Origin of the sequence: Neobacillus sp. GCM10023253, from assembly GCF_042653105.1 — a bacterium.
In the GTDB taxonomy this organism is placed as follows: Bacteria; Bacillota; Bacilli; order Bacillales; family Cytobacillaceae; genus Neobacillus; species Neobacillus citreus.
In genome coordinates, this window is record NZ_JBHSHV010000029.1 from 57672 (window position 1) to 115342 (window position 57671).

The 57671-nt window shown below is 42.8% G+C and carries 53 protein-coding genes (2 of these 53 cut by a window edge); 47 read left to right on the forward strand and 6 right to left on the reverse strand.

Going from position 1 to position 57671, the window contains the following annotated elements; all coding sequences use genetic code 11:
• Positions 1-322, forward strand: the 3' portion of a protein-coding gene (locus ACFPA1_RS27550) for a cysteine hydrolase family protein (RefSeq protein ID WP_213147748.1). 230 nt of this gene lie to the left of the window's left edge; only the last 322 of its 552 coding nucleotides appear in the window; its start codon lies beyond the left edge, outside the window; it ends in the stop codon at positions 320-322.
• A gap of 63 nt (positions 323-385) precedes the next feature.
• Positions 386-1855, forward strand: coding sequence for a nicotinate phosphoribosyltransferase (locus ACFPA1_RS27555; protein ID WP_213147747.1), 1470 nt, complete (start codon positions 386-388; stop codon positions 1853-1855).
• A 206-nt stretch (positions 1856-2061) separates the two neighbouring features.
• Here ACFPA1_RS27555 and ACFPA1_RS27560 read toward each other — a convergent pair whose 3' ends face one another.
• Positions 2062-2382, reverse strand: a complete 321-nt coding sequence (locus ACFPA1_RS27560) for a hypothetical protein (protein ID WP_378588011.1) — start codon at positions 2380-2382, stop codon at positions 2062-2064.
• A gap of 235 nt (positions 2383-2617) precedes the next feature.
• Between ACFPA1_RS27560 and rlmD the strand changes: the two genes are divergently transcribed.
• The 25 genes from rlmD (at position 2618) to ACFPA1_RS27685 (ending at position 28451) form a co-directional block, all read left to right on the forward strand.
• The gene (gene rlmD / locus ACFPA1_RS27565) at positions 2618-3988 is read left to right on the forward strand and encodes a 23S rRNA (uracil(1939)-C(5))-methyltransferase RlmD (protein WP_378588014.1); all 1371 of its coding nucleotides are present in this window, start codon (positions 2618-2620) and stop codon (positions 3986-3988) included.
• Between the two features lie 308 nt (positions 3989-4296).
• Positions 4297-5133 (forward strand): ABC transporter permease, encoded by an 837-nt coding sequence (locus ACFPA1_RS27570; RefSeq protein ID WP_378588017.1) that lies wholly within the window; start codon positions 4297-4299, stop codon positions 5131-5133.
• A complete protein-coding gene (locus tag ACFPA1_RS27575; RefSeq protein ID WP_378588020.1) occupies positions 5126-5905 on the forward strand; it encodes an ABC transporter permease in 780 nt (259 codons plus the stop codon). Before ACFPA1_RS27570 ends, ACFPA1_RS27575 begins: the two co-directional genes overlap by 8 nt.
• A gap of 41 nt (positions 5906-5946) precedes the next feature.
• Positions 5947-6987, forward strand: a complete 1041-nt coding sequence (locus ACFPA1_RS27580; protein WP_378588023.1) for an ABC transporter ATP-binding protein — start codon at positions 5947-5949, stop codon at positions 6985-6987.
• 52 nt (positions 6988-7039) lie between these two features.
• The gene (locus ACFPA1_RS27585) at positions 7040-8095 is read left to right on the forward strand and encodes an ABC transporter substrate-binding protein (protein WP_378588026.1); all 1056 of its coding nucleotides are present in this window, start codon (positions 7040-7042) and stop codon (positions 8093-8095) included.
• 75 nt (positions 8096-8170) lie between these two features.
• Complete coding sequence (locus ACFPA1_RS27590; protein ID WP_378588029.1) at positions 8171-9874, forward strand: adenine deaminase C-terminal domain-containing protein; 1704 nt, start codon at positions 8171-8173, stop codon at positions 9872-9874.
• A gap of 4 nt (positions 9875-9878) precedes the next feature.
• Positions 9879-11204, forward strand: coding sequence for an amidohydrolase (locus ACFPA1_RS27595; protein ID WP_378588032.1), 1326 nt, complete (start codon positions 9879-9881; stop codon positions 11202-11204).
• Between the two features lie 266 nt (positions 11205-11470).
• Positions 11471-11935, forward strand: coding sequence for a phage tail protein (locus ACFPA1_RS27600; protein ID WP_378588035.1), 465 nt, complete (start codon positions 11471-11473; stop codon positions 11933-11935).
• A gap of 13 nt (positions 11936-11948) precedes the next feature.
• Positions 11949-14024 carry a DUF5643 domain-containing protein gene (locus ACFPA1_RS27605; RefSeq protein WP_378588038.1) on the forward strand — a complete coding sequence of 692 codons (2076 nt, stop codon included), beginning with the start codon at positions 11949-11951 and terminating at the stop codon, positions 14022-14024.
• 118 nt (positions 14025-14142) lie between these two features.
• Positions 14143-14931, forward strand: coding sequence for an enoyl-CoA hydratase/isomerase family protein (locus ACFPA1_RS27610; RefSeq protein WP_213147694.1), 789 nt, complete (start codon positions 14143-14145; stop codon positions 14929-14931).
• Between the two features lie 160 nt (positions 14932-15091).
• Positions 15092-16027: a heme o synthase gene (cyoE, locus tag ACFPA1_RS27615; RefSeq protein WP_378588042.1), complete on the forward strand. Its 936-nt coding sequence runs from the start codon at positions 15092-15094 to the stop codon at positions 16025-16027.
• A 353-nt stretch (positions 16028-16380) separates the two neighbouring features.
• A complete protein-coding gene (locus tag ACFPA1_RS27620) occupies positions 16381-16530 on the forward strand; it encodes a hypothetical protein (RefSeq protein ID WP_213120851.1) in 150 nt (49 codons plus the stop codon).
• A gap of 11 nt (positions 16531-16541) precedes the next feature.
• Positions 16542-17009 carry a cytochrome c oxidase subunit II gene (locus ACFPA1_RS27625; protein WP_213147692.1) on the forward strand — a complete coding sequence of 156 codons (468 nt, stop codon included), beginning with the start codon at positions 16542-16544 and terminating at the stop codon, positions 17007-17009.
• A 16-nt stretch (positions 17010-17025) separates the two neighbouring features.
• Positions 17026-18705 carry a cbb3-type cytochrome c oxidase subunit I gene (locus ACFPA1_RS27630; protein ID WP_378588047.1) on the forward strand — a complete coding sequence of 560 codons (1680 nt, stop codon included), beginning with the start codon at positions 17026-17028 and terminating at the stop codon, positions 18703-18705.
• A 163-nt stretch (positions 18706-18868) separates the two neighbouring features.
• Positions 18869-19501 (forward strand): SCO family protein, encoded by a 633-nt coding sequence (locus tag ACFPA1_RS27635; protein ID WP_213147690.1) that lies wholly within the window; start codon positions 18869-18871, stop codon positions 19499-19501.
• Between the two features lie 3 nt (positions 19502-19504).
• A complete protein-coding gene (locus tag ACFPA1_RS27640; RefSeq protein WP_213147689.1) occupies positions 19505-20062 on the forward strand; it encodes a hypothetical protein in 558 nt (185 codons plus the stop codon).
• Positions 20063-20175: 113 nt separating this feature from the next.
• On the forward strand, positions 20176-20997 hold the full coding sequence (locus ACFPA1_RS27645; protein WP_378588051.1) for an MBL fold metallo-hydrolase: 822 nt from the start codon (positions 20176-20178) through the stop codon (positions 20995-20997).
• Between the two features lie 99 nt (positions 20998-21096).
• Positions 21097-22473 (forward strand): RsmB/NOP family class I SAM-dependent RNA methyltransferase, encoded by a 1377-nt coding sequence (locus tag ACFPA1_RS27650; RefSeq protein ID WP_213147687.1) that lies wholly within the window; start codon positions 21097-21099, stop codon positions 22471-22473.
• Between the two features lie 5 nt (positions 22474-22478).
• Positions 22479-23087, forward strand: a complete 609-nt coding sequence (locus ACFPA1_RS27655) for an SAM-dependent methyltransferase (protein WP_378588055.1) — start codon at positions 22479-22481, stop codon at positions 23085-23087.
• 44 nt (positions 23088-23131) lie between these two features.
• Positions 23132-23632 carry a hypothetical protein gene (locus ACFPA1_RS27660; protein WP_378588058.1) on the forward strand — a complete coding sequence of 167 codons (501 nt, stop codon included), beginning with the start codon at positions 23132-23134 and terminating at the stop codon, positions 23630-23632.
• Between the two features lie 32 nt (positions 23633-23664).
• Positions 23665-24309, forward strand: coding sequence for a LytTR family DNA-binding domain-containing protein (locus tag ACFPA1_RS27665; RefSeq protein WP_378588061.1), 645 nt, complete (start codon positions 23665-23667; stop codon positions 24307-24309).
• 129 nt (positions 24310-24438) lie between these two features.
• Complete coding sequence (locus ACFPA1_RS27670; RefSeq protein ID WP_378588064.1) at positions 24439-25956, forward strand: acetyl-CoA hydrolase/transferase family protein; 1518 nt, start codon at positions 24439-24441, stop codon at positions 25954-25956.
• Between the two features lie 119 nt (positions 25957-26075).
• Positions 26076-27083, forward strand: a complete 1008-nt coding sequence (locus ACFPA1_RS27675; RefSeq protein ID WP_378588067.1) for a DUF3231 family protein — start codon at positions 26076-26078, stop codon at positions 27081-27083.
• 128 nt (positions 27084-27211) lie between these two features.
• Positions 27212-27331, forward strand: a complete 120-nt coding sequence (locus ACFPA1_RS27680) for a histidine phosphatase family protein (RefSeq protein WP_213147682.1) — start codon at positions 27212-27214, stop codon at positions 27329-27331.
• 106 nt (positions 27332-27437) lie between these two features.
• The gene (locus tag ACFPA1_RS27685; RefSeq protein WP_378588070.1) at positions 27438-28451 is read left to right on the forward strand and encodes a DUF418 domain-containing protein; all 1014 of its coding nucleotides are present in this window, start codon (positions 27438-27440) and stop codon (positions 28449-28451) included.
• Between the two features lie 232 nt (positions 28452-28683).
• On the opposite strand, the gene ACFPA1_RS27690 is transcribed toward ACFPA1_RS27685, so the two are convergent.
• Positions 28684-29220 (reverse strand): ribonuclease H-like YkuK family protein, encoded by a 537-nt coding sequence (locus ACFPA1_RS27690; protein ID WP_213147820.1) that lies wholly within the window; start codon positions 29218-29220, stop codon positions 28684-28686.
• 106 nt (positions 29221-29326) lie between these two features.
• Positions 29327-29839, reverse strand: coding sequence for a DinB family protein (locus tag ACFPA1_RS27695; RefSeq protein ID WP_378588073.1), 513 nt, complete (start codon positions 29837-29839; stop codon positions 29327-29329).
• A gap of 217 nt (positions 29840-30056) precedes the next feature.
• Between ACFPA1_RS27695 and ACFPA1_RS27700 the strand changes: the two genes are divergently transcribed.
• Both ACFPA1_RS27700 and ACFPA1_RS27705 read left to right on the forward strand, forming a co-directional pair.
• Positions 30057-31358 carry a S8 family peptidase gene (locus ACFPA1_RS27700; RefSeq protein ID WP_378588075.1) on the forward strand — a complete coding sequence of 434 codons (1302 nt, stop codon included), beginning with the start codon at positions 30057-30059 and terminating at the stop codon, positions 31356-31358.
• 153 nt (positions 31359-31511) lie between these two features.
• Entirely contained in the window at positions 31512-32105 is a 594-nt protein-coding gene (locus tag ACFPA1_RS27705; protein ID WP_213147678.1) for a biotin transporter BioY, read from the forward strand.
• 116 nt (positions 32106-32221) lie between these two features.
• Here the strand turns inward: ACFPA1_RS27705 and ACFPA1_RS27710 are convergent, their stop codons facing one another.
• On the reverse strand, positions 32222-33475 hold the full coding sequence (locus ACFPA1_RS27710) for a GGDEF domain-containing protein (RefSeq protein WP_378588079.1): 1254 nt from the start codon (positions 33473-33475) through the stop codon (positions 32222-32224).
• A 245-nt stretch (positions 33476-33720) separates the two neighbouring features.
• On the opposite strand from ACFPA1_RS27710, the gene ACFPA1_RS27715 reads away from it, so the two are divergent.
• Positions 33721-34191, forward strand: a complete 471-nt coding sequence (locus ACFPA1_RS27715; RefSeq protein ID WP_378588082.1) for a nucleoside deaminase — start codon at positions 33721-33723, stop codon at positions 34189-34191.
• Positions 34192-34248: 57 nt separating this feature from the next.
• Here the strand turns inward: ACFPA1_RS27715 and ACFPA1_RS27720 are convergent, their stop codons facing one another.
• On the reverse strand, positions 34249-34983 hold the full coding sequence (locus ACFPA1_RS27720; protein ID WP_378588085.1) for an IclR family transcriptional regulator: 735 nt from the start codon (positions 34981-34983) through the stop codon (positions 34249-34251).
• A 171-nt stretch (positions 34984-35154) separates the two neighbouring features.
• On the opposite strand from ACFPA1_RS27720, the gene ACFPA1_RS27725 reads away from it, so the two are divergent.
• From ACFPA1_RS27725 to ACFPA1_RS27745, 5 genes are all read left to right on the forward strand, one after another.
• Complete coding sequence (locus ACFPA1_RS27725; protein ID WP_378588448.1) at positions 35155-36009, forward strand: dimethylarginine dimethylaminohydrolase family protein; 855 nt, start codon at positions 35155-35157, stop codon at positions 36007-36009.
• Positions 36010-36028: 19 nt separating this feature from the next.
• Complete coding sequence (locus ACFPA1_RS27730; protein WP_378588088.1) at positions 36029-36832, forward strand: dimethylarginine dimethylaminohydrolase family protein; 804 nt, start codon at positions 36029-36031, stop codon at positions 36830-36832.
• 28 nt (positions 36833-36860) lie between these two features.
• Entirely contained in the window at positions 36861-38480 is a 1620-nt protein-coding gene (locus ACFPA1_RS27735) for a M20/M25/M40 family metallo-hydrolase (protein ID WP_378588091.1), read from the forward strand.
• Between the two features lie 103 nt (positions 38481-38583).
• Positions 38584-39993 carry an amino acid permease gene (locus ACFPA1_RS27740; RefSeq protein ID WP_213147672.1) on the forward strand — a complete coding sequence of 470 codons (1410 nt, stop codon included), beginning with the start codon at positions 38584-38586 and terminating at the stop codon, positions 39991-39993.
• 211 nt (positions 39994-40204) lie between these two features.
• Positions 40205-41587: an L-cystine transporter gene (locus tag ACFPA1_RS27745; RefSeq protein ID WP_213147671.1), complete on the forward strand. Its 1383-nt coding sequence runs from the start codon at positions 40205-40207 to the stop codon at positions 41585-41587.
• 126 nt (positions 41588-41713) lie between these two features.
• Here the strand turns inward: ACFPA1_RS27745 and ACFPA1_RS27750 are convergent, their stop codons facing one another.
• Positions 41714-42871 carry a M20 metallopeptidase family protein gene (locus ACFPA1_RS27750; RefSeq protein WP_213147670.1) on the reverse strand — a complete coding sequence of 386 codons (1158 nt, stop codon included), beginning with the start codon at positions 42869-42871 and terminating at the stop codon, positions 41714-41716.
• Between the two features lie 218 nt (positions 42872-43089).
• Here ACFPA1_RS27750 and ACFPA1_RS27755 point away from each other — a divergent pair, with 218 nt between their 5' ends.
• From ACFPA1_RS27755 to ACFPA1_RS27810, 12 genes are all read left to right on the forward strand, one after another.
• Positions 43090-44382: an ATP-binding protein gene (locus ACFPA1_RS27755; protein ID WP_213147669.1), complete on the forward strand. Its 1293-nt coding sequence runs from the start codon at positions 43090-43092 to the stop codon at positions 44380-44382.
• Positions 44383-44576: 194 nt separating this feature from the next.
• Entirely contained in the window at positions 44577-45809 is a 1233-nt protein-coding gene (locus ACFPA1_RS27760) for a Zn-dependent hydrolase (protein ID WP_378588097.1), read from the forward strand.
• Positions 45810-45958: 149 nt separating this feature from the next.
• Positions 45959-47425, forward strand: coding sequence for a PstS family phosphate ABC transporter substrate-binding protein (locus ACFPA1_RS27765; RefSeq protein ID WP_213147667.1), 1467 nt, complete (start codon positions 45959-45961; stop codon positions 47423-47425).
• 320 nt (positions 47426-47745) lie between these two features.
• Positions 47746-48195, forward strand: a complete 450-nt coding sequence (locus tag ACFPA1_RS27770; protein ID WP_378588101.1) for a hypothetical protein — start codon at positions 47746-47748, stop codon at positions 48193-48195.
• A gap of 1 nt (position 48196) precedes the next feature.
• A complete protein-coding gene (locus ACFPA1_RS27775; RefSeq protein WP_378588104.1) occupies positions 48197-48856 on the forward strand; it encodes a PspA/IM30 family protein in 660 nt (219 codons plus the stop codon).
• A 170-nt stretch (positions 48857-49026) separates the two neighbouring features.
• Positions 49027-49701, forward strand: a complete 675-nt coding sequence (locus ACFPA1_RS27780; RefSeq protein WP_378588107.1) for a response regulator transcription factor — start codon at positions 49027-49029, stop codon at positions 49699-49701.
• Positions 49691-51103, forward strand: coding sequence for a sensor histidine kinase (locus ACFPA1_RS27785; RefSeq protein ID WP_378588110.1), 1413 nt, complete (start codon positions 49691-49693; stop codon positions 51101-51103). Before ACFPA1_RS27780 ends, ACFPA1_RS27785 begins: the two co-directional genes overlap by 11 nt.
• Before the next feature lie 110 nt (positions 51104-51213).
• The gene (locus ACFPA1_RS27790; protein WP_378588113.1) at positions 51214-52848 is read left to right on the forward strand and encodes an ATP-binding protein; all 1635 of its coding nucleotides are present in this window, start codon (positions 51214-51216) and stop codon (positions 52846-52848) included.
• Between the two features lie 340 nt (positions 52849-53188).
• Positions 53189-53944 carry an NRDE family protein gene (locus tag ACFPA1_RS27795; protein ID WP_213147661.1) on the forward strand — a complete coding sequence of 252 codons (756 nt, stop codon included), beginning with the start codon at positions 53189-53191 and terminating at the stop codon, positions 53942-53944.
• A 243-nt stretch (positions 53945-54187) separates the two neighbouring features.
• Entirely contained in the window at positions 54188-55399 is a 1212-nt protein-coding gene (locus ACFPA1_RS27800; protein ID WP_378588115.1) for a hypothetical protein, read from the forward strand.
• Between the two features lie 54 nt (positions 55400-55453).
• Positions 55454-56644 carry a M20 family metallo-hydrolase gene (locus ACFPA1_RS27805; protein WP_378588450.1) on the forward strand — a complete coding sequence of 397 codons (1191 nt, stop codon included), beginning with the start codon at positions 55454-55456 and terminating at the stop codon, positions 56642-56644.
• 2 nt (positions 56645-56646) lie between these two features.
• Positions 56647-57671 carry the 5' portion of an amidohydrolase gene (locus ACFPA1_RS27810; RefSeq protein ID WP_378588117.1) on the forward strand. The gene runs 160 nt beyond the window's last position, so 1025 of the gene's 1185 nt are visible here — the first part of the coding sequence; its start codon is at positions 56647-56649; the stop codon falls past the right edge of the window.

The following is a 57671-nucleotide window of genomic DNA, read 5'->3' on the forward strand; positions in this document are numbered from 1 at the left end:
CTCCGGAAGGGATTTATTCGGGGCGCTGCAGGAAGTATATGAGGAAAATAAGGAACGGGAAAATGTCAAGTATATGGATAAAACCAGATACTCTGCCTTTGCTGGGACAGACCTTGAAATCAAGCTGCGCGAGCGCGAAATCACGGAGGTTCACCTAGTTGGTGTATGTACCGATATTTGTGTCCTCCATACCGCTGTTGACGCCTATAACAAAGGCTTTAAGATTGTTGTTTACAAGGATGCGGTTGCTTCTTTTAATCCGGCGGGGCATGAGTGGGCTCTCGGCCACTTCGAACAGTCGCTAGGCGTTGTGGTTAAATAGACTTATTAATGGTAATATGGGATATAATAGTAAAAAGCTGTATTAGTACCTCGGAGGTCAATTATGAAACACATTTATCATGATGATAGTTTAAGTCTGCATACAGATCTTTACCAGATTAATATGGCAGAGACGTATTGGAGGGACGGCATTCACAATAAACGGGCTGTCTTTGAATTGTTTTTCCGCAAGCAGCCGTTTGGTAATGGCTATGCCGTTTTTGCCGGTCTTGAAAAAGTCATCCAATTTATTCAAGGCTTTCGTTTTAGTGAGGAAGACCTCGAGTATTTGAAAAATGAAGTAGGCTACCAGGCTGATTTTTTAGACTATTTAAAAGGGATGAGTTTCACTGGAACCATTCGGTCCATGAAAGAAGGCGAACTAGTTTTTGCCAGTGAGCCAATTTTGCGAGTGGAAGCACCACTTGCGGAGGCGCAGCTCATTGAAACAGCCTTGCTTAACATTGTGAACTATCAAACATTAATCGCCACGAAGGCATCAAGAATCAAGCAGGTTGTCGGCAATGAAGTAGCGATGGAGTTTGGGTCAAGACGGGCTCAGGAAATGGATGCCGCTATTTGGGGAACGAGAGCTGCATATCTAGGCGGCTTTGAAGCTACCAGCAATGTTAGAGCGGGGAAAATGTTCGGGATCCCTGTGGCTGGGACACATGCTCATTCCATGGTGCAAGCCTATAAGGATGAGTATCTTGCTTTTCATAAATATGCCGAGACCCATAAAGATTGTGTTTTTCTAGTGGATACGTATGATACGCTTCGCCTTGGCGTACCAAATGCCATCAAGGTGGCAAAGGAACTGGGGGACACGATTAATTTCATCGGCATTCGCCTTGACAGCGGGGACCTTGCTTATCTTTCCAAGGAAGCAAGGAAAATGTTGGATGAGGCAGGTTTTAAGGATGCAAAAATCTTTGCCTCGAGCGATTTGGACGAATATACGATTATTAACTTGAAGGCGCAAGGCGCGAGAATCGACAGCTGGGGAATTGGCACGAAATTGATCACTGCCTATGACCAGGCTGCGTTAGGTGCTGTTTATAAAATCGTCTCGATTGAAAACGATGCGGGTGAAATGGAGGATACGATTAAAATTTCTTCCAACCCTGAAAAGGTAACAACCCCGGGCCTGAAAAAGGTTTACCGGATTATCAATAATACAAACCATCATGCGGAAGGGGATTATATCGCGATGGAGGGTGAAAAGCTTCCGGAAAAGAAGCTGCGCATGTTCCATCCGACCCATACGTATCTAAATAAGGTGGTCACGAATTTTACAGCAAAAGAACTTCATGAGGATATTTTTGTAAACGGGGAGTATGTTTATGAAATTCCTTGTTTGGAGGAATCCCGGGATTATTTAAAACAAAATTTGGCTGCTCTTTGGGATGAATACAAGCGGATGCTGAATCCAGAGCATTATCCAGTGGACTTAAGCCAAAAATGCTGGGATAACAAAATGAGAAATATCGAAGAAGTGAAAGATAAAGTAGAAGCGATGAAAGAAGAAGAATAACAAAAAGGCTGCCCCCGAGGTTCATCCTGATTGAGGGGGCAGCCTTATTTTTATTTTTACTTTTGTTTAAAGAAGTCGATAAAGGCATGGTAAATTTCGATGCCTTGGAAGGTCAGAAGTCCAGCTGCTGTTAAGGAAAAGTAACCAATCATTAATAGTCGGAACCACATTGCCATTTATATTTCCTCCCTTATTTTTAAATTTATTTAAAAAAGGGAGGCTTTAATCACATAGTTAGCTTGATAAAAGATGGGGATAAGAAAACTTTGCCTTCTTCTGAAGTTGGTCTGAAAAAATTGGAGAGGTATTGCTGCGAAAGGCATAATGGATGTAAGCAGGAAGAATAGATGCAGGTCAAATGGCTGTTTTTTCTCATCGTCCCATTGATGCTTCACTGTCCAATCATCTAATTGAATGATTGCCTTGCTTTCTGGATGGTGGTGGGGAGGCGAATTTGAAGAATGTAAAAAGGTGAAGGCCAGAAAGGCAAGGAACATGATGATTGAGAAGCCTTTTATCATCTTCATCGCGATCCACTCCTTCCAAAAGGGATAATTTAATCATATACACTATCATTATATTTTAAAACAAAAATATTCTGACAATTTTTGTGTCTATTTTACAATATTATTTTTTCAAGGACAAATTCGCATCCAAATCAGATGAAAATGTCCTTGATAAGCTGGAAAAGGGTCTTTTCGCATTTGATACTGCTTTATGATAAAATTTTGCTAGTAAATAGAGACGTAAAGGAAGAAGCAAATGAACAGAGCATTGCCAGTCAATAAAAATGATTATATAGATGTTGTATTTGAAGATTTAACTCATGACGGGGCAGGGGTGGCGAAGGTGGAAGGCTATCCGCTGTTCGTGCCGAACGGCCTGCCGGGGGAAAAAGCGAAAGTCAAAGTCATCAAGGTTAATAAAAGCTACGGGATTGGGCGGTTAATCGAGCTTTACGAACGAAGTCCGTATCGGGTGAATATCCCTGACAGTGAGAAAACGAAATACGGGGGCTGTCAGCTGGAGCATATCAGCTATGAGGGGCAGCTAAAATATAAGGAAAACCAAGTCCGGCAGGTGCTGACCCGGATCGGGAAGCTGGACGATGTGGTCGTCCATCCAATCCTAGGGATGGACAACCCATTGCATTACCGTAACAAAGCGCAGGTACCTGTCGGCGAAAAGGACGGCGAGCTGTTCGCCGGCTTTTTTAAGCCAAGAAGCCATGAAATCGTCGCTATGGATGAAAGTGTCATCCAGTTACCTGAAGTAAATGAAGCGGTTCAGACGGCCAAGGAAATCTGCAGCCGGTTTGGGATTCTGGCTTATAATGAGGAAACGCATAAAGGTGTTTTAAGGCATATTATGGCCCGGTATGGAAAACAAACCGGGGAACTCATGGTCGTACTGATTACCAGAACACCGGAAATTCCACATAAAAAGGAGTTAATTGAAGAAATCATCGCCCGTCTTCCAAAGGTAAAGTCGATTGTCCATAATGTGAATTCGAAGCGGACGAATGTCATCCTTGGCGAGAAAACCAACCTTTTATGGGGCAGCGAAGTGATCTATGATTATATTGGCGATGTGAAATTCGCAATCTCAGCGTTATCATTTTATCAGGTTAACCCTGTTCAAACGAAGGTGCTTTACGATAAAGCTTTGGAATATGCGGATTTAAACGGCGAAGAGAGTGTCATTGATGCGTATTGTGGAATTGGTACCATCTCTTTATTTTTGGCACAAAAGGCTCGGAAGGTTTTTGGTGTCGAAGTGGTTCCGGAAGCGATTGAAGATGCGAGCAGGAATGCGGCATTGAACGGAATGACTAATGCTGAATTCGCAGTCGGGGAAGCAGAAGTTGTTATACCAAAATGGTACAAGGAAGGCAATAAAGCGGATGTGCTGGTCGTGGACCCGCCGCGCAAAGGCTGTGACGAGGCCCTTCTCCACACCATTATTGAAATGCAGCCGAAAAAGGTAGTCTATGTTTCCTGTAATCCCGCAACTTTGGCGAGGGACCTGCGGATTTTAGAAGATGGCGGCTACAAAACACTGGAAGTCCAGCCGGTTGATATGTTTCCGATGACGACGCATGTTGAATGTGTGGCGCAACTCATTTTAAAGTAAGACAACTAACCAACTATTATAATTCTAACCGTGAAAGGTTTTATTTCTATACCAAAAAACCACTCCTTATAAAAATAGGGAGTGGTTTTTTGTTGATAATATTCGTGAATGGGGGTAAAATTAGTCATCCCATTATGTAACTCAGTGTCAAGTAATCAAATTAACGAACATTAATAGCGAATATAATACATATTATTCGTATTTTGTGTTGTCAAAGAGAAATTAATAAATTATAATACTCTATGAAAGGAATACAACTTATACTTGTTTATCAACATGAATAACCCTTTTTGAAAGTGAGGCCAGATATGACACAGCGAAGAATCCCATACATCATCTTGGCTCCAGGATTGATTCTTTTGATTTTATTCTTGGTGTTACCGCTTATTACCGCGATTTACCCAACCTTCTTTGATGGAGGATTCACTTTGAGGAACTACATTTCGTTCTTTATGGATGAATATAATTTTGGTATTTTTTGGCGGACGATAAAAATTTCACTGATTGCAACATTGATTTGTGTAGTGCTAGGAGTTCCGACTGCCTACTATATTTCGAAAAGTCCAAAAAAATGGCGTGGCCTGTTAATGTCGATTACATTGTTTCCATTGTTAACGAATTCGGTTGTGCGAAGTTTTGCATGGATCACCATTTTAGGACAAGACGGTATTCTAAATAATGCGTTAAAGGGCTTGGGGTTAATATCAAAACCACTTACCCTGCTTTATACGGAATTCGCCATTGTGATTGGCTCTGTATATCTCTTCTTACCTTTAATGGTTATTACTTTAGTGGGGATATTAGAGAACATTGATTCGGAAATTATGGAAGCTGCAGAAACGTTAGGCGCCAATCGTTTGGTTGCTTTTATGAAGGTTATTCTGCCGTTGAGTGTGCCCGGAATTATTGTCGGGAGTATATTGGTTTTCACCGGAAGCATGACAGCCTATACTACTCCGCAATTATTAGGTGGAAACCGGAATATCATGCTGGCAACCTTCTTATATCAAAATGCGACTGCGTTAGGAAACTGGCAGGGTGCCAGTGTTATTGCTTTGATTATGATTGCCGCGACTTTGATTGTGATGAAGCTGTTCAACTGGGTTGCGGGCCGCATGGATAAGAGAGGTGAGGCAAGTGCGTAAAAATGTTGGTTTAAAGGTATTTGCGGGTTTGGTTTTTGCGTTTTTGCTAGTACCTTTGCTGATCATTATCGTGACTTCTTTTGGAACTAAATCAACCATTCAATTTCCAATTAAAGGTTTTACCCTTGATTGGTACGGCAAGGTGTTTAGCAATGAAGCCTTTATGGACAGCTTTTTTCTCAGTTTAAAAGTAGCCTTTATAGCGACACTTTTGGCATTGATTATTGGTGTACCAGCTGCCTATTCTTTGGCGCGTCATAAGGTTCTCGGGCGAAATTGGATTAAGAGCTTCTTTCTTTCGCCAACAATCGTTCCTGGTTTGGTCGTTGGATATGCGATGTACCAATTTATTGTGATTAAGTTCCAATTCCCGATTATCCAAGGATTGTTGTTAGGCCATTTCCTAATTTGCCTGCCATACGTAATCCGGGTTGTGGGCTCAACGATTGAGCAGTTAGATTTTTCAATTGAAGAGGTTTCATGGACGTTAGGCTGTACAAAATTACAGACGTTTATCAAAGTAGTGCTGCCAAACATTACTTCGGGAATTTTTGCTTCCTTTATGCTCGCGTTCATTAACTCCTTTAACAATATTCCTGTTTCGCAGTTTTTATCAGGACCAGGTGTTACGATGCTGCCAACCAGCCTAATGAATTATATTGAATACAACTACGACCCATCGGTTTCGGCATTATCCGTTGTATTAATGCTAGGGACGATTGTTTTAATGTTTATTATTGAAAAAACATTAGGGTTAGCCAGTATTTCATAGGAACAGAAAGAATACAACAGCGACGGGGGTAGAACAGCATAATGTCCTATGTTGAATTAAAAGATATTCGTGTAAGTTATGATAACAAAGCTGACATATTAAAAGATTTAAATTTATCGATTGAAAAAGGAGAATTGGTCTCTTTATTAGGACCATCCGGATGCGGGAAAACAACCACTTTAAGGGTAATTGCCGGCCTAATTGAGCCAAATGATGGCGAGTTCGTGGTTGATAATCAAAACTTAACGAAAGTGCCCGTTCACAAGCGGGAATTTGGAATGGTCTTCCAAAGCTACGCCTTGTTTCCCCATCTAACAATTAAAGAAAATGTTGCGTTCGGGTTGAAATTACGCAAGGAAAAAAAGCAAAGCATTGAAAAAAAAGTAAGTGATATTTTAGCGATTACGGGATTAGAAGAGCTAGGCAATCGTTATCCTAAGCAGCTCTCAGGCGGGCAAAGACAGCGTGTAGCCTTAGCTCGAGCCTTAGTGATTGAACCGAAATTATTATTATTAGATGAACCACTCAGCAACCTGGATGCAAAATTGCGCCTGCAGATGCGGATTGAAATTAAACGGATCCAAAGCCAATTGGGGATTACATCCGTGTTTGTCACGCATGACCAAGAGGAGTGTTTTTCGATTTCGGACAAGGTGGCCGTTATGAATAAAGGCGTGATCGAGCAGTTCGACACACCTGAAGAAATTTATAAAAACCCAAAAACGGAGTTTGTGGCCCGCTTTATCGGGTTTGAGAACTTCTTTAAGCTAGCGCCTACTGAAGACTGGAAGTATAAAGCAGTTGATGGAACGGTCTTCGAAACCACCCGCCAATGGAGACCAGCAAAAGGTACAGGAACCATTCGTCCAGATGATATTGAGATTGGGGAAGGTACCGCGCCAAATACCAACAATGCGGTATCAGGAAAGATAAAGGTCCGGACGTTCCTGGGCAAGTCCTACCAATATGAGGTAGAAACCCCGATTGGAACATTACGGGCAAATAAAGCGGATGATGTGATCTACCAAGTTGGTGACACAGTTACATTATCCATCCCTGCTCACAAGCTAATCATAGTTTAATAGACAATAAAATTATTAATAAAAATACATCTAAGAAATGGGGACATGAAAAATGAAAAAGACAATAGGTGTAGTAGGTTTAACTCTTGCAGCTGCTAGTGTACTGGCTGCATGCGGCGGCGGCAGCACTGCAAGCAAGGAAAAACCAAAAACATTAGTAATCTCAACTTTTGGTTTGGAAGAAGATAAGATGCAGGAAGATGTCTTCAAACCATTTGAGAAAAAATATAATGTTGACATTGTGTTAGAAACAGGTACAAGCTCTGAGCGTTTAACAAAGCTTAAAAGCAATCCAAACTCAACGGTGGATGTAATTGAATTGTCCCAATCCAATGCGGCTGACGGTGTAGCAGCAGGTCTTTTTGAAAAAGTAGACAGCTCCAAGGTGCCAAATATGGACAACTTAATCGATAGTGCAAAAGAATTAGCTGCAGATGGTTCTGGTCCTGCTTACACGTTAAACAGTATCGGAATTGTCTATAATAAGAAGACAGCAGGGAAAGAAATCAAAGAATGGAATGATTTATGGGATCCTTCTTTGAAAGGGAAAATTTCCATTCCTGACATTGCGACCACCTTTGGCCCGGCCATGCTTTATTTAGGAAGTAATCACGAAAATACTGAGATTTCAAAGGATAATGGTAAGGCAGCGTTTAAAGGGATTACTGATATAGCACCAAACGTGGTAAAAACGTATAGCAAATCATCCGATTTGGCCAACATGTTCCAATCAGGAGAAATCACAGCAGCGGTTGTCGGCGACTTTGCTGTTCCGATGATTACCGAATCTAATCCAGATGTCGCTTATGTTGTACCGCAATCTGGGACTTACGCCAACTTTAACACTATCAATATCAACAAAAATTCTAAAAATAAAGATTTAGCGTATAAGTATATCAACTGGAGATTAAGCCAAGAAGTTCAAGAAAAAACTGCCGTATCTCTAAATGAAGCGCCAACCAATAAAAAGGTAGAGTTAAACGAAGAAACAGCAAAAAATAAAACATATGGTGATGTGGCAGCTCGTACAAAGAAAGTGGATTCACTATTAGTCAATAAGAACCTTGAATCTTGGATCAATCAGTGGAATAGAATTTTGAACAAATAGTTTGGGTTAGGAAAAGGGCTGAGGATCATCTTGGCCCTTTTTCTTTAGCGGTTGATCTAAAGGAGGGAATGGGAAATGAAAGCTGATTTAGTCATTATAAATGGACAAGTTTTTAACACGTTTACGAAAAAGTTTGAACAGAAAAATGTGTACATTGTTAAGGATAAATTTTATTATTTGACAGCTGACGAAGTGGAGAATTTCCAGGCTGGTGATGTAGTCGATGCAAAAGGTCAATATTTGGTCCCAGGCTTAATGGATATTCATATGCATATTGAAAGTTCTATGACGTCCCCGGCTATTTTTTCAAAGGCTGTCCTAACTCATGGAGTGACAACCGTTGTTGCTGATGCTCATGAGATCGCCAATGTGTTTGGTATGGAAGGCCTGGAGGCGTTTTTTGCGCAGCCGAGTGTCATGGATATTTTCTATGCGATTCCTTCCTCTGTTCCTTCTACGACCCCAGAGCTGGAAACGACTGGCGGTTATATTGGTGTTGAAGAAGTGAAGCAGCTCCTCAAGCATCCGAAAGTAATCGCTTTAGGGGAAGCAATGGACTTCAATGGCATTGTCAATCAACAGGATTCCTTGATTCGGCAGATTTTACTTGTTGTTCAAACGGAGAGGCCATCTATGCCTTTGGAAGGACATGTGCCGCGTGTTTCGGATTTGGAATTGGCCCAATTTTTATATGCGGGCATTACCGCTGACCACACCCATCAGTCGCCCCAATCGATTTATGAGAAAATCACCGGCGGGATGTTTTTAGAATTTCAAAAGAAATCAATAACGCCGGAAAATATGCGTGTTATTGTGGAAAATCAATTCTATGAATATATGGCTATCATTACAGATGATGTGATGGCGGACGACTTGCTTGAAGGACATTTGGATGCAAACGTACGTTTAGCCATTTCATGCGGCATGCCGGCAGAACAGGCGCTGTACTGCGCTACCTATACCCCTGCGAGACGGATGGGATTCCAGGACCGCGGCGCCATTGTTCCGGGGTTTAAAGCCGATTTTCTATTAGTAGATGATGTGGAAACCCTGGATATAGCGGCAGTCTATAAGGATGGAAAATTGGTACACGAGCAGGGAAATGCAATCAAGTATCCGGCTGAGGAACCTGCTTTTCCTGAGCACTTCTATCAATCCATACAATGCCGGTCACTAACTTCAGAGGATTTGCAGATCAAGGTGAATTCGGCTGAAAAGGCTGTCGTCAACGTGATGCAAATTTCCGAAGTGGGTACCTTTACCGAACATGTACAACGGGAGATGGCTGTTACAGATGGCTATTTAGATTGGGAGAATAGCGGGCTGGCCTTAATTGTAGTAATGGAACGGTATGGGAAAACAGGGAACATCGCCTATGGATTTGTTGAGAATGCTTTATCTGAAAAAGGAGCTGTAGCCACTACTTGGGCACATGATCATCATAATTTGATGGTAATGGGGACGAGTGCGTCAGATATACTTGCAGCACAGAAACAATTATTGGACATGCAAGGCGGATACGTCGTGACACAAGCGGGACAGGTGAAAGCGGTATGCCCATTGCCAGTCGGCGGGATTATCAGCGATGCACCGATTCAAGAATTAGGTCAGCGACTAAAGGAAGTACGTCAAGCGATGATTAGCTTAGGCTATCGCAACAGTAATGAGATCATGTCTTTTTCAACTTTGTCTTTGCCGGTTTCACCTGCTATCAAAATTACTGACAAAGGGATGATGAATGTACGTTCGCAAATGATGATCCCATTGGTGGAGGATTGAGAAATTGAAGATAGTTATTAAAAACGCTTGGATATTAACAATGAATGAAAAGATGGAGCAGTTTCAAGACGGCTATTTAGTAGTAGACGATGGTAAAATTATAGAGGTTGGTCCAATGAATTTACTGCCAAAGGGGCTGGCTTTCGACCAAGGCTTTGATGCCAGAGGGGCGATTTTACTGCCGGGTATGGTCAATACGCATACTCATATCGGGATGATTCCGTTTCGTTCCTTAGGTGATGACTATCCTGACCGGCTGCGCCGTTTCTTATTTCCGTTAGAAAATGAATGTATGAATGAACAGCTTGCCTATACGAGCGGAAAATATGCGATTGCCGAAATGCAGCTTGCAGGTGTAACAACCTTCTTTGATATGTATTATTTTGAGCAGCAATTGGCAGAAGCCGCAGAAGAAATGCATAGCCGCGGCCTTTTGGCTGAAACAGTCATTGACTCCGTAACGGTCGATGTGCCGGTGCCAATGGGCGGCTTGCAATACGCCGAAGGGTTTCTGCCAAGATGGCATGGAAATAGCAGGATTCGGGCAACGGTAGCACCGCATGCCCCTTACACGAACACCATTGAAGTGCTCCAGCAAGCGGATGCTTTGTCTCAAAGGTACAATGTGCCGTGGATGATGCATGTCAGTGAAATGGATTTTGAAATGGAGAAGTATCGTAAAGAACGCAATCAAACGCCGATTGAATTTTTAGAAGAGATCGGTGTGCTAAGCTCAAGGCTGGTAGCTGCCCACTGTATTCATTTGTCTGATCATGATATTGAATTGCTGAAGCGGTATGATGTAAAGGTTGCTCATTGTATCGGCGCCAATACAAAATCGGCTAAAGGTGTGGCCCGTGTCCAGGATTTATTGTCTGCGGGTGTGACAGTTGGGTTGGGAACAGATGGCCCAAGCAGTGGGAATACGCTCGATTTATTCAGCCAAATGCGCTTGTTTGCGAATTTCCATAAAACTATTTTACAAGATCGCGGTGCCTTCCCAGCGGAAGAGATTGTGAAGTTAGCGACGATCGGGGGAGCGAAGGTTTTAGGTATGGAGGAGCAAATTGGCTCTATCGAGGCAGGGAAACAAGCTGACTTCATTCTGGTAGAAGTTGATTCAGTCAATATGTTTCCTATTTTTGATCCGTATAGTGTTTTGGTGTACTCTGCAAATGCCGGAAATGTAAGAGACGTATTTATCGCGGGAAAGCAGGTTGTGGGAGAAAAACAATTAGTAAATTTTGATGTAACGAAATTAAGAGCAGAGCTTGCTTTAGCCATGGAAGAATGCGGATTCAAAAGAAAAGCTCTAAAAGCTATGGAGTGAAAATAGGATTAGAGTTAGTTGGTAACTCCCCTTGCTGCATTATCAAACGTATCTACAATCAGTGGTCGACACATGTAGAATGTGGGGCGCAACTCATTTTAAAGAAAGGCAACTAACCTGGGGAGTTGCCTTTTTCTATTTCTAACTAATTTTTCACCGGTTATGATTAATTCAAAAAGGTTGAGATATGGCAGTGAAACGGATTAGTTTTTGGTGAAATGTGGTATCCTGTTGTTAGGAAATAAGAGATTAAAGGAGAGATGAAAATGTCCTATATCGTTGATTTTAAAAATGTGTCTACAGTGGGTTTAGAGTCCTCACCGGTAGCAGAAGCGCTTGCTGGTTTACGTGCTAATGAAGCCCGTTACTTTATGAACAAATACAAGCATGAATTTACGGTCGTACCAGCTAGCGAAAGCGTGGAGACCCTTGATTATGTGAACCGAATTTTGAAAGAAGAACGTGATATTGAGTTTGCCGCTAAACCTTTAGAGACGTCGCGTTTTCAAGTGGAAAATATCGATTGGACTTATGTCTTTTATGAGGATGGTCTTTCGGTCAACGTCCTGTATACAGTTGATAATCCTAAGAAGCGGGCTGTTGGTTTTAAGCTTTCTGAGGGGATGGAGGTACCAAAGGAGTTAGAAGGGAAGTTTAAGTTTGCTAGGCAGAAGTCTAAACTAGCTGGAACAATTCGTGGCTCGTTTTTTGTAATTAAAGGTGAATATTAGGGGGAACACGTTTATGATCCCAGCAAAAATAGATCCTTTATCTATCGCTCCAATAAGGGAAAAAAGCCTCGAGTCCATCGTTGATTGGTTTGACCAGCATAAACAATCGTTCTATACTCTGGGCTGGTCTTATCTTAGGACTCAGCAGCAAATGGAAGAGCTTTTTTACCGGTCTATTATAAAAGTGCACAAGGAATTACCTCGTTTTAAAAGTGAAACAACATACGAAACGGGGGTTACATCTATTTTTATACATAACTGCCGAGAACTTTCTAAAGTTAGAAGTTTACAAGACTCAGAGGAAAGTGAACAACATAAGGATTTATTTAAAGCACTTGATCGGTTGAAAGAGGATGAGAAAGAAGCGGTGGCCCTTACATATGTAAAAGGAATCTCTAAGGAGGAAACGGCACATCTTCTTCAGGTTTCAATGGAAAAGCTGAAAGAGCTTCTGTTTTCCGGTATTCAGTCAGTTAGAAAAGAAATGGGGTACGGGTCATCCTTTAATGGTTGTAAGGAGTATCAAAAAAATTATATCGATTACTTGGAAAGAACCATGGAGCGGTCGGAAAAGATTGATTTCGAGGTGCATATTTATCATTGCCAAGACTGTCAGAAGGATTTGGGTACCTTTCAGGATGTCATGTTAACTATGGTAAATCTTACTGAAAGGATGAAGGATTTCTGTGTGCCATCTGATTTTATGGAGAACGTCAAAGCTAGGCTGGCAGAAAGGGAAAAGCAAAGACAACAGAAGAATAGCACACGTAAAAGAATGGGCCTTGTTTTTGCAAGTGTTTTAGCATTATTAATGGGTATAGAAGTTTTTACAGGCTCTTTTACCAACCTTTACTATACATGGACAGAAGAAGATCAAGAGTTGCGTGCCTTTCTGCAACAGGGCCTGGGTGAAAGGCTGAACCTGGAAGCGGAAAGCGCGGGGGTGAAAATTAAGATCAAGAGCGCGATTGCTGATGATGTTCAGACGCTTATCCTTTATGAAATAGAAGATACAGAAGAAGACAATCAATATGTGATGGATTATAATGAAGGTTTTTTTGTAGAGAACGAACATGACATCATGAGTCGTGATACATATCCAAGGTATTATCCTCCTGACCTTAAATCGGCTAAAAATAATAGAGAAAAGAATGTGTATCATGGAAAGATTAGTCTGCTGCCACTCACAACGGATAACGGGACAATCAAACTCAAGATCACAAAGCTTCAGAAATTGATTCGTGATACTACCGACCAGAATAGTTTTAAGCCTTACGGAAACATGGAGAATAAAGCAGGGGAGTGGAACTTCGAAATTCCTGTAACAAAACAGCCATCTATCGAATATGCGTTGAATGAAGAGACTGACATCGAGGGGATCCCAATTCGATTTGATAAACTAACGATTGCTCCAACAGCAACGATTCTGCAATATGCTATTAATAATGAACAGACAGGGAAACGGGTGGATTTTCTTAATTTTGACAATCTAGAAGTGAACGATAAAAAAATGAAAGCTGATATGTATGGCAGCAATTTTTTGGATTTACAGCAAGACATGAATTGGACTACTTTTCAAACACACTTTGACCCTCTTATTGGAGAAAAGCCTAAAGAGATCAGGGTTCAATTCAAATCTGTTCTTTTCACGTTTGAAGACCACAAAACCATTGAACTGGACGCTGCTAAGGAATATCCTCAAACCTTTGAGTATGCAGGCAGTACAATCTCTATCGACCAGGTAGAAGTTGGACAGCCTACCAATGTTATCATAAGCAATCATGAAATTAAGAATCGGGCATATGAATCGCTTAACTTCAATATTGTGGGTGAGGATGAAAATGAAATTAGTTCAATGGAGATGGATTCAGAAGGAGTGCTCGTTGATAAAGATGGAGTAGAATACGATATGAGTAAAATTCAAATACCATATGAAGAAATCGAACAGCCTCGCAATTTTTTTACCGTTCAAAGAATAAGATTACACAGTAACAACGCTGAAGACAAAGTGATCCCTAAAAGACTGGAGATTTATGGGTATAGCACTACAAAATATTTGGATGATGTTGTGAAGATTTCTGTGGACTAACATAAATCATAGGTGATTATATTTTTCCAAAATAAGTAACTCGCATGTACAAACCATCTTGGATATGCTATGTTTTTATTAATCAGAAAATTTAAATTAATAGAATAGGAGGAGTAAAATGGAACATATTTTAGTAGAAACGCAGAATGGGGTTCGCACCTTAACACTAAACAGGCCAGAGCGTCTCAATGCTGTCAATGATAAACTTAGTGCTGAGATTATTCAGGCTATTTCAGAGGCATCTGCTGACGATGAAGTCCGTGTCATTGTGATAACCGGGAGCGGAAAAGGTTTTTGTGCAGGTCTTGACCTGACTGAGTTTGCGAAGAGAGATAAATCCGCTGATTCTCGTCATAAAACATTAGATAACCTGGGCTGGGTTGGTCATCAGGCGTTAGGAATCGTTCATTGTGATAAACCTGTCATCGCCGCGATTAACGGAATTGCAGCTGGTGCAGGACTCGCTCTGGCTCTTGCCTGTGATCTGCGCTTTATGTCTGCTGGTGCAAGGGTAACTGCTGGATACATTCGCCGCGGTCTTAATCCGGATGCGGGAATGACCTATTTCTTACCACGTTTGGTAGGACAGGGAAAAGCAACGGAGTTGATATATACGGGTCGCGATATCTATCCTGAAGAAGCAGAACGGATTGGTTTGGTTAATGGAATATTCCCAGATGAAGAATTCCAAGATAGGGTTATGAATTTTGCTAAGGAGTTAGCGGAAGGACCGCCTGTTGCGCTGACACTTTCCAAAAGATTGCTCGCCGCAAGCCCTGACACGGATCTTACAACAATTCTAAAACAAGAATTAGCTTCAATTAAAGTTTGTTTTGGAACAAAAGACGTCCAAGAAGGGGTAAAAGCTTTTGCCGAGAAACGGAAACCTGTTTTCCGGGGAGAGTAGTAATAAGTAAATTTAAAGAATAATTAAGTTTCGGGGGCCATCCCCCGTCTTTTTTTTTGCCAATTTTTCTACAAGAGTGTTCCATGATAAAGTATGGTAATATGGAATCATGTACTTAAGTTGTAGATAGTAATAACCACTTTTTGGGGAGGTTGTAAGGATGAGTCAAAATGGAATACCTTCCGCACTGAAAGGCAAAAGTGCTGCTATTTCAAATAATCGTTCCGGCCTTATGGCTGATATAAAAGCTCTTTTTAAAGGACCTGTCTTAATAGCCAATGTTCTGCCAGTATTTACTGGGTTTTGGCTGGCCCTTTATTTTACCGGCGCCTCTTTTTCTGATTACTTGAATGTATTTTTGCTGACCATCATCGGCAGTACGCTGGTCATGGGCGGAGCACTTGTCATCAATAACTGGTATGATGTTGACATCGATACTGTCATGGATAGAACGAAGCATCGGCCGACCGTAACAGGGCATATTCCTCTAAAAGTAGTATTAACGATAGGAATTGTCCTCACAGTACTAGGCTTCATTCTTTTGTCTTTTACAAGATGGGAAGCAGTGATTTATGCTTTCGTAGGCTGGTTTACTTATGTCATCTTATATACAATGTGGTCCAAACGGAGGTATACACTTAACACCGTGATTGGTGCCGTTTCAGGTGCTGTTACCCCGCTAATTGGCTGGACGGCAATTGAGCCAGGGACTCATATTGTTCCGATTATGTTATTTCTGATTATCTTTGTTTTCCAAATGCCGCATACCTTTGCGATCGCGATGAAGAAGTGCGAGGAATATCGTGCGGCGAAGGTAGCGATGCTGCCTGTGGTACATGGGTTTGAAATGACGAAGCGGCAGATGGTGGTCTATATCGCCTGCCTATTGCCATTGCCGTTTTATCTAGGATCGCTTGGGCTTACCTTTGTTGTCATTGCGACAGTGATGAACCTTGGCTGGCTAATTGTGAGCATCAGCGGATTTTTTACAAAAGATGACCTGAAATGGGCCCAGATTAATTTTCTGTACTCCGTAAACTATATCACCATCCTGTTTCTTATGATGATTGTGGTAACATTGCCAATATTTAAATAGGTTATTTAGCAGCTGTCCTTATGAAAAATAAGGGCGGCTTTTTTGTTTTTTCTAAGATGATTTTACTTTAATTCACAAATTTGTCATTTTTGATTTCTTCCCCTTTTTCCGCCATTTTTTTCTATTCCACAATAAAAATTATTCGATTAACAAGTTAAAAACAGTGGAAATACAGCTATTTTCCTTACTCTTTTTCATAAACATTCGGATTTTGGACAAAAAGTACAATAATATTCCCTTTTTTCTTACGACCAAAATCACTTATGAAATGTGACGCAGTTCACTTCGCTGAGAATCGTTCCTAACTATGATAGAAGTAAGAAAACAGAATAAATCAAAAGGGGGATTCACAAATGGCATCTGCAAAAGCAAATCGCAATAATAAGCCAGGCAAGCAGCACGAAGAACCGTTAAAAGGTACATGGATTTCCGTAGGTGTGGTTGGCGTCGTTATTCTCGTTACTTATTTAACTTTATATGGGCTTTATATGACTAGAGTATAGGGGGGAAAGAAATGAAAATGCATCTTGATGAAAAAATATGGCTGGCATTAAGCTTCGGTATAATGATGATTTTCATGCTAATCACGGGCTATCAAGCTGTTGCTGAAGGAATGGCACCGCCAAGTAATGTCCAAACTATCGATTCGCAAAAAGTAGATCAAACAGCGCCTTTTGATAAGCCTGGAATTAAACAGATTGGCGATCATGAATACGAAGTAGTCATGACATTGCAAGTTTTTAGCTTTAATCCTGGAAATATTGAAGTTCCAGCTGGATCAACAGTACATTTTATCTTAACATCAAAAGACGTTGTCCACGGTTTTGAAATTGCCGAAACTAACGCTAACGCAATGGTAACACCAGGTTATATCTCAAGAGTTACCCAAAAGTTTGATAAACCGGGAAGTTATTTAGTGTTATGTAACGAATATTGCGGTGCCGGTCACCAAATGATGAGCACGACAATTACGGTTAAGTAAAGGGGGGGAAAGGCTAATGGAAACAGCAATAAATCAAACGTTTAAAACAAAAGCAACTAAATTGCTAGGTGTTAATAAAGAAGACGCAAAAATTTCGAAAACATATTTATTTGTATCATTCGTCATCTTGTTAGTTGGTGGATTTTTAGGTTTAGCGCAAGGATTAAACCGTGCAGGTCTTCTAGAACTGCCATCGTGGTTAAACTATTATCAGGTTCTTACGATGCACGGTGTGTTCATGCTTCTTGCCTTCACTACTTTCTTTACATTTGGCTATCTGTATGCAGGTCTTTCACATGAACTGGGAGGGCTTCTTCCAAAGGTTAGAAAGATTGTCTGGACTGCGTTTGTATCCAAGATTATTGGCGCGGTATTGGTTGTTATTCCAATCCTCATGAATGAAGCATCAGTAATGTACACATTCTATCCGCCTTTAAAAGCACACCCAATGTTTTATATCGGGTTGGTATTTTTCGCAGTGGGTATGTGGCTGTGCAACGTTGGCGCATTTATCCAAGTAGCCAATTGGCGGAAAAATAATAAAGGAAAGCATGTTCCAATTTTCTCTTACTTTGCAACTGGTATCAACGTTCTAATGTTTTTTGCACTTATTCCTGTAGCAATCGAAGTTTTATATCTAATTCCTTGGTCTTTAGGCTGGGTTAAGACCGTTAATGTTATGGTTTCTCGTACATTGTTCTGGGCCTTTGGACATACGCTCGTAAATATCTGGTATTTAACAGCTACTTCTGCATGGTATGTCATTGCACCGAAATTAATCGGCGGCAGACGATGGAGCGACACATTAACCCGCGTCGTTATTATCGCCTTGGTGATCATGAACATTACCGGTGGATTCCATCACCAAATCATTGACCCAGGTATTTCTTTACCAGTTAAAATGATGCACGTATTTATGAGTTTAGCAATTGGTTTCCCATCATTAATGACCGCTTGGGCCATGTTTGCAGTATTTGAAAAGACTGCAAGAAAGCAAGGCGGAAAAGGACTAATCGGCTGGTATAAAAAAATGCCATGGGGCGATGTTCGTTTCCTAGCACTATTTATCAGTATGGCTTCCTTTGCTCCAGCGGGTGCCGGTGGTATTGCGCAAACAACAAACCAATTGGACACAGTTGTTCATAACACGATGTGGATTGTCGGTCACTTCCACTTAACACTTGGTGTGACGGTCGCATTGGCATTCTTTGGGATTAGTTATTGGTTAGTTCCATATATTTCAGGACGTGTTCTAACACCACAAATCAATAAATTAGGTGTTATCCAAACTTGGATCTGGACAATCGGCATGATCTTTATGTCAGGTGCCATGCACACAGTCGGATTATTTGGCTCACCACGAAGAACTTCATTTACAACATATGGCGATCATGCAACAGCGTTAGGCTGGAGCCCATATATGATGGCAATGGCTGTCGGTGGTACTTTGTTAATCATCGGTGTTATTCTTCAAGTGTATGCGGTAATTAATATGATGTTCTTTGCACCAAAAGGAGAAACAGAATTCCCAATTGCGGAAGCAGAAGAAAATGCCTCTCCAACTCCATATTGGACAGAGCGCTGGGGACTATGGATTGTGGTTATGCTGCTAGTCGTTGCAATGGCATATGTCGTTCCAATAACAGAATTTATTGTTAATGCACCTCCAGGATCACCTGGATTCAAAACTTGGTAATTAGAAAAGCGGAAGCGCCTTGCACAGGGGCTTATGACCCCGAGCCCCTAGGCGCTGAAGCTGGACAGAATTGATAACAAAAGAGATAGCTCGTTTGCTGGGCTATCTCTTTCTGCTAAAAGAGAGAGAACTTTTTTAAAAATAGGTTTGGGAAGTGGTCGTTATGATCAAAAATCGGCATCAGGTAATTTCACTATTAGTCGTATTTGTGTTTGGATTTGTTTTATTTTATACAGGTACAGACGGGTTTCGGGCCTTTACGGCGGAAACGGCCAGGGTGAACAGGCTGCTGGACGAGAAGCCGAAATTTCCTAAAATAACGTTGGAGGACAGTAAGCAACGGGAGTATTCCATTTCTGAATTCAAAGGGAAGTACGTATTTATTACCTTTCTTTATACGTCTTGTACATCTGTCTGTCCACAGTTAGAAATGAACATGTCAAAGGTTTACGAGCAGATTCCAAAAAAATATTTGGGAAAAGATATTGTATTTTTAAGCATTAGCTTTGACCCATCCAGAGACACTCCACAGACGCTGGAAAAATACCGCACTTATTTTAAAAGTGATGGGGAAACCTGGCGGATGGCAAGGGTTCCGGACAAGAATGAATTGGATGCATTGCTAAAAGAATTTGGAGTGACTGTCATTCCTGACGGATACGGGAATTTCACGCATAATTCAGCATTTTATTTAGTGGACCCAAAAGGCATTCTTCAAGATGTGATGGACTATAAAAAAATAGATGAGGCATCCGATAAGGTTGTCAAGATTCTGAATCAGGAAGCGGGGGAATAATCAATGCAACAATTTATATATGGATTATTGTTACTTATTGCCCTAGCTATTCCGCCTATTGCTCATTTTATGGAATCCGTGATGATTATCCATATGCATATGCAAATGCCAATGGTGGTGTTTGCGGGATTCCTGATGGCACGACTTTTTATGGACCGCTTTCCGAGATTTTTTGAAAAATGGAACGGGAATGGCGTTCCGGGAATTTTATTGTTTGTCATAATTATAGGCTTCTGGACTCTGCCGCGTTCGATGGATGATGCTTTAACTGAACAAAGCGTAGAGGTATTTAAGTTTTTGAGTTTATCACTTTTAGCTGGAATTCCCTTGAGGGACAGCTGGAAAAAGTTAAATTCTCTTGGTAAAAATATTTTTTTCATCTTCTTCACCATTTTGTTCCTGGTGGTGGGCTGGCTTTATATTGATGCGCCTGTCCAGTTATGCAATAACTACTTGGTTATCGAGCAAATCACGCTAGGCTGGGGCTTCTTGACTACGGCAATTTGTATAGTTATATACTTGATATATATTACCTTTACGGACCGGACGAAATATGAATAATAGAAATGCAGCCGCTTGGAGTGATTCCGGGCGGCTGTTTTTAGGCAAATAAAGAGGGATGTTTAATGGCAGTGTAGAAGTAGATGACTGGAAGATAAAGAGGTGATTTAATAATGATTGAAGTGTGCTCAAAAGAGGATGTTGTCTGTGTCGAGGGGACCGTGGAAAGGTTTGGCCGCAAAATTTTTGCCTATTTAGTAGACGGCATGTTAGTTGATACGGGCCCTCAATCCCTTGAAGAGGATTTTATTTCTTTCTATAAAGAACATTCATTTGATAAGGCTGTTTTAACCCACAGCCACGAGGATCATTCCGGAACCGCACCGTGGATTCAGGAGAATCGCGATATTCCAATTTATGTCCATCCAAAAGGGGTCGGCGTTTGTGCGGAGTTTGCTCCTTATCCGAAATACCGCCAAATTACCTGGGGGGTACGAAGGGAGTTTCAGGCATTGCCGCTGGGAGAATCAATTCAATCGCACAAATCAACTTGGAAAGTGATTTACACCCCGGGCCATGCCGATGACCATGTTGCGCTTCTAGATATGGAAACTGGACGGCTTTTTTCCGGAGATTTATTTGTTGCTCCCAAAACAAAGGTGATTATGTCGAGCGAATCGATTCCAGTCATTATGGATTCGTTACGGACTCTATTAAATTATGATTTTGGTTCGATGTTTTGCGCCCATGCAGGTTACATACCGAATGGAAAAGATACGCTGAAGCAAAAATTAGACAATCTCGAGAATCTTAGCGGGGAAGTGGAGCATCTTTATAGAAGCGGGCTTTCTGTAGCAGAGATTAATGAAAAGCTGTTTCCAAAAAAATACCCGCTTATTACTGTTTCGGGCGGGGAATGGGACTCGATTCATATCGTTTCTTCAATAGTCACGGATTTTCTAAAAGATGTTATTAAAAGTGGATCACAAGATTAACGGCAGTAACCCGGAAACGGGGAACTGCCGTTTTATTTTTTAAAAAAAAGTGGTAAATTTATCGTAAACATTATTTTAATCAGCAGATGGGTGATCAACATGGAGTTGCCAAAGGATTTTCTCGAAAAAATGAAGGGCCTTTTAGATGAGGAATATGAGGATTTTGTAAAAAGTTATCACGAGAATAGAGCGCAAGGGTTTCGGGTAAACCCTTTAAAAATCTCAGTTGAGGAATTTAAAAAAGTCAGCCCTTTTAATCTGGAAAAAATTCCATGGGTGAAAGAGGGATTTTTCTATGGAACAGAGGACCGGCCCGGGAAGCACCCGTTTCATGAGGCGGGCTTGTACTATATTCAGGAGCCAAGCGCGATGGCAGCAGGGGAGCTAGTTGACCCGCAACCGGGTGAGCGTGTCTTGGATTTATGTGCAGCGCCTGGTGGGAAAACCACTCATATTGCGGGTAAGATGCAGCAGCAGGGATTTTTGCTCACGAACGAAATCCACCCTGCACGTGCCAAAATTCTTTCGCAAAATGTGGAGCGGATGGGGATTAGGAACGCCGTTGTAACCAATGAAACCCCGGCGAGACTGGCCCAGCGGTTTCCGGGTTATTTTGACCGGATTATGGTCGATGCACCGTGCTCTGGAGAGGGAATGTTTCGCAAGGACCCTGATGCCTGTACTGAATGGAGTCCTGAGAATGTAGCGGTATGTGCCGCTCGGCAGTTTGATATTCTCAGACACGCTGGGACGATGCTTCGCCCGGGGGGCAGGATCGTTTACTCGACCTGTACATTTTCACCTGAAGAAAATGAAGGTGTCATTAGTAATTTTTTAAAAGATAACCCTACCTTTGAGATAGAGGACGTTCAGGTTTATGAGGGCTTTGGAAAGGGCAGACCTGACTGGATTTCGGATGGTGCTTCTGATCTTAGAAAGACGGTCAGGATTTGGCCGCATCAATTACAGGGTGAGGGCCACTACATGGCCGTTCTAAGAAAAACGGATGGTGACGAGGCGGGCGGCAGGCTGAAGTACGCCAAAACTTTGTCCGACCAGAAAGTTTTAAAAAGCTATTATCAGTTTGCGGAGGAGACTTTACTTGAGACGCCAAAAGGGGAATTTCTTTTATTTGGCGAGCAGTTGTACTTGCTGCCGAAAGAGATGCTGTCATTGGAAAGTTTGAAGGTAGTCCGGCCAGGATGGCATCTGGGAACGATTAAAAAGAACCGCTTTGAGCCGTCACATGCCTTCGCTTTAGGTTTAACCGGGGAACAAGTGAAGCATAAATGGAATCTCAATAAGGATTCCCGAGAAATGCTCGCTTATTTGAAAGGAGAGTCTTTGGCGGCAGAAGGCCCGAAAGGCTGGTACTTGTTGGAGGTAGACGGCTATTCCATTGGCTGGGGAAAGCTGTCAGATCATATTTTGAAAAACCATTTCCCAAAAGGGTTAAGATGGACGGGGATGGGCTGATAGACATGAAAGAACATTATTATGATAAGCTATTAAATATAAAGACAAGAGCGGAGCAGCAGGGATTTCACCAGTCCATGCATTACCACCGCTATGAGCCAACTCCCTATAGCGGGCTGGAAGAATTATTTAAAACCTATGAGCTGAAACCGGACGACCGGGTTGTGGACTTTGGCTGCGGACGGGGGCGGCTGAACTTTTATATCCACTATTTTTTTCATGCATCAGTGGTTGGAGTTGAAATGGATGAGGGGCTGTTTCAGGCAGCTTTGGCAAATCACGAAAGTTATATTAGAAAAACAAAGAATCGCAGCTGCAAAGTTGAGTTTCGTTGCTGCCTGGCTGAAGAATATCCGGTAGCTCCTCGGGATAATCGGTTTTATTTTTTCAATCCGTTTTCGGTTCAGGTCTTTCAAAAGGTTATTAATAATATCTTAGTTTCACTGGAAGAACACCCGCGGGAAATTGATGTGATTTTATATTACCCATCTGAGGATTATATCTATTTTCTGGAAAACCAAACGGCCCTTGAACTGCAGGAGGAAGTAAAGTTGCCGTATGTTTATCGTCATAATCAAAACGAGCGATTTTTAATTTATAGGCTGGGATATTAGAGAAACTGCACGGGCAGCGTCAGGATTCACCGGGAGGGATATGGTTGTACCACCGTTTATGGATTTTTTTAAATGGATGTTTAGCCTTGATTTCTATCGTCTATATTTGGTTATTCAGTCCTCATGATAATTCACTAGTAGTTCTGGCGCAACTCTTGGCTCAGTTGGCAATGCTATTGTTTATAATCAATATCAATATGTATTTCATCTTTTTGGTGATTCGGAAGACGTCGATACGAAAGGTGAAAATCCGGCTTGCCAAGTTTTCACGCTATTTTATGAAATGGCATATCCCGATTGCGGTATTGGGTACGTCAACGATTATTGGCCATGCTGCGATCAATTTATATGCGATTGCCCCACTGCTTGGCTGGGGACATGTAAAATTATGGAGCGGCGTATTGGCACTGGTGACGCTGGCAGTCGTGTTGTTTGCGGGCTGGCTAAGGCACAAAAAGGCATCCGGATTCCGCCGAAAATTCCACCTCACCGCTGCCATGATGTTTCTAGTGATATTCTTAATTCATATGTTTATACCAGTATAATAAATAGGTTTTGAATTTGGAGGTGATTTTGAATGGAGAGTATTACGGTTGTTTCACTGTTAGATGTAATTAGTGAGTTGTTTTCGGATGAGATTTCGATTGCGGTTTCCAACACTAGTGAGTATATTTATTACCGGCCGAGCAAGCGGATTGATTTGAAGATTCGGCGTGGCGATCCTTTGAAGGATGGCACGATTGCCTATAAGGCAGTGAATACTGGGCAGAAGGTTTCGGAGTTTATCGACCGTGACGTTTTCGGGATACCATACCACGGGATGGCTGTGCCATTTTTTCATGATGGGAACATTGAAGGCTGTGTGACAGCAATATTTCCGTCACTGACAAGCGGCAAGTTAGTCGTCACCATTAAATCAGAAGATGGCTGGATTCCAGTTCCGTTTTCACAGGTGATCTACCTCGAGGCTAAGGAAAAGAAGACCTTTGTTTACGCCGAGGAGCACAGCGGCACACATAAATATTCGCTGCAGGAATTTGAATTTCTACTTCCAAAGGATGACTTTATCCGCTGCCACCGCTCGTTTATTGTGAATGTCAATCATATAAAGGAGATTCACCCAGACACCCATTCAACCTTTATTTTAACGATGAAAAATGGCGACAGGGTGCAGGTCAGCCAATCTTATTCGAGCTATTTTCGTAGATTGTTAGGATTTTAGAAAAAATTCTGCTTTAGCACATAGATTTTCTGTTTTATCCGAAAATTTCGTAACTAGTCCCCGATTTCTCTGACTGAAAACCTTTATCGGTTACAATTAAAATAAAATTCCATTGGGGAGTGGGATGAAATGTTGGATAGCAAATACGAACGGATTAAGGATTCACGACTTTGGGACCGTGTAGTGTCGCCGGAAGAGGCAGCATCTTGGATTCAAGACGGTATGACACTAGGATTAAGCGGCTTTACACGTGCCGGTGATGTGAAAGCGGTTCCCTTTGCATTGGTGAAACGTGCCGAGCATGAATCGTTTAAGGTAAATGTTTATACGGGAGCATCATTGGGCTCAGACGTTGACAAGCTGTTTGCAGAGGCTGGAATTATTGGGAAAAGGCTGCCTTTCCAAGCAGACCCGACGATGCGCGGAAAAATCAATAACGGTGAGATGTTGTTTGTAGATCAGCATTTATCACACACTTCGGAACTAGTTCGCGCTGGTGTAATGGATCCTGTCGATTACGCTATATTGGAAGCGTTCTCAGTTACTGAGGATGGAATGGTGATTCCGACCACTTCAGTGGGCAATTCTCTATCGTTTGCCCTGAATGCAAAATCGATTATTATTGAGATCAATTTGGCCCATCAGGTGAACCTGGAAGGCTTGCATGATTTATATGAGCCTGGGAAGCAGGGAGAGCGCGGACCGATTCCATTGACGGGGGTAAAAGACCGAATCGGAACGATTGGAATACCGGTTGATATTGATAAGGTAAGAGGGATTGTGTTTACCAACCAGCTAGACTCACCTTCAACGATTGTTCCTCCAGACGAGGAAACGGTCATCATGGCCAACCATTTAATTGATTTCTTACGTACCGAAGTGCAAACGGGCCGTCTCACAAACCGGCTTGCGCCGCTTCAGTCAGGGATTGGTTCGGTTGCGAATGCAGTTCTTCATGGCCTCTTGGATTCAGAGTTTGAAGACCTTGAAGTATACTCTGAAGTATTGCAGGATGCCGTGTTTGATTTAATTGATGCTGGGAAGGTTAAGTATGCTTCATGCTGCTCGATTACATTGTCAGAGCAGAAGATGAAAGAGGTTTATGGCAATTTTGAAAAATACCGCGATCTGCTTATCATGCGGCCGCAGGAGATTTCCAATCATCCGGAAATTATCCGCCGTCTTGGATTAATTTCCATTAACACCGCGCTGGAATTAGACATTTACGGCAATGTCAACTCCACTCATGTACTTGGAACAAAGATGATGAACGGAATCGGCGGTTCCGGGGATTTCGCTCGCAATGCCCGCCTTGCGATTTTTGTAACGAAATCCATCGCTAAGGGCGGTAAGATATCAAGCATCGTCCCTTTCGTTTCCCACGTCGACCATACCGAGCATGATGTCGATGTCATTGTGACGGAACAGGGGTATGCAGACTTACGGGGACTTGCACCGAGGCAGCGAGTAGAATTGATCATCGAGCGCTGCGCTCATCCAATGTACCGTCAGCAGCTGCGCGAATATTACCAGGAAGCTCTCACAAGAGGCGGACAAACCCCTCATGTATTGGAAAAAGCATTTTCCTGGCATACCAATTTCGCTGCGAATGGTACCATGCTGCAGCCTGTACTGGAAACGGTCTAAAATATTATATAGAAAAGCTAAAGGTGAGCCATGTATTCTAGGGCTCACCTTTAGTTTTTTGTTTGAAAAAACATATCTAATTGAAGTTTGGGGGAATTTAGATGATGGAGGGATAAAAAATGAATGAAAATGTGATCAAGCTAACTAGTAGTGAAATATCCTCGTTATGGTCTTCATATATAAACATCGGTGTGGCAAACTGCCTATCAACACACTTTGAAGAAACATGTAATGACCCTGAAATTCTTGCTCTTCTTGAAGAGTGTCAACATTGTGCCAAAAAACATTTGAAGCTGATAGAAGATTTATTTAATGCAGAGAAAATTGCTATACCTGAAGGCTTCAAGGTGGAGAAGCATGTCATCCCCCGCGCACCAAAACTTTTTTCCGATATGTTTTATATCCATTCGATCCTTCATATTGCAATGTTTGGGATTACCTCTCATACTGCTGGAATGATTCTTGCGGCTCGGGAAGATGTTCGGATATTGTTTAAAGGGCTATTTGATGATGTTTCTTATCTCTATAATAAGGTTGTAAATTGTATGCAAGAAAAAGGGATTTTTGTAAGAATGCCATATATGAACTATCCAACTAAAATTGACTTTGTAAATAAAGAAAGTTTTTTAACTGGCTGGTTTGGCAGAAGGCGTCCTCTGTTAGGTATTGAAGTAACCCATTTAATGGTCAATGCCATTCAGAATGAAGTTGGAAGGGCAATTTGTGCTGGATTTTCTCAGGTAGCCCAAGACCAGGAGGTTAGAGAGTACTTTCTCCGAGGAAAACACGTCTGCAAGCATATCCTAAGTTCCATCCATGATGTGTTAATAGAAAGTGATGTCCCAGCGGCGATGTCGTGGGATACAAGTGTAACCGACTCAACAGTTGCACCATTTTCGGATCAATTAATGATATATATCGTGGGGATTCTTTCTAATCTAGGCATTGCAGCCTATGGCACTGCGTTATCAGCGACAATGCGCAGGGACATAAGTGCCATGTACACCGGCTTTATCGCCAAAACGGGAACGTTTGGCGAGGATGGTTTGAATTTAATGATTGAAAGAAGATGGATGGAACAGCCGCCACAATTTGAAGATCATGATAAATTGGCTAAAAAGGAATAAATGATGAAAATAAATGATTGAAAAAAGGGAATCAACCTGGTGACTGGTTAATTCCCTTTTTTATATGGAGGAGATATCAGGAGAGCGGCGAAATAAAAGAAGTGTTTGTTTTTACGGGGGAATGTTTAATGGAAAAAAAGGTGTACGTGATTAGGCATTGTGAGGCGGAGGGACAGCTAAAGGGTGCGCAGTTAACAGAGAAGGGGCGAAAGCAGGCGAAGGAATTGGCTGAATTTTTGGCGACCTAAGTAACCCAGATGTCTACCTTTTGACCTTTTGCAATCAGAATGTCAGTATTAAGCGTGTGTGGGAGTAGAATGATCTGGTGTCAGGGACCAATTTAAGGAGAGTACAATGGAGTTAAATAAACGAATTGATGTAATTGATTATTTGCGCGGTTTTGCTTTGTTGGGAATCATTCTAGTGAATATTGGACCATTGCTGTCTGCTAAAACCCCCGCGCCTCACTCGTTGGACGCTTCCTATTGGCGATTTTTATATTTATTAGTGGAAGGCCGGTTTTACACCATTTTCACCTTTTTGTTTGGCGTCGGATTCTATATTTTTATTACACGGGCCAACGCAAAGGGCAAGAACGGATATGTCTTATTCTTGAGGCGAATTGCTGTACTATTCCTCTTTGGCTTGATTCATGTACAGTTTCATCCGGGAGAGGCATTAACCGTTTATGCAGCCTGTGGATTAATACTTTTGCCTTTTTATAAGATTAATAAAGCGGTTAATCTCATCATAGGGATTGGTTTGTTAGTCATTATTGGCATTTCCGCCATAAAAATTTTAATGGTCATTCCGGTTATGCTGTTAGGGATTGCAGCAGGTCAGTTCGGTTTGTTTGAGGTTGTATCCAAAAGGATAAAGCAGGTTGCCGTTTTCACTGTGATTATGTTCGGATTAAGCGCAATAGGACTGCTTTATCAATACCAATATGCACCGGTTTTATCCGAGGGTGTATTATTTGGAAGAGAGGCATCGAGGTTTATTGACCTTGGCATAACAATAGGTCCGATTGTTTCGGCTTTTTATACCGGTCTTTTAGTGCTGTTGCTGCAGATTCAGATTATCCAAAAGCTGCTGTCACCTTTAAAAAGCTACGGAAGGATGGCACTGACGAATTATCTATTGCAAACTATGTTTATCTATCTGGCAGGCTATACCTTTAACCTGTTCGGAAGGGTTTCTTACATAGAAACTCTTTATATATGTCTGGCTATTTACGTTATTCAAATGACATTTAGTGTCATTTGGCTGCGATTCTTCCAATACGGCCCGCTCGAATGGATTTGGCGGGCAATCACCTATATGAAGCTTCCGCCAATGCGGCGACGCACTAAAGCGCCGGGGGCCTGACCCTCGGAACCCCATTCTATGCCACAAAGGACAAAGGAATAGGGCTTGGCCTATCTGTCAGCAATAAAACTATCTAAGAACACCAGCCACCATGAAAATCGAAAGTCAAATCGGCCATGGCAAAACAGTAAAAGTGGAATTGGAACATATTTAAAAAAGGTGTCAGGCACCGCTCGTGGACAAATGGGCAATTTGTCCACCAGGGGTGGACACTTTTTTGCTGTTTGCAGCATTATTTTGTATAACGGTTGGCATAGCTTGAGGCGACGAAGGCATCAGGTTTTATTTTTGGTTCTACGCCCATGGATTCCATTCTCATGACCATTTCTTTCACAAACTCACTCGTTTTGTTTCGAATTCCCGCCCCGATGTCGATATGGCCCTCTATCGTAAAAGTAGCCCCTTGATAGACATTAGGCAGAACAATATTGATTAATTCATTTTTCTTTTCCTCTGTAAACAGGGAGACGACTTCCTCAGTTAATGATAATTCCAGTGAAATCCGCTCGTGCAGCTGAGTCATTTTTCTTGGAACAATCACCTTTTTAATACACGCCCATACGCCATTCCCCATATTTTGAATGACAATGCCGGTAATGAAAATGGTATGTGACCTGTGAACCTGAGAATCCGTTCCCACCATTAATCGGTAATTCCCGCGTGGATCACACTTCATAAATTCAGTTATTCGCTCGAAAACCTGTTCAAATGCCATTTTGCTCTCTTGAAGATTTTTAAATGTATGGCCTGCAGGCCTGGGATTTACCATCATGAATCCACCACATCTTTCCCTTCAATTCTTTGATGTTATTACTCTAGCTTATGGAAAAGTAAGGATTGGCGTGCAGCGATTGAAATGATTCTAAGGATGGGCTTTAGAGAATTTCAGATTTAATTTCCTTTATTTGCTCAATATGCCGCTGATCGTGCAAATAGACGTTTTCAATCCATTGATAAAGAGGCAGATAACCAAAAAGAGGATGTTTAGCAGATTTCTCTGTCAGAATGGTTTCGTCGTTTATTCCATCCATAACCTCGAGTAAAAATGTTCTTGATTCATCTAGCAAATTGAGAATTTCCTCCAGCTCGAAAGACTCCGCTGAAGGGGCAACGATACTCGGGGCATCTACTTTCTTGGAACGGTCTAATAAATATAGGTGTAACGGTTTTGCTTCTGCCTTTTTGCTCTTTTCGGAGTTAAGGCCATAAAGTAGCGCACTAGTAAAGGACTTTTCAGCTAAATAAAGATGGTGGCAGACTTGAGCAACACTCCAGGAATTTTCTCCGGGTAATTTGTTTAAATCTGCAAAACTGAGCGTTTGGATCTCGTTCATCAACTGCTGGCGAGCCTCTGCCAGCCTTTCGCGTAGAGCCTCCAATTCTATCATAAACATTCCCCCTAAATTGGACTAACAAAATATGTCCCACTATGTTTTATATTCGGCACTAAGCTAATTATTCCTTTTTATGACAAATAGAGGTTGGGTGTCCGCCTGCCTTAGATTATGACATCTCGCCTATTTACTAGAATGTGGACATGTACCGTTACCATTTTTTAAAAGTTTCATAATTTATTTAAAAAGTGATGAAAGGATGAGAGAATAATTGTTTGGTTATTCAATGGTTCAAATGGTGCGTACTCATGCCCATAAATTGGACAGACATTTGCGGGAAGAAGTTTTAAATCTGTACAAGCCGTTTACCTGGACGCCGTGCTTTTTGCATAAACATTTCGAGGGATTCCTTAAATGGGGCCGCAAAATGTCCGTTATTATTGAATTCGAGGAAGGCTGTTTTGAAAAAGGCTGCCATCAGGTATCCGAAGTGATGAAACAACATGCCCGAAATAGCATGAAACGAAGTCTATCAAGTGTATCCTGCCATAGTGCAGATGTGACGCCAAATGGGTTAGAAGGGATCCTGTCAAGCTGCCATCATGTCAAAAAGGTTTATTTAAACAGGGAAGTGAAGGCGTTGCTTAATGTTGCTGTCCCTGCCGCTAACGCCAAAAATATCAAAAGAAACAACACTGTACTAACAGGGGAAGGAGTAACAATCGCGATTATCGACACTGGCATTTATCCACATAAGGACTTAGGGGATAGAATTAAAGGCTTTGTTGACCTCGTCAATAATGAACCAGACCCTTATGACGATAATGGCCATGGCACACACTGTGCCGGTGACGCGGCTGCCAATGGTCCCTATGCAGGACCAGCCCCAGGAGCTCATCTGATTGGCGTAAAGGTGTTGGATAAATTAGGCTCGGGGTCTTTGGATACCGTCATGGAAGGGGTGGATTGGTGTATTAAGTACAATGCCGGTAATCCGCCTGAAAAAATTGATATCATCAGCATGTCATTAGGCAGCACAGCTCAGCCGGGTGAAGATCTAATGGTTAAGGCCGTTGAAAGGGCCTGGGCAGCAGGGATTGTCGTGGTAGTGGCGGCTGGAAATGAAGGCCCGAATTATGGAACCATCGCAAGTCCTGGTATTAGTCAAAAAGTGATTACCGTTGGGGCTCTTGATGATAAAAATTCTGTGGACCGCGGCGATGACGATGTGGCCAGCTTTTCAAGCAGAGGGGCAAAGGATGTTAAAGATGAGCTAAATAAGCCGGATATTTTAGCGCCAGGGGTGAATATCATTTCACTAAGATCTCCTAATTCCTATTTAGACAAGCTGCAAAAATCAGCAAGGGTCGACAATGATTACTTTGTTTTATCAGGTACTTCCATGGCAACACCTATTTGTGCGGGTATATGTGCATTGATTAAACAACGAGTGCCCAATGCAACGCCTCAGCAAGTAAAAGACCTTTTGAAAAATAACACAGATTTATGGAAGGACCGCGAAAACGCGATTTACGGTGAAGGCTATATTAATGCGGATAGATCCATTCCGTAGTAAGCCAATAAAGCGGAATAGGAAGATATCTCATTAATATGGTAGAAATCAGTTATTTTTGTTAACTTAAATGATATTTTGGTTGACAAATAACCACCCGCCCATTATTTTTAAATTATCAGATATCAGAATTTAATTTAGGGTGGGGAGAAAATGAGAAAGTTAAGAGCGCTGGATATCACGCTTGTCGGGATGTTCGTGGCCCTAATGGCGGTCGGGGCAAACATTACGACGATTGCACCATTTTTGCAGGTTGGCGGAGTGCCAATCACGCTGCAGACCTTTTTTGCTATTTTAGCAGGGTTAATTTTAGGCAGCCGATTGGGAGCTATTGCGATGATTGTTTATACCTTAGTTGGCATGATCGGAGTACCTGTTTTTGCCGGCTTTTTTGGAGGACTCGGAATCATCCTTCGTCCAACCTTCGGCTTTATTATTTCTTATATTTTTGCAGCTTTTATCATTGGGAAAATCGTCGAAAAGAAAAAAAGCCTGCCTGCTTTTATTATAGCGGCTTTAATTGGAATGACGGTGAATTACCTGTTTGGAACCAACTGGATGTATTATGCCTACAAGCTTTGGGCTGCAGCGCCGGAAGGCTTCACCTATAAAATGGCCTGGTTATGGATGGTACCGCCGCTTCCGAAAGATATCATCCTGTCCGTATTTGCGGGCATCATGGCCCACCGTCTAGAAAAAACCGTCCTCTCTAAGGGTCAATTCAAAAACCTGAAGCGGGCATCCTAAGGTAGAAGACTAAGCGGACATCTTGAAATGTCCACCCCATGTGGACAAATGTCTTTTGTGGTGCCTGACACCAAAAATGGTACCACACCAAAACAAAGAAGCGGCAGTACCTATTGTTAGGTTACTACCGCTTCTTTGTTTATAAGACCGTTTAGATAGGATACATGATTTTTTCCGAGCTGCTTGGATTCGAACATTAATTCGTCGGCAAGGATATAGGCTTTTTCCATTGAAACATATTCATTTACCTTGTAGTAGTAGAGTCCGAAAGATGCGGTATAAAAAATCAGAATGTTTTCCCCATTGTATTCCGCACTTACTGACCCTTTTTCAATCCCATTGCGAATATCGTTAACCAAATCAACGGTTTGTTCGAAATTCCGATTTCGGAGGCAAAGTGTAAATTCCTCACCGCCGCTCCTAAACAGATAATCCTCCGGTCCAAGATAACTCTTTAAAGTGGCGGCAAACTGCTGAATTACTTTATCACCTACGGCGTGGTTATAGCTGTCGTTTATTCCTTTGAATTTATCAATATCGGTTACGACAATCCCGATATTTTCATTAGATCGACTGAGCTCGGCCAATTTTTTGTCCATAAAGGTCCGGTTGAAGGCCCCTGTCAAAAAGTCTGTATAGGCCATTTGCTCGAATTGGTCACGCTCCAATTTCGTTTGAATGTTTTGCGATTTTAAATAGAAGGAATGGCTGACAATGTAATTCAAAATAAAGACAATGATTAACATTTCCCACTTTTGATCCTGAAGGAAATGGAAAAGAAGGCCGTTTGATATGGCAACCTTCCCATAATCCAGCATGCTGATGTCTTTAAAAATAAAATCGATGGCCTTCTTAAAGGATATTTTTTCACCCAAAAATAGAAACAGGATGACCATCGTGGTACCGGAAAGGTAAGAGGTAATGCAAACAATTAGAAAGATTAGAATCCAATATCCAAAGGGAATGGCTTGAAAGCTTTCATGGAGGTAGTGAAATAACAGGTAGGCTGCCGAGTTAGTGATCACAAAGGTTCCGGTATTATAAAAGGCATCAAAAAACTCGGTCGGGTCTGCTGTTTTTGTCCATTTCCGATAAATATAAACAGAAAAACGGTAAATCGTCTCAAATATAAATAAGCCGAGCGGCCCGGCAAATAGGACAAAGGATAGGTCGTAGCTAATCCCATATTCAATATTGGTATTGCCATTTTTAAAGAACACCCTAAGGCGGAAGTAAAGAATGGAGAAGAACCAGTATACAATTAATATTTTAAAAAAAATGGAATGGTCCACTAAAATACCGGAAGAACTTAAAGCTGCCAAAAGTGCAGCGGTAAATAAGGAAATCTCGTAAAGCTTGGCTTTATGCATGATTGTCAGTCCTTCCAACAGGTTTCAAAGAAGAGGCAATGAAATTGCCGATTTATTAAAAAAGAATGATAATTGGCCAAGCGAGTGGATAATCATATTTTACAAAATTTCTATTATATAACCTACATTTTTTAAAAAAATATCCTGCCTCAATTTTAAGTGGGAAAATAAGTCATCATTCTTTTTTCATAGGAAGGATAATAAATTGAAGGGAAGAGATAATGTCTTAGTGTTGGGGGGAATTTATGAGGGACGAGAGGTTTATGAAAATGGCCGTTGATGTAGCGCTTGATAATGTACTCCGTTTTGGCGGCGGTCCGTTTGGGGCGGTTATCGTGAAGAATGGCCAGATTATAAGTGTTGGCCGTAATCAGGTAACCGTGAAGACTGACCCGACTGCCCATGCTGAGATGCAGGCGATTAGGGCAGCCTGCAAGGTTTTAAATAGTTTCCAATTAACCGGCTGTGAACTATATACAAGCTGTGAGCCCTGCCCCATGTGTTTCGGCGCCATCTATTGGTCCAGATTAGAGAAGGTGTATTATTCCTGTACACATGAAGATGCCGCGAAAATCGGGTTCGACGACCAATTTATTTACGAACAGCTTGAAGTGCCTCCTGAAAAACGCACCATTCCTTTTATACGGCTTCTCACAAACAACACTTATCAGCCCTTCACTGCTTGGGTCAACAAACCAAACAAACAACAATACTAAAAACAAATGTCCACCTAGGGTGGACATTGTCTTTTTTCGGTGCCTGACACCGCTTTTTTATTTTGCACCTAATTTTTCGGAAATGCGCAGCCCGTATTCAATTACTTTTTTAATTAAAAGGCTTTTTCGTTCCTCCGTTACGTTGAGATCGACGTAGCCAATGCTGATGGCCCCAATCAGCTCATTTTGGTGGTTGAAAATCGGGGCGGCCACGGATGATGTGCCCGGTGTCCTCTCCCCATGGCTCTCCCCATAGCCCTGTTTCCTAATCTCCCGCAATAGTTTCAAAAATGCCTCTCGTTCATCCTCAGTTACTAACGAATAAACGTTGCTGATGGCTTCCTTTTGGGGCATATGGGCGAGCATTACTTTATTGGCTGCCCCGATGTTCAAAGGGATCCGGATTCCAAGCTGGTCATAAATACGGATAGGATTATTCGGGCAGTCAATCCTTTCTACAATCATAGACTCTAATCCGTTTGGTTTACTAAAATAAACGCTCTCTTCCACGATTTTCATTAACTTTTCCATTTCTGGACGGATGAGTCCCACAAAATCAAAGGTATCGTACATTTGCAGGCCGTACTCCAGCCAGGCATTCCCCATTGAATAGAATTTTGAATCGGAATCCTGTTGAATAAGACCGTGCTGCTTCATGGATTGCAAAAGCCGGTGAAGTGTACTGACAGGCAGTCCACATTCCTTCGATAATTCAGAAATGGCGAACCATCTTTTTGTATCACTTCCTGCAAGAACCTTAATAACCTGCATTGCTCGATCGATTGTTTGCATATAGCTATTCCCTGCCTTTATTAAACTACTGAAAGGTATTGTATATGTTCTGTAAATTCAAAAAATATTGACATGTAATTTCTAAGATTATAATATCATATTATAAGTTTTCCTGTCACAGGAAACGCATTCCACTATGCGGAAAACGGAGGGGATTTTTTGCTGACGTCCATGTACAAGAAGCTCAACAGAGTCATCGTCAAACATCCGAAAGACGCTTTTATCAGTCAAGAACATTTAGGTAGGGAATGGAAAAGATTCAACTATATTAATGAACCGGATTTTCTAAAGGCTCAGCATGAATATGAGCAGTTTATTGCCATCATTAAGGAGCATGTGGGAAATATTGAGTTTTTGCCTGTCTCGGAACGGGTTGGATTGGATTCACTCTATGCCCATGATCCCGTTAAATTTACTCCAAAGGGCGCCATCATTTTGAAATCAGGAAAAACATTGCGGCAGCCGGAGGCAGAGGTTTACAAAGACTTTTTACAAGAAAAAGAGATTCCGATAGTAGGAGAATTGACGGGCGAGGCAGTTGCCGACGGGGGAGACCTTGTCTGGCTTGATGACCGCACACTGTTAATCGGACGTGGCTACCGGACAAATGATGAAGCCATCCGGCAAATTAAAGAGATGGTCGCAGATCAAGTCGAAGAGGTAATCGTGGTGCAGCTCCCGCATGACCAAGGGGAGAACGAGTGTCTGCACCTAATGTCCATAATCAGTATCGTGGACAAAGATTTGGCAGTAGTCTATTCAAGATTGATGCCTGTGTTTCTCAGACAAATGCTGATTAAACGGGGCTTCCGGCTGGTTGAGGTGCCCGAAGATGAGTACCTAAGACTTGGCTGCAACGTGCTCGCGCTGGCACCTCGGGTTTGTATGATGGTTTCTGGAAACCCCTTCACAAAACAGCAATTAATCAATGCCGGAGCAACTGTCTATGAATATGACGGAAACGAAATCTCTTATTTAGGGACTGGCGGCCCGACCTGCCTGACATGCCCAGTGGAACGAGAATAAGAAATTGGAGGATGAAAAAATGTTAAAAGAATCTGCGTTGAAATCAACAGAAGGAACAAAATTGTTCCATCATACAATTGTCAAAAGACCTGGAACGACTTACGTTAATGGCTTAACTACCTCAGACCTTGGCAAACCGATTTTGGAAAAAGCATTTGAGCAGCACGATGCTTATATTGAAGCACTTAAAAAGTGCGGCACTGAAGTAACTGTCCTGCCAAGCAATGACCAGTTTCCGGACTCCACCTTTGTGGAAGATACAGCTGTTTTAACCCCGGAATTTGCGGTTATTTCCAATCCGGGCGCTGAGGCAAGAAACGGAGAGATCCATGACATGGAGCCGGCCATCAAATCCTTCTACGATAAAATTTACTATATTAAAGCGCCAGGTACACTCGATGGCGGCGATATTTTACAAGCTGAAGACCATTTTTATATCGGCATTTCCGCCCGGACAAACCAGGAAGGCGCCAAGCAGCTGAAACTAATCTTAGAATCTGAAAACTATAAAGCTACCATTGTACCGCTTCAGAAGTTTTTCCATTTAAAAACCGGAATTGCTTATTTGGGAAATCAAACCATTGTGGTGGCTGGTGAATTTGTCGATCACCCTGATTTCAATTCTTACAAAAAAATTATTGTGCCTCCGGAAGAGGAGTATGCAGCGAACTGTATTCGCATAAACGACTACGTTATAATCCCGTCAGGCTATCCGCAAACTAAACAAAGTATTGAGGAAGCCGGCTATCAGACGATTGAGCTGGATACTTCGGAATTCAAGAAATTAGACGGCGGTTTGAGCTGCTTGTCACTAAGATTTTAAAAATTGTGTGTGAAGGAGTTTGGAAGCAATGACACAGCTTAAGTGGGGAACACCGAAGGCTCTGAGGGAGCTATTATGCGAAGTAGTAAGCTGGAAAAGTATGACGCTGACGGAGGGAGAGCGTGAGTTTCCTTCCAAGGTGGCGGCGAAGCTTAAAGGTTTGACATATTTTCAAGAAAATCCAGAACACTTGGGTCTTCATGATGCCGATCTGGGCCGCCGTTTTGTAACCGCTTTATATAAACATCCGAGTGCCACGGAAACGGTTGTATTGATTAGTCATTTTGATACGGTGAATACCGAAGAATACGGAGACCTTCAGGAGTATGCATACCGGCCAGAGGAATTAACGAAGCTTCTCCATTCTCGAATCGATGAATTGCCGGCAGAGGCCCGGGAAGATCTTTTATCAGGAGAGTACCTATTTGGCAGGGGCACGATGGATATGAAAATGGGTCTGGCCATGCATATGGGGCTGATTGAAAAAGCTTCGGTCGAGCAATGGCCGATTAATCTTTTGCTCCTGACGGTTCCGGATGAAGAAGTGAATTCTTCGGGAATGCGGGCAGCGGTTCCGAAATTATTGGAATTAAAGGAAAAGCATCAGCTAACCTTTAAGCTTTTCCTAAACGGTGAGCCGGTCTTTACCCAGGAGCCGGGCGACCGAAACTTTTATGTGTACTCAGGTTCAATCGGCAAGATTATGCCGTCTGCCCTTTTTTACGGAAAAGAGACCCATGTAGGGGAACCGCTTAGCGGCATTACCGGACCGTATATTGCTTCATTTTTAACACAGAGGATGGAGTGGAATTTAAGCTTGCAGGAAACGGTGATGGGAGAAAGAACGCCCCTTCCGGTGACACTGCAGCAAAAAGATTTACGGCTGGAGTACTCTGTTCAAACACCATACCGTTCAGCCGCTTTATATAACGTATTTTTAATGCAGCGGAATGCGGAAGAAATTATGAATATGTTTGAAAAGGTCGCATTAGATGCAGCTAAATCCTGCAACCAGGCCTATTATGAGATTTGCAAAGCGCAGTCAGTTACTCCGGTAGGGCAGGTACGAGTGCTGCGCTATGATGAACTGGAAAAGCATGCGCTTCGAAAATTTGGTGCAGATTTTGTTGCGGGGATCAAAGCCTCCGTTCATAAAAGGGAGGAGTGGGATGACCGTGAAAAATCTTTCCGTATTGCGGATGCCTTAATCATTGAGTGTCAGGAGCTTGCACCAGCGATTGTCCTCTTGTATGCACCGCCTTATTATCCTGCTGTAAACTCGTCGGAAAATGAATTGGTGAAAAAGTGCATTGCCTACGTGAAGGAACACGGTTTTGAAAAGTTTGGGCTTCCTGTCAATCAAGTCCACTATTTTAATGGAATCAGCGATTTAAGCTATGTCAATTACCAGGATGCCGGCGAAGGCTGGACCGTCTATAAAGAAAATACACCTGCTTGGGGAACAAGCTACAGCATCCCATTCGATGAAATGACCCAGCTCCATGCACCGGTTCTAAACGTCGGACCATTCGGCAAAGATGCCCACAAACGAACCGAACGCCTTCACATCAAAAACGCCTTCGAAGAAGTGCCAGCCCTCGTCGAAGGCATGGTCAAAATGCTGGTGGAGAAAAAGGTTCGCTGCTAGAAATTAATGAATGTTATTGGAATTGGTGTCAGGCACCGCGCGTGGACAAATGGGTGTTTTGTCCACGTGGGGTTGGACACCGCTAAAAAAGGGGTGGGTAAAGATGGAACAAGAAGGTCAAAAGAACCAGTTAAGCAGGTCAATGAAACGGCGTCATTTGTTTATGCTTTCGCTAGGTGGTGTCATTGGCACCGGGTTATTTTTAAATGCGGGCTACACGATTAACCAGGCAGGAGCAGGCGGGGCGTTAATAGGGTATTTATTTGGCGGCCTTATTTTATATTTAGTAATGGTGTGCCTGGGAGAGCTTGCGGTCTATATGCCGGTTACAGGTTCTTTTCAAACATACGCCAGCAAATTTATTAATCCAGCAGCCGGTTTCTCGTTAGGATGGATGTATTTCATTGGTTCCGCTACCACTGCGGGTGTGGAATTTACGGCTGCGGGTATCCTGATGCAGCGGTGGTTTCCGGGTGTTTCAGTGTGGATTTGGTGTGCCATTTTCATCGCCTTGTTATTTGTCCTAAATGCGCTGACCACAAGGGGCTTTGCAGAGGCCGAATATTGGTTTGCAGGTATTAAGGTTGTAGCCGTTATTTTCTTTATCATTATTGGGGCAGCGGCGATTTTTGGCATTATTCCGCTTGAAGACAGACCAGCACCATTTATGGAAAACCTCGCTCCCAAAGGGCTGTTTCCAGCAGGGCTGACAATTATTTTTGTCACCATGATGAATGTTATTTTTTCCTACCAAGGCTCAGAATTAATCGGCATTGCCGCCGGCGAAAGTGAAGAACCTCAAAAGAATATACCTCGTGCCATTCGAAATGTCCTTTTTAGAATTATCATCTTTTATATCGCTTCTATTATTATCTTATCGGCTATTTTTCCAACAAAGGAACTTGGCCTGCTGGAAAGCCCGTTCGTTACGCTGATGGATATGGCGGGAATCCCATTTGCTCCTGATATTATGAACTTTGTTATTTTAACTGCAATTCTTTCGGTGGGGAACTCCTGTATTTATGCTTCCACCCGATTGCTTTGGGCGATGGCCCATGACGATATGGCGCCTAAGTATTTCGGAAAATTATCAAAACGGAAAGTGCCGTTCGCAGCCCTTGTGTTTACGATGATTTTCTCATTATTGTCGCTGCTTACAAGCGTGTTGGCGGCAGATACAGTGTTTGTGCTGCTCATGTCCATTGCCGGTATTTCTGTGACCATCTCGTGGATTGGGATCGCTTTGTCCCAGTTCATGTTCCGGCGCAAATTCTTGCAAGCAGGCGGAAAATTGGAAGACCTGCAATTTAAGGTTCGCTACTATCCACTAGTTCCGCTCGTTTGCATCATCTTCTGTGTATCCATATTAATATTCCTGGCCTTTGACCCAACCCAGCTGACCGGGCTCCTGATTGGACTAGGCTTCTTATTAATTTGCTATTTGTTCTATTACTTTAGAAATAAGAAGTTGGAGAAACTCAGCGCAACGAGTAACGATATAAATCCACTTTAAGAACATTCTATTTAACTGACTTGCTTCGCGGCAGGTCAGTTTTTTTCTTCAAAAATTTATTCCATTACACCGTTTCTGTAATGGAATTTTAATATTCTTCTAGACATATTTATGTAATATCAAACGTTTGATGATGTAAAACGGAATTCCGACTTGGCGCATTGGAATGTGTGAGTAGCGTTTCCCAACAACTTTATAAGGGAGGACTAACATGAATACCATTCTGATCATTGTAAACATTGTTGTTCTGTTGTTGCTCATGTTCGGGTTGTTCCAAATGCAAAGGAAGCATGTCTCGTTTTCGAAGCGTGTTTTCACGGCGCTTGGCTTAGGTATTATTTTTGGAATTATTCTTCATGCCATCTACGGTACGACATCTGAAGTGCTGGCCCGTTCCATTGAATGGTTTAATATTGCCGGAAACGGTTATGTCAAACTACTGCAAATGGTAGTTATGCCGTTGATCTTTGTCTCGATTGTCGGGGCATTTACGAAACTGAAACTATCCAAAAACATTGGCAAAATCAGTGTCCTTGTCATTGGTATCCTGCTGGGGACGACGGCGATTGCGGCAGCCATCGGAATTGGCTCTGCCCTAGGATTTAATTTAGACGGCGCTCAGTTGACCCAAGGCGATGCAGAGAAGGCCCGTATCGCACAATTGGAGGAACGGGTTCCGACCGTGGAAAATATGACATTGCCGCAGCAAATCGTTGATTTCATCCCAAGTAATCCGTTTCAAGACCTTACAGGCGCCCGAGCAACCTCAACAATCGCGGTGGTCATCTTTGCCGCCTTTATCGGGATTGCCTATCTCGGGGTAAAACGAAAAGAACCGGATCATGCGGAATTCTTTGCAAAAATCATTGATACCGTCTATTCGATCGTTATGAGAGTGGTCACCCTGGTTCTCCGGCTGACACCATATGGGATTCTTGCGATTATCACGAGGGTGGCTGCAACAAGCGATTACGACGCGATTGTGAAATTGGGGACGTTTGTGATCGCATCCTATGTAGCACTCATCATTATGTTTATTGTGCATCTATTGCTTTTAATGGCGGCGAAATTAAGCCCATATAACTATGTGAAAAAAGCATTGCCAACGTTAACCTTTGCGTTCACTTCACGAACGAGTGCGGGAACGCTGCCGATGACGATTAAAACCCAGTCGAAGGATTTGGGTGTATCAGAAGGGATTGCAAACTTTGCCGGCTCCTTCGGACTGACCATTGGGCAAAATGGCTGTGCCGGGATTTATCCAGCAATGCTAGCGGTCATGGTTGCACCGGCTGCCGGGGTCGATCCGACGAGTCTAAGCTTTATTCTGACCCTTATTCTTGTCGTCGCAATTAGTTCTTTCGGTGTTGCCGGTGTTGGCGGCGGTGCGACCTTCGCAGCTCTCATCGTGCTATCCGTGATGAACCTGCCAATCGCCATCGTCGGACTGCTCATCTCCGTTGAGCCGCTCATTGATATGGGCCGTACCGCCCTAAACGTCAGCGGCGCCATGACAGCTGGCGTTCTCACTAGCAAAGCAACAGGTGAATTCGATGCTGACACCTACAAACAGCCGGATATCGTTGAAGCATAAGCACAGGTGTCAGGCAACGCTCGTGGGCATTTGTCCGCCTAGGGTGGACACCTAATATAAAAAGCCGAGCCCCAAATGTTATGGTTGGGGTTCGGCTTCTTTTATTCCTTATTAAACCTCTCTAATCTACGCTTGCAGCGCCAGTTGAATCATGAGTTCGATAGCGGTTGGGATAGCGTCTTCGTCAATATCGAATTTCGGGTGGTGGTGCGGATACTGGCTTTTATCACTTTGCATCCCGACGTTGATGAAGGCCCCGACTTTATCTTTCAGGTAATAGGAGAAATCCTCGGCTCCTAATACAGGATCTATTGGCAAGAAAGCATCTGCTCCGAAGGTGTTTTCGATGACACTGCGAGCAAATTCACATGCCTCCGGGTGATTGTACAACGGAGGGGTTCCCTCGATAAATTGATAATGTCCTTTAGCCCCAAAGCTTGCGCAGATGGACTCTGTCAACTGGGCCGTTTTCTCATGCATGAGCTCGGCTGCCTCAAAGGTCAACGCCCGGATTGTCCCCTTCAACGTCACCTCGTGAGGAATGACATTGTAGGAATTTCCTGCCTGCATCCCACCAAATGAAATAACGCCTGCATGCAATGGATGCAAATTCCTGCTGACAACGGATTGGAAAGCCTGAATCAAGTGGCTGGCAATATAAATCGGGTCGACCGTATCATGTGGATAGCCGGCATGTCCGCCTTTACCTTCAATTTTAATATCAAAATCATTACAGGAAGCCATCGCATAGCCGGTGGCAAAGCCAACCTTTCCCATAGGCATGCGTGATATCAGATGGATTCCATAAATCGCGTCAATCCCGTCCAGCACTCCTTCTTTCACAAGCTTCTGGGCGCCGCTTGGCGAGGCCTCCTCTGAGCTTTGAAAAATCAAGCGGATATTATTTTTCACCAAATCAGGATTGTTGCTCATCCATTTTGCCGCTGCTAGCAAAACCGCTGTATGGCCGTCGTGGCCGCAGCCGTGCATGACGCCTGGAACCTTGGAAATATAAGGCTTGTCCCCTTCCTCTTGGAGTGGCAGTGCATCCATGTCGGCCCTTAAGGCAATCGTCTTGTTGCCTTCCGTTCCTTTAAAAAAAGCCACTACGCTTGGGCCTGAAAATTTGTCATCCAAAGGGATGCCGAATTCCGCCAATTTTTCTTTTACATAGGCGGAGGTATTGTACTCCTGCCCGGACAGCTCCGGATTCATATGAAAATGTCGGCGCTGCTCGATGGCCCAAGCCTTTAACTCTGAATCTACATTTTTTGTCTGTAACATGATGTAACTCCTTCGATTATATGTGTATTTTTATGCAACCAATTTTAAGGTATATTCACTAATATTACAAGAATCAAATGCTGGATGGAAAAAAATGCTGTCATGCATCGGCTTATCTAGATAGTTCCCAAGGACCTAATCCGGAAAAGAAATCCACTAGACTATTAACCTATTTAAGAGATATATTTATTGTAAGATTTTTGAAAAAGGAGAACCGGATGAAAAACAATAAAGTACTTTTTAATGCAGGGGAAATGGACCGCACAGAATTACCTTACTATTACGATTATGGAAAAATTATTTCCACGATTCAATATCGTCTTCATGAGGAAGTGGGCGTGGACTTCAACATGTATTCCGATGAAGACACCTCCAATGAGATTTGGGAGATTCTCGAAGAAGATTTGAAGGTGGAATCACCCGAGGTACGGCTTCTAAGCTATGTTTATAAGGAGGGTGAGACCCGGACGATTTCCTCCAACCATACGGATAAAGCCTTGGAGTTTATTATAAAGCCGCGGATTGCGAATGGTCTTTACTACTATCCAGCCTATCGGGTTGCCTTATCCAGGGTGCTAACCTTTCAAAGTGATGGCGAGCTCCACCGCGATCTTATTTTTGCCGAAAATGACGCATGCTTGGTTTCTTTCCTGCAATATGTTCTAAAAAGAAAGCGGGATTATATTAAAAACTACGTGACCGTTTATACGGATACCGAAGATGGTGTGGAGACAGACATCGAAAGCATTAATAGTTTGGTAAGAAGAGAAGACGTTTTCCTTGAAGAACCATTGAAAAAGGAAATCTTCCGGTCGATTGACGAATTCTTCTCAGATAGCGGTGAGTTTTTCAAGACGTATGATATCCCGTACAAACGGGGGATTCTTTTATATGGCAGTCCAGGGAATGGCAAAACAACACTAGTAAAATCAATTGCCAGCAGCATCAATGCTCCGGTGGCTTATTGGCAAATTACCGAATATACCTCGAGCTATACGATTAAAGAAGTGTTCAGTTCTGTTTTGAAGCTAGCGCCAATGGTACTGGTGATTGAGGATATTGACTCAATGCCGTCTGGAGTCCGCTCGGTATTCTTGAATACACTTGATGGAGCTACCTCTAAAGAGGGTGTTTTTTTAATCGGCACGACGAATTATCCGGAAAAAATTGACCCGGCACTAATGAACCGCTCGGGACGGTTTGACCGCGCCTATGAAATCAAACTGCCGACAAAAGAGCTACGCTATCAATATTTAATGGCGAAAAAGCTGGACCGAATCCTATCGGAGGAAGAAATAAGGGAGGTCGTCGCGACATCGAAGGACTTTTCCTATGCCCAGTTGAACGAACTGTACACCTCCATTGCACTTCAATGGCATTATGAACAGCAGGTCGACATCGCGCGACTCTGTGCCGATTTAAAATCCATCCAGCAAAAACAGAAAAAACAATCGTGGGATGACAACGATTCGAATGCTTCGATGGGATTCATCGGATTTCACGAAGAGTAATTTATATGAACGGATAGCCCTAGTCGGTTATCCGTTTTTATTTTTGAAACTGTCTAGTGAAATATTGTTTAGCTGGACTATAATTAAAATAACTGAATATTCCTGTAATGTTTAAGGGGCATTTTTAACACAAAAGCATTTCTTCTCCAAGAGATTTTTAAAAAATGTTATCAATCTATAAGGGGAGTGTTTAAATGCAAAAACAAAAGCTGTTGATTAATGGAGAAAGACTTAAAGAAGAATTGGAACGTTTTGCCCAGTTTGGCCGAACGGAAAACAATGGTGTCACCCGTCTTTCTTTATCGGGAGAGGACCGTGCGGCAAGAGGTTATTTCCGCAAATGCTGTGAGGATCTAGGGATGGCTGTGAAGGTCGACGACATGGGGTGTATGTACGCGACACTGGCCGGAACGGAAAATAAGCCTCCTATTCTGATTGGCTCCCATCTTGATTCGGTCAAAAAAGGCGGCCGGTTTGACGGTGTTTTGGGTGTCGTAACGGGACTGGAGGTCGTGCGGACAATCGTTGATCATAAAATCCAACCCAAGTACCCGATTACAATCGTAAACTTCACAAACGAAGAGGGAGCAAGATTCGAGCCTTCGCTGATGGCTTCAGGTGTGCTCGCCGGGAAATTTGACAAAGCTGCCATGCTGCAAAAGAAAGATTCAGAGGGTATAACCTTTGTGGAAGCCCTTATGGCAATTGGATACGAAGGCAGTGAAGAAAATCGTCTCAAAGAAGCAACAGCCTTTTTGGAACTGCACATCGAGCAAGGCCCTATCCTTGAAAAGGAGGCCAGCACCATCGGTGTCGTTGAATGCGTCGTTGGCATGGCTTGCTTTGAAATAGAGGTAACCGGCGAATCGGACCATGCCGGAACAACTCCGATGAGCATGCGCAAGGATGCTCTATTTGCCACAAACAACCTAATTAATGAGACCCGTAAACGTCTAAGTGCATTGGACTCCGATCTTGTTTTCACCATCGGCAGGGTTAACGTGTATCCGAGCATCCATACCGTCATTCCGAATAAAGTTGTCTTTACGCTTGAAGCGCGCCATAAGGACATGGACATCGTCAACAGCTTTAAGGATTTTGTTCAAGGGCTGCCGCACCAAGGCCTCAACGAAGGCTGTGAGGTAAAGGTAACAAAACTTTGGGAGCGCGACACGGTCTGGTTTGCGCCCGAACTGTGCGCTTCTTTGGAACAATCCGCGGAAACGCTCGGGTATAGCCATAAGCGAATGGTCAGCGGCGCTGGGCATGATGCCCAGTTTATTGCAAGCTACGTCCCAACAGCGATGCTGTTTGTTCCAAGCATCAATGGAAAAAGCCATTGCGAGGAAGAACTGACTGCCTGGGAAGACTGTGAAAAAGGGGTCAATGTCGTTCTGGATACGGTTCTGAAGCTGTTAAATAAGTAAAATAGTATTGAAGAACAGACTCTTCCGAAAGTGGTGGAGTCTTTTTTAATGTTAATTTTAGGAAAAAACCATATTGCTAAACGGAGTAGTGAAGTGTAAAATTACACTAAAATATATTGGGAGTTCTATTTTATAAAAGGGGGCTTAAAATGGGGAAAAAACTGCTTTTCGTCATCTTGTATTTTGGTGTAGTGCCACTAGTGATTTCTTTCTTAGCACTGCCGTTAATGGGGAATTTTGAAATGCTAATGGAAATCCTGCTGTCTGTTCTGATTGCGGGCGGTAGTCTGACAGGATTTTTTGCTAGCAGGAAACTGCTAAGATTGTGCCAATTAAAAGAGTATATTGTCCTAATCCCGCTTCCACTTGCCTATACTGCAGTGATGTGGGCCGTTTTTATGCTGATTAACGGCGGATTTTATGGGGCGAATTCATGGTTGTTCTATTGCATCTTACATATTGCCTATGCACCGATTTATTTTGTCGCTATGTTTGGCGGCGAGGGACGGCTGTTTTTATGGGCGCCGCTGGCCTACGAGCTTTCATTTACTATTGGAGTGATTATAGCAGCGGCTACTCGAAAGGTACAATTCACTGCTGTTTTCACCAAGAGAAAGCAGATATTTTCCATTTTAGCGGTGATCCTTTTGGCAATAGGAGCTGGTTCAGCTGTTCAATGGTATCGCAGCCAAACTGTTTTGCCATCCTACGGCTTTAAATATGCCGGTGGCTATTCAAGCACGGACCTAACCCCTTATGAGGTAATGAATCCTAACAACAAATTGCCTAAGCTTAACACAAAATCGACTTTTATCATTTCGAACCCATTGGAAATGCCTGTTCTTGATGGAGCGGAAGCGGCTTTTCCGGTTTATTCCGCCTTTGCCCTCGCAACTTATGAAAATATTGAAAAAGTGATGGGTGAAAGCAGGGAGGTTGTCAGCTTTACAAACACCATTTATTCCTATGAACGCTTATTATCGGGAGAAGTAGACATTTACTTTGGGGCTGAGCCATCTAAGGAGCAACGGGAAATGGCGAAGCAGGCTGGAAAAGAGCTAGTGATGACCCCGATTGGCAAGGAAGCGTTTGTGTTTTTTGTGAATCCGAAAAATAAGGTAGATAGCTTAAGGGTTTCGGAAATTAAAGGAATCTACTCGGGAGAAATCAAAAGTTGGTCCGAGATTGGAGGAGACTCCGAGAAAATCATTGCCTTCCAGCGCCCGAAAAACTCCGGCAGCCAAACCCTTTTGGAAAAAATAATGGGAGATACAAAGATTATGAAGCCTCTAAAGGAGGATGGTCCCGAAGGAATGGGCGGGATTATCGAACAAGTGGCCGACTATCGAAACTATCAAAATGCAATCGGATTCTCATTTCGCTTTTTTGCAACGGGAATGAAAGAAAATCCGGACATCAAACTGTTGGCGATTAACGAGATAGATCCAAATCCCGAAAACATTGCAAGCGGCAAGTATCCATTCACAGCCACACTCTATGCTATCACACTTAAAGACAACCCTAACCCAAACATCCAACCCTTCCTTGAATGGATGCATGGCCCGCAAGGACAGGAACTAGTTGAACGAACAGGCTATATAAAGCTTGCGGAATAAAGAGAGATGGTGTCAGTGAACAAAATGGCTCTTACGTTTTTTGCGGGGGAGTCATATTTTTTGAAATTGCACTTTTTTTGAAGAGTCTTCAGGGTTTGTTTGTGAATCCAGCACTTATATTTGCAATTTTAGGAGTTTTATTTGCGAAAGAATTCACCCTTTTTATTTGCAATTTTACGAGTTTTATTTGCGAATCCTTATTAGCAACAATCTTTTTGAAAAGAGCCTTTGAAAAAAATTTATAGCATGTCCATTCTTTCACCAAGTTTTCACCAAACTCTTATACACTTCAATCATCAAGAACGAAAGGAGGCAAGAGATTGATGAATACGAAAGTGAAAAAAGGAGTTTTCTGGGGTGTGATCATTGCTGCAATGGTGTTTGTGGTAAATGCCCTCCAGTATCTGTTTGGAGGTGCTGGCGCCATGGCCCGTGGACCACATGGACCGGGAATGGGACAAGGAGGTCCAGGCGGACGTGAAGGCATGGGCGGAATGAATCCGCGCGGTGATTTCGGACACGGCCACTTTATGAACGGCCACCATCACGGAGGCGGCTTTCACTGGATTGGCGCCTTATTATTCATTGCCATCGTCATAGCGGTCGTATTCTTCTTAGTGAAATGGCTAAGAAAACTGGGCAAAGCCTCTTCGATGCAGCAGTTTATAGATACATCTTTAATGAGTTCACATAAACCTTTAATCAACCAAAGTGCAAGTCTTTTAGACCAATGGGAAAAAAATCTTACTAGCAAAAAGGAGAATCAGTAAAATGGGTATTTTTAAAAGAATGAAAACAATTGCGAAGGCAGATATCAATGGTTTGTTGGACAGCCTTGAGGATCCAATTTCCATGTTAAATGAATATTCAAGAGAAATCGAACAAGAATTGGTTAAAGCCCAAAAGGCTCTGTCCCGGCAAATTTTTGCGGAAAATAAATTTGCGGCTCTAATTCTTGACACGAAGGCATTAGTTGAAAAAAGAACCCGCCAAGCGAAGCTTGCGATCGAGCAAGGCGAGGAAACAATGGCGAAATTGGCCGTGCAGGAAAAACTAACCCAAGAAAAGCAGCTAAGCCTGTATGAGCAGCAATATGAAGCTATGAAAGACCAGACTGAAGTTCTGAAAGGGAAAATTCAGGAGCTGCAACAGTTTTATCACGATCTTCAGCAAAAGAAGATTGTGCTGGCATCCCGTGCGAATGTAGCTCTGTCTATGAAACAAATTCAAAAAGCAACGGTATCCTTCCAAACCGACACGATTGCAAGAGGAATTGCCCGCGCTGAAGACAAGATTCTCTTAATGGAAGCAGAAGCACAAGCCGGCAGCCAGTTTGCCCCGCCCGTCACTCAGTTCAATAGCTTTGTTAACGAAGATGAACTGAATAAAGAAATCGAAAAACTCAAAACGGAAAAAGAACTGCTTGTATAGTACAGGCAGGAAAGAAGCACCTTCGGATTTAGGCAGTCCGGGTGCTTCTTTTTTATGTCGCAATGCTAAATACTCCTTGCTTAATTTTAAGTAAAAGTTAAGGTTCCGATAGTAGATTCAGGCTGTAGAAATTTGCTTCCTATCAAACTCGAAAGGGGCTCTTATTACCAATGAAAATTTTATTAGCCGAGGATGATTTTAATCTAGGAGAACTAGTTGTCTATATGTTAGAAAAGAAGGCCAGTGCCAAAGTCGAGTGGGTCCAGGAAGGGGAGGATGCGTTTTATTATGCAACCGCAACCCACTATGATGTGTTAATACTGGATTGGATGATGCCGAACGGCGACGGAGTCGAGGTTTGCCGCCGTCTTCGGAAACAAGGCTATCCGGGCGCCATTTTGATGTTAACGGCAAAAGATTCCGTTCAGGATCGGATTGAAGGCTTGGATTCAGGCGCCGATGATTATTTGGTGAAGCCGTTTGAAATCGATGAGCTTTTAGCCAGGCTGCGGGCCCTTTCTCGTCGTAACTATGCGCCAATACTGGAAGAGGAAACTCGGATTCTAGATTTGGTCCTGAACCGAAACAGTCATACCGTCCGCTCCCAAGGCGGCGAAATTCAGCTCAGCCCCCGTGAATTTCAGCTCTTGGACTTATTGGTGCAAAACAAGGGACGGGTCCTGCCGCGCGAGGTCATACTGGAACGGATTTGGGGCTATGATGCAGATGTCGCGCCAAAAACAATTGATGCCACCGTGAAATTAATCCGTAAGAAGCTTGACCCAATTGGCAAACAGGAGCTGCTGCAAAGTGTAAGAGGGGTAGGTTATAAGATTGTACACTAATTTCCTTTCATTTATCCGCCTTATCACCAACCGAAACGAGAAGAATGTTTTTAAAAAAACACAAGGGCAATTGGCACGGATTTTTAGCGGGCTGTTGATTCTATTTCTTGCCATCTTTATTGTCATTGTGTTTTCCGTTCTTTATCTGGTCATTTTAAAAACGCAGGAACGAGATCTGCAAACATTGGTGAAGCAGGAAGCTGCGTATATAGAAAATTATTTATGGGAGAATGGAAAAAGCAGTCTACAGGGAATTCAAAATCAAGAAATCGTATTTGCTGGTGCCGGGCAATCCTTTTATTATGTGGTTGACTCAAAAGGAGACCTCATCATGGGAAATGAAGCGGATTACCGGCTTCATCCCAACCTGCTTCGGATGGTGAGCGGTAAGTTTCAAAAGATGGCCGAGATTCGTCATGTAAAACTGCATGTGGAAGGCAATCCCCGGGGAAGGGGAAAACCTGGTGAATTCCGCCCTTCGCAGGAGCCCCAGGATGTCCGTCTTCTGACTGCAAGCCAGCCTATTTATGTGAAAGGCCAGCTTGTGGGCCAGCTTTATATAGGAAAAGATATTTCATTTGCCTATCAGATGTTCTACATGCTGCTGATTGTATTTGCTGTCTTAGGGTTTGTTTTTATAGGAGTAGCCCTCTTGATAAGCGCAAATATGTCAAAAAAAGCCATGGTGCCTATCAGCAGAGCCTTTACAAGGCAGCAGGAGTTTACCGCGGATGCCTCCCACGAGCTGCGGACTCCTTTAAGCGTCCTGCTGTCTTCGATTGATGCCATGGAAATGACCATGGAACCACAGAGGGAGTCTTTTCTGGATAGGATCCTTACGAACATGAGGCAGGAAGTCAAGCGGATGAATCATTTGGTAGGTGACCTGTTAACCTTGGCCCGTTCGGACTCGAATGCGATTGAATTGCGGGCAGAGCAATTTGATTTCCGGCCGCTTGCTGATAAAGCCATCGAATCTGCTGGGGCCCTTGCAGCTTCCAAGCAAATCATTCTTACGCTGAATGCGCCGGAAACCTTGAAAAGCATCGGCGACCCGCACAGACTTTCACAGCTTTTATATATACTATTAGACAACGCCATTAAATACACCCCAAACGGCGGGGAAGTCCATCTCCGTCTTGAAAAGGAAGGGCAGGGGCTGCGAATGATCGTCGAGGACACGGGGATAGGAATCAAAAAGGAAGATATCCCTCATATTTTTGAGCGCTTTTACCGGGCTGATAAATCGAGGACTCGGCAAACAGAAGGGCATGGCTTGGGGCTCTCGATTGCCAAATGGATTGTGGAAACCCACTGCGGGACCATAAAAATCGACAGTGAACTGGGAAAAGGAAGCCGCTTTATCATCCAGATTCCTCAAGGCATCAAATTGGCTGGCTAATGCATATGGAGATTATTCATTTATTGGAAAATTCCACCTAAAGGTAACTATTCCAATGAAAGACAGTCTGGTTTATGATATGAATATACTAGTTTTTAGGTGGGAGTCCGTTGGTTCTATTAGATTACATTGTTAATCTGTCACTTTTTTCTGTCCTTGTATGTATCCCTTTGGTGCTTCAATCGTTTAATATCATGAAACAGGTGAAGCATAGAACTATACTATATGGTCTTTATGCGGGAATTGTAGCGGCCATTCTTGTTACAATTTCAATCCATCAGCAGGGCTATGTTTATGATATCCGCTATGCTGCTGTAATTATCAGCTTTGCTTATCTGGGGCCGGTCGGCGGATTGATTACGGCGTTTTTCTCATTAACCGCAAGGCTGATAGCAGGAGGGCAGTGGGTTACACCTGTCATTGGCTGGCTTATCATTATGGTAGGTTTTTGCATCAGCCATTTGTTTATAGCCCGCTTTTCTGCAGTGAAAAAAAGCGCTATATTGTTTGCCATTTATGCTGTTATTTATTTCATAGATGTACCAATCCTATTTAATATTTTTCGAGATAAGCCCTTGTTTCATATTCAATATGTGCTGTTCGTGATGCTGGGGGTCCTTTCGGGCGTGATCCTGATTGAATCCTATCTGAAGCTTTATCGGTTAAATAAAAGATTGGAAGAAATGTATAAGATGATCGAGGAAAGCGAAGCAAAGTATCGGCTGATCGCCGAAAATACATCGGACCTAATCAAAGTAATGTGGAAGGATCACTCAATTACTTATTTTTCCCCTTCACATGAGCTGGTCCTAGGATATCAGCTTTCAGAATTGGAAGGGAAAGAACTCTGCCAATTCATTCATCCTGATGATGTTGGATATTTTAAGAAAAACGTTCAAAGGCTGTTTGAAAAAGAAGAAGCACAGTCAATGGAGGTTCGTTTCCTTCACAAGGACGGCCGGTGGATTGAGTTTGAATCCCGCTGTATGCCTGTTAGAGGAAAATATAATGTAATCGAGCACCTTGTCATTGTCAGCAGGGATATTTCAGAACGGAAAAAGGCAGAAGAAATTCTCTTGCAATCCGAGAAGCTTTCTATTGTTGGAGAGCTGGCTGCAGGGGTAGCCCACGAAATACGGAATCCCCTTACGACCATTAAGGGCTTTGTTCAGCTTTATAAGGCTGGTAACAATAATCTTGAATATAGTGATTTGCTGCTGGGTGAACTTGAACGGATTGAAACGATTACAAGCGAGATGCTTTCGTTAGGTAAACCGCAGGCGGTCAAACTCATACAGGCAGATTTACGGGAATTGATTGAAAATACGATTGAATTTCTATCTCCTCAGGCTCTTATGAACGGTTTTCAAATGAACACTTTGTTTGAGGAATCACCATTCCCAATTATTTGTGAGAAAAACCAATTGAAGCAGGTATTCCTAAACATTTTAAAAAATGCCATGGAGGCGATGCCCCAGGGCGGAAATATCGAGATTTATCTCCGTAAAGGGGATGACGACGAATGTATTGTCCAAATCAGGGACCATGGCTGCGGGATCCCGGAAGAGCTTTTGCCGCGGTTAGGTGAACCGTTTTATAGTTTAAAAGAAAAAGGAACCGGACTGGGTGTCATGATTTGCCACAAGATCATCAAGCAGCATAAAGGAAGTATTTCGTACTCAAGCAAACAAAACGAAGGAACGGTAGTAGAGATTAAACTGCCGCTGTCAGAAGGATTGTTATAAGGGACTGTCTATTCAGAGAGTCTCTTTTTTGTAGGGAAAATTAATTATACGTTTGATTGAAACGCTGAAATGCTTGGCACATAAGGGCTGGGGAAACTAATCAAACGTTTGATTGGATTTTAGGTATAAGATGGAAAAACTAATTAAACGTTTGATTAAAACTTGGGAAAGAGAGAAAAAAACTAACCAAACGTTTGATTGAAATGCTGGAATACTTGATACATAAGGTTTTGCGAAACTAATCAAACGTTTGATTGAGTTTTATCAAGAACATGGCGGATAAGGTGATAAACCGTTAAAATAGGAGAAGGGAAATTTTTCAAAAAGGCTGTGATAATTCGTGTGTTTAATTCTTTTTGCGTATAAAGTGCACCCTAAGCATCAGCTGATTGTGGCTGCCAATCGGGATGAGTTTTATAAAAGACCGACTGCCCCTGCCCATTTTTGGAAAGATGAGCCTGATATCCTTGCCGGAAGGGACCTGGAGAAAATGGGAACTTGGATGGGGGTTACCAGGGGAGGGCGGTTTGCCGCCTTGACCAACTATCGTAATCCAAAAGAGGTTGCCGTGGGAAAACGGTCACGGGGGGAACTGGTGGCCGATGCCTTGAATTATACTGGGACCATTGAAAGCTACATGCAAAAGCTGTCAGAAACAAAGGAGCAGTATCCCGGCTACAACTTGCTGGCTGGAGATGACGCGGGGCTTTATTATTATTCAAACATTGGACAAGAGCTTCAAAAGCTTGAGCCGGGCATTTATGGGGTCAGTAACCATCTTCTTAATACCGAGTGGCCGAAGGTGATAACAGGGAGGGCAGGCCTGTCAAACATCGTAACCGAAGACCCAAAGGACCTCGAAGAGCAGCTTATGACTCTCCTCAATAATGCAGATCCTGCTCCGGATGAACGACTGCCGAATACGGGTGTGTCATTAGAGATGGAAAGAATGCTTTCACCGATGTTTATCAAAAGTGGGAATTACGGGACAAGAAGTTCGACGGTTATGCTTATGTCCAATAATGGAATCAAATATATAGAACGAGTTTTTTCAACTGAAGGTACCAATGATCAAAAATATATCATCTCCTATTAATACAGCGGATCATGCATCTGCTGTATTTTTTTTGGTTATAAATATTTTTGGATAATTTTATAAAACTACTAAAATAACAATTAATTTGCATATAGTTGGATAAAAGCTTTGAAAACGGTTACCTGATGATTGGAAAAATTATAAATTGACTGAAAAATAAAATTATATTATTATTCTTATAATAACAATAATTTAGCAACGCGAAATATTAATATTCCATCTTAGAGAAAGTGAAGTGATTTTATGTCACAAATGCTAGCCTTAGTTATAGTAGTATTCATTTTATTAGTAGGAGACCTTGTTGCCGTACGGACGAAAGCATGGATACCTTCGATATTTGTCAGTGCAGTGTTATTCCTTATTGGTTATTGGACTTTTTTTCCGAAAGATATCGTAGCGATTTCCGGTGTACCGCCCGTTGTGGCGACGATGATGATGTATTTACTTATCACCAATATGGGTACATTGCTATCTCTTCATGAATTGAAAAAGCAATGGAAAACGATTGTCATTGCCCTTTCTGGAATCCTTGGGATTATTGCCATGTTGATGACCATGGGCAGCCTAATTTTTGGCTTTCAGACAGTCGTTGTGGCGATTCCGCCATTAGTTGGCGGGGTGGTTTCTGCGTTAATCATGTCTGAGGGGGCAAAGGAGGCAGGCCTTGCAACTCTATCGGTTTTTGCTATCGTTATCTATGTTGTTCAGGGGTTTGCAGGTTACCCGATCACTTCAATCGTTTTGAAAAAAGAAGGAAAAAGGCTTTTGAAGCAGTACCGCAGCGGGGAAATTGCGGCAGTTAAGGAACAGGCAACTGCTGCAACAGAGGTAGCGGCCGCTTCCGCCGTTGCCAAGCCAGAGCTAAAGCTGTTTAAAAATTTACCTGATAAATACAACACCGATTTCTTTAAGTTTTTTAGACTTGCATTAGTTGCTTACCTTGCCTACCAAGTTTCAGTGTTGGCAGCGCCAGTTGTTTCGATCAGTCCGTTTGTTCTATGTTTGCTGTTTGGGGTTATCGCCTCAAGTGCTGGCTTTTTGGAAAAACAGGTTCTTCAAAAAGCCAACGGTTTTGGTTTAGCCATTATGGCGCTGATGCTTTTTATATTTGACGGCCTAAAGCAAGCGACACCAGGCATGATGATGGAAATTCTATTCCCACTGGTGGGAACCATCATTTTAGCAGTCATCGGTATGTATATCTTCTCATTTATCGCCGGCAAGATTTTGAAGGTGAGCAAAGATATGGCGTTTGCCGTTTCTCTGACTGCCTTATACGGATTTCCGGCTGACTATATCATTACCAATGAGGTAATCAAGTCGTTAACAGATGACGAGGAAGAAAGAGAAATGCTGACAAGCCATATGCTGCCGCCAATGCTGGTGGGTGGTTTCATCACAGTTACAATCGTATCGGTCATTCTAGCCGGCATCTTTGTTGGATTCTTGAAATAATTGGAGGGGAAAACATTGAGCGATTTACAGCAAAGAATTGAAAAACATATTGAGATGTTGAGTCAATTTACTGCCACACCGGGAAAAGGGACGACCCGGCTGACTTATAGCAAAGAGGACTTGCAGGCTCGTAATTACATTAAAGAAATTATGAAGGAATACGGACTCTCGGTTCGTGAAGATGGTTTAGGTAATATTTTTGGTAAACTCGAAGGCACGTTAAAGGATGCACCTAGTGTCTTGGTCGGTTCCCACTTTGATTCCGTACCGAACGGCGGGTCCTATGACGGTCCTGCCGGAGTAGTGGCAGGACTTGAGGTGGCGGGTCTTTTTTCGAAAAATAACCTGACACCCAAATACCCATTGGAAGTGATCGCCCTAATAGAAGAAGAGGGTTCTAGATTTGGCGGCGGTCTGATGGGGTCGAGAGGGATAACTGGCTTATTGACAGAGGAAGAATTTTTCAAGATTACCGATAAAGACGGGAAGACCACTGTAGAAGCGATGACGGAAATTGGCCTTGACCCGTCTTTGCCGAAAAAAAGGGATCCAAAAACTCTGAAGGCCTTTTTGGAACTGCATATCGAACAGGGGCCAATCCTTGAAGAAAAGGGCATTCCGATTGGCATGGTCGAAGCCATTGTCGGATTAACCCAATTAGAAGTAACGGTTGAAGGTCGTGCAGGGCATGCGGGCACCACCCCAATGGACCGAAGGGCAGACGCCTTAGTAGCTGCTGCACAAATGATTGCTAAATTCCCGGAATTCGCTTGCGAGGAAGGGGATGGAACAGTCATCACCACCGGCCGCCTTAACGTTTGGCCGAACGGGGCGAATGTGATTCCTGATAAGGTTGTTTTTACCGTCGATATCCGTTCCGGAAAAGAAGAACGCGTCCTTGATGCGGTCGAGAAGGTAACGGAATGGGTAAAGTCCTATAATGGCCATGGAATTAAGACGACAGTACAGCAGCAATTATACATGCCGCCGAAAGTAATGAATCAAGAGATTGTCTCTCTTTTAAAACAGAAATGCAGCGAACGGAACCTTTCCTATTGCTCAATCAACAGCGGTGCAGGCCATGATGCAATGGTTCTTTCGGATGTGACCGACGTGGCTATGTTATTTATTCCTAGTAAGGAAGGACTCAGCCATTGTCCGGAAGAGTGGTCCAGCAGTAAAGATATCGCAAATGCAGTTGAGATTCTATACGAAGCAGCAAAAACGTTAACGGAGGCAGAATAGCTATGATTCATGCAAAAATTAAAGAAGCGATTCAAACATATAACGAAGAATTAGTAGAATTACGCAGAAAGTTTCACCGTGAACCAGAATTGTCCTGGGAGGAATATAAGACAACCGCCTTTATTTGCGAGTATCTTGAGAACCTTGGGATCCCGTACCGGAAGACAGAGCCAACGGGAGTCATTGCTACGATTGAAGGCGGGAAGCCTGGTAAAACCGTGGGGCTGCGGGGGGATATGGATGCCTTGACGGTGGAGGAATTAAATAAGGACCTTCCGTATGCGTCCCAAGAAGATGGCAAAATGCATGCTTGCGGCCATGATGCCCATACTGCGATGCTATTGATTGCAGCTAAGGCTCTGAATGATATAAAAGAAGAACTTCCTGGAAATGTCCGTTTGATTTATCAACCGGCTGAGGAAGTGGCGACAGGTGCGAAAGCAATGGTGAAACAAGGGGCGATGGATGGGGTCGATAATGTTTTCGGCATCCATATCTGGTCACAGATGCCAACAGGAAAGGTTTCCTGCAATCCTGGTCCATCCTTTGCGTCCGCAGACCTTTTCACCGTCACTTTTAAAGGCAGAGGCGGTCATGGAGCCATTCCACAAGCTTGTATTGATGCCGCGGTTGTGGCTTCATCCTTTGTGATGAATGTGCAGTCAGTGGTCTCACGGACCGTCGATCCACAGCAGCCCGCCGTTCTAACAGTTGGAAAAATGGTCGTTGGGACGCGGTTTAACGTGATTGCTGAAAATGCGTACATTGAGGGAACGGTCCGCTGTTTTGATCCGGCAGTGAGAGACCATATTGAAACCCAGCTGAAGCAATATGCAGAACAAGTGGCTGCCATTTACGGCGCGACGGCAAAGGTCGACTACGTTCACGGCACCCAAGCAGTCAACAACGATGAGTACAGTGCAAAGCTTGTTCAAAAGACCGCTTCCGAAGCGTTTGGCGAGGAGGCCGTCTACTTCGAAAAGCCAACCATGGGCGGCGAAGACTTCAGTGAATACATGATGGAGGC

Coding starts and splice junctions, on each gene's coding strand:
- ACFPA1_RS27725 (WP_378588448.1), top strand. CDS start 35,155: ATGTACAAGAAGCTCAACAGAGTCATCGTCAAACATCCGAAAGACGCT.
- ACFPA1_RS27715 (WP_378588082.1), top strand. CDS start 33,721: ATGAGGGACGAGAGGTTTATGAAAATGGCCGTTGATGTAGCGCTTGAT.
- ACFPA1_RS27625 (WP_213147692.1), top strand. CDS start 16,542: ATGAAAATGCATCTTGATGAAAAAATATGGCTGGCATTAAGCTTCGGT.
- ACFPA1_RS27640 (WP_213147689.1), top strand. CDS start 19,505: ATGCAACAATTTATATATGGATTATTGTTACTTATTGCCCTAGCTATT.
- ACFPA1_RS27760 (WP_378588097.1), top strand. CDS start 44,577: ATGCAAAAACAAAAGCTGTTGATTAATGGAGAAAGACTTAAAGAAGAA.
- ACFPA1_RS27690 (WP_213147820.1), bottom strand. CDS start 29,220: ATGGTAAATCCCAGGCCTGCAGGCCATACATTTAAAAATCTTCAAGAG.
- cyoE (WP_378588042.1), top strand. CDS start 15,092: ATGAGTCAAAATGGAATACCTTCCGCACTGAAAGGCAAAAGTGCTGCT.
- ACFPA1_RS27580 (WP_378588023.1), top strand. CDS start 5,947: ATGTCCTATGTTGAATTAAAAGATATTCGTGTAAGTTATGATAACAAA.
- ACFPA1_RS27610 (WP_213147694.1), top strand. CDS start 14,143: ATGGAACATATTTTAGTAGAAACGCAGAATGGGGTTCGCACCTTAACA.
- ACFPA1_RS27680 (WP_213147682.1), top strand. CDS start 27,212: ATGGAAAAAAAGGTGTACGTGATTAGGCATTGTGAGGCGGAGGGACAG.
- ACFPA1_RS27735 (WP_378588091.1), top strand. CDS start 36,861: ATGACACAGCTTAAGTGGGGAACACCGAAGGCTCTGAGGGAGCTATTA.
- ACFPA1_RS27655 (WP_378588055.1), top strand. CDS start 22,479: ATGAAAGAACATTATTATGATAAGCTATTAAATATAAAGACAAGAGCG.
- ACFPA1_RS27685 (WP_378588070.1), top strand. CDS start 27,438: ATGGAGTTAAATAAACGAATTGATGTAATTGATTATTTGCGCGGTTTT.
- ACFPA1_RS27720 (WP_378588085.1), bottom strand. CDS start 34,983: ATGCAAACAATCGATCGAGCAATGCAGGTTATTAAGGTTCTTGCAGGA.
- ACFPA1_RS27775 (WP_378588104.1), top strand. CDS start 48,197: ATGGGTATTTTTAAAAGAATGAAAACAATTGCGAAGGCAGATATCAAT.
- ACFPA1_RS27630 (WP_378588047.1), top strand. CDS start 17,026: ATGGAAACAGCAATAAATCAAACGTTTAAAACAAAAGCAACTAAATTG.
- ACFPA1_RS27670 (WP_378588064.1), top strand. CDS start 24,439: ATGTTGGATAGCAAATACGAACGGATTAAGGATTCACGACTTTGGGAC.
- ACFPA1_RS27590 (WP_378588029.1), top strand. CDS start 8,171: ATGAAAGCTGATTTAGTCATTATAAATGGACAAGTTTTTAACACGTTT.
- ACFPA1_RS27780 (WP_378588107.1), top strand. CDS start 49,027: ATGAAAATTTTATTAGCCGAGGATGATTTTAATCTAGGAGAACTAGTT.
- ACFPA1_RS27755 (WP_213147669.1), top strand. CDS start 43,090: ATGAAAAACAATAAAGTACTTTTTAATGCAGGGGAAATGGACCGCACA.
- ACFPA1_RS27800 (WP_378588115.1), top strand. CDS start 54,188: ATGTCACAAATGCTAGCCTTAGTTATAGTAGTATTCATTTTATTAGTA.
- ACFPA1_RS27665 (WP_378588061.1), top strand. CDS start 23,665: ATGGAGAGTATTACGGTTGTTTCACTGTTAGATGTAATTAGTGAGTTG.
- ACFPA1_RS27650 (WP_213147687.1), top strand. CDS start 21,097: ATGGAGTTGCCAAAGGATTTTCTCGAAAAAATGAAGGGCCTTTTAGAT.
- rlmD (WP_378588014.1), top strand. CDS start 2,618: ATGAACAGAGCATTGCCAGTCAATAAAAATGATTATATAGATGTTGTA.
- ACFPA1_RS27600 (WP_378588035.1), top strand. CDS start 11,471: ATGTCCTATATCGTTGATTTTAAAAATGTGTCTACAGTGGGTTTAGAG.
- ACFPA1_RS27740 (WP_213147672.1), top strand. CDS start 38,584: ATGGAACAAGAAGGTCAAAAGAACCAGTTAAGCAGGTCAATGAAACGG.
- ACFPA1_RS27635 (WP_213147690.1), top strand. CDS start 18,869: ATGATCAAAAATCGGCATCAGGTAATTTCACTATTAGTCGTATTTGTG.
- ACFPA1_RS27805 (WP_378588450.1), top strand. CDS start 55,454: ATGTTGAGTCAATTTACTGCCACACCGGGAAAAGGGACGACCCGGCTG.
- ACFPA1_RS27620 (WP_213120851.1), top strand. CDS start 16,381: ATGGCATCTGCAAAAGCAAATCGCAATAATAAGCCAGGCAAGCAGCAC.
- ACFPA1_RS27675 (WP_378588067.1), top strand. CDS start 26,076: ATGAATGAAAATGTGATCAAGCTAACTAGTAGTGAAATATCCTCGTTA.
- ACFPA1_RS27705 (WP_213147678.1), top strand. CDS start 31,512: ATGAGAAAGTTAAGAGCGCTGGATATCACGCTTGTCGGGATGTTCGTG.
- ACFPA1_RS27750 (WP_213147670.1), bottom strand. CDS start 42,871: ATGTTACAGACAAAAAATGTAGATTCAGAGTTAAAGGCTTGGGCCATC.
- ACFPA1_RS27560 (WP_378588011.1), bottom strand. CDS start 2,382: ATGAAGATGATAAAAGGCTTCTCAATCATCATGTTCCTTGCCTTTCTG.
- ACFPA1_RS27695 (WP_378588073.1), bottom strand. CDS start 29,839: ATGATAGAATTGGAGGCTCTACGCGAAAGGCTGGCAGAGGCTCGCCAG.
- ACFPA1_RS27710 (WP_378588079.1), bottom strand. CDS start 33,475: ATGCATAAAGCCAAGCTTTACGAGATTTCCTTATTTACCGCTGCACTT.
- ACFPA1_RS27645 (WP_378588051.1), top strand. CDS start 20,176: ATGATTGAAGTGTGCTCAAAAGAGGATGTTGTCTGTGTCGAGGGGACC.
- ACFPA1_RS27605 (WP_378588038.1), top strand. CDS start 11,949: ATGATCCCAGCAAAAATAGATCCTTTATCTATCGCTCCAATAAGGGAA.
- ACFPA1_RS27745 (WP_213147671.1), top strand. CDS start 40,205: ATGAATACCATTCTGATCATTGTAAACATTGTTGTTCTGTTGTTGCTC.
- ACFPA1_RS27765 (WP_213147667.1), top strand. CDS start 45,959: ATGGGGAAAAAACTGCTTTTCGTCATCTTGTATTTTGGTGTAGTGCCA.
- ACFPA1_RS27585 (WP_378588026.1), top strand. CDS start 7,040: ATGAAAAAGACAATAGGTGTAGTAGGTTTAACTCTTGCAGCTGCTAGT.
- ACFPA1_RS27730 (WP_378588088.1), top strand. CDS start 36,029: ATGTTAAAAGAATCTGCGTTGAAATCAACAGAAGGAACAAAATTGTTC.
- ACFPA1_RS27555 (WP_213147747.1), top strand. CDS start 386: ATGAAACACATTTATCATGATGATAGTTTAAGTCTGCATACAGATCTT.
- ACFPA1_RS27570 (WP_378588017.1), top strand. CDS start 4,297: ATGACACAGCGAAGAATCCCATACATCATCTTGGCTCCAGGATTGATT.